At 52.5% G+C, this 45,266-nt stretch carries 45 protein-coding genes and 1 tRNA gene; 31 read left to right on the forward strand and 15 right to left on the reverse strand.

The window, feature by feature from the left end; genetic code table 11:
• Nucleotides 1–84 precede the first annotated feature (84 nt).
• Nucleotides 85–171 (forward strand) — tRNA-Leu (locus tag RT120_RS20165).
• A gap of 32 nt (nucleotides 172–203) precedes the next feature.
• Here the strand turns inward: RT120_RS20165 and RT120_RS20170 are convergent.
• Entirely contained in the window at nucleotides 204–440 is a 237-nt protein-coding gene (locus RT120_RS20170) for a DUF1435 domain-containing protein (protein ID WP_312985471.1), read from the reverse strand.
• A gap of 255 nt (nucleotides 441–695) precedes the next feature.
• Between RT120_RS20170 and RT120_RS20175 the strand changes: the two genes are divergently transcribed.
• Entirely contained in the window at nucleotides 696–1,763 is a 1,068-nt protein-coding gene (locus RT120_RS20175) for a diguanylate cyclase (RefSeq protein ID WP_312985473.1), read from the forward strand.
• 80 nt (nucleotides 1,764–1,843) lie between these two features.
• Nucleotides 1,844–2,632 (forward strand): siderophore-iron reductase FhuF, encoded by a 789-nt coding sequence (gene fhuF / locus RT120_RS20180; RefSeq protein WP_312985476.1) that lies wholly within the window; start codon nucleotides 1,844–1,846, stop codon nucleotides 2,630–2,632.
• A gap of 30 nt (nucleotides 2,633–2,662) precedes the next feature.
• Here fhuF and RT120_RS20185 read toward each other — a convergent pair whose 3' ends face one another.
• Nucleotides 2,663–4,006, reverse strand: coding sequence for a PTS sugar transporter subunit IIC (locus tag RT120_RS20185; RefSeq protein ID WP_312985478.1), 1,344 nt, complete (start codon nucleotides 4,004–4,006; stop codon nucleotides 2,663–2,665).
• A 314-nt stretch (nucleotides 4,007–4,320) separates the two neighbouring features.
• On the opposite strand from RT120_RS20185, the gene RT120_RS20190 reads away from it, so the two are divergent.
• A complete protein-coding gene (locus tag RT120_RS20190) occupies nucleotides 4,321–4,779 on the forward strand; it encodes a YbaK/EbsC family protein (RefSeq protein ID WP_312985480.1) in 459 nt (152 codons plus the stop codon).
• 45 nt (nucleotides 4,780–4,824) lie between these two features.
• Here the strand turns inward: RT120_RS20190 and bglJ are convergent, their stop codons facing one another.
• Complete coding sequence (bglJ, locus tag RT120_RS20195) at nucleotides 4,825–5,472, reverse strand: DNA-binding transcriptional activator BglJ (RefSeq protein ID WP_312985482.1); 648 nt, start codon at nucleotides 5,470–5,472, stop codon at nucleotides 4,825–4,827.
• The gene (locus RT120_RS20200; RefSeq protein WP_312985485.1) at nucleotides 5,448–6,152 is read right to left on the reverse strand and encodes a helix-turn-helix domain-containing protein; all 705 of its coding nucleotides are present in this window, start codon (nucleotides 6,150–6,152) and stop codon (nucleotides 5,448–5,450) included. The genes bglJ and RT120_RS20200 overlap by 25 nt, the downstream gene beginning before the upstream one ends.
• An 825-nt stretch (nucleotides 6,153–6,977) precedes the next feature.
• Here RT120_RS20200 and RT120_RS20205 point away from each other — a divergent pair.
• From RT120_RS20205 to RT120_RS20240, 8 genes are all read left to right on the forward strand, one after another.
• Nucleotides 6,978–7,754 (forward strand): threonine/serine exporter ThrE family protein, encoded by a 777-nt coding sequence (locus RT120_RS20205; protein WP_312985487.1) that lies wholly within the window; start codon nucleotides 6,978–6,980, stop codon nucleotides 7,752–7,754.
• On the forward strand, nucleotides 7,745–8,218 hold the full coding sequence (locus RT120_RS20210) for a threonine/serine exporter (RefSeq protein ID WP_312985489.1): 474 nt from the start codon (nucleotides 7,745–7,747) through the stop codon (nucleotides 8,216–8,218). The genes RT120_RS20205 and RT120_RS20210 overlap by 10 nt, the downstream gene beginning before the upstream one ends.
• A gap of 125 nt (nucleotides 8,219–8,343) precedes the next feature.
• Complete coding sequence (gene dnaT, locus RT120_RS20215) at nucleotides 8,344–8,889, forward strand: primosomal protein DnaT (RefSeq protein WP_312985491.1); 546 nt, start codon at nucleotides 8,344–8,346, stop codon at nucleotides 8,887–8,889.
• A 2-nt stretch (nucleotides 8,890–8,891) separates the two neighbouring features.
• Entirely contained in the window at nucleotides 8,892–9,632 is a 741-nt protein-coding gene (gene dnaC, locus RT120_RS20220) for a DNA replication protein DnaC (protein WP_312985494.1), read from the forward strand.
• A gap of 132 nt (nucleotides 9,633–9,764) precedes the next feature.
• The gene (locus RT120_RS20225; RefSeq protein WP_312985496.1) at nucleotides 9,765–10,268 is read left to right on the forward strand and encodes a DUF2501 domain-containing protein; all 504 of its coding nucleotides are present in this window, start codon (nucleotides 9,765–9,767) and stop codon (nucleotides 10,266–10,268) included.
• A gap of 240 nt (nucleotides 10,269–10,508) precedes the next feature.
• Nucleotides 10,509–12,800 carry a phosphatidylglycerol--membrane-oligosaccharide glycerophosphotransferase gene (gene opgB, locus RT120_RS20230; protein WP_312985498.1) on the forward strand — a complete coding sequence of 764 codons (2,292 nt, stop codon included), beginning with the start codon at nucleotides 10,509–10,511 and terminating at the stop codon, nucleotides 12,798–12,800.
• Nucleotides 12,801–12,836: 36 nt separating this feature from the next.
• Nucleotides 12,837–14,153 carry a D-serine ammonia-lyase gene (dsdA, locus tag RT120_RS20235; RefSeq protein WP_312985500.1) on the forward strand — a complete coding sequence of 439 codons (1,317 nt, stop codon included), beginning with the start codon at nucleotides 12,837–12,839 and terminating at the stop codon, nucleotides 14,151–14,153.
• 150 nt (nucleotides 14,154–14,303) lie between these two features.
• Complete coding sequence (locus tag RT120_RS20240) at nucleotides 14,304–16,322, forward strand: NADPH-dependent 2,4-dienoyl-CoA reductase (RefSeq protein WP_312985502.1); 2,019 nt, start codon at nucleotides 14,304–14,306, stop codon at nucleotides 16,320–16,322.
• Here the strand turns inward: RT120_RS20240 and rlmG are convergent.
• Complete coding sequence (gene rlmG / locus RT120_RS20245) at nucleotides 16,319–17,449, reverse strand: 23S rRNA (guanine(1835)-N(2))-methyltransferase RlmG (RefSeq protein ID WP_312985505.1); 1,131 nt, start codon at nucleotides 17,447–17,449, stop codon at nucleotides 16,319–16,321. The genes RT120_RS20240 and rlmG overlap by 4 nt on opposite strands.
• 85 nt (nucleotides 17,450–17,534) lie before the next feature.
• Between rlmG and RT120_RS20250 the strand changes: the two genes are divergently transcribed.
• From RT120_RS20250 to sstT, 6 genes are all read left to right on the forward strand, one after another.
• Entirely contained in the window at nucleotides 17,535–18,035 is a 501-nt protein-coding gene (locus tag RT120_RS20250) for a M48 family metallopeptidase (RefSeq protein ID WP_312985507.1), read from the forward strand.
• Nucleotides 18,036–18,107: 72 nt separating this feature from the next.
• The gene (locus RT120_RS20255) at nucleotides 18,108–19,106 is read left to right on the forward strand and encodes a Gfo/Idh/MocA family oxidoreductase (protein WP_312985512.1); all 999 of its coding nucleotides are present in this window, start codon (nucleotides 18,108–18,110) and stop codon (nucleotides 19,104–19,106) included.
• 289 nt (nucleotides 19,107–19,395) lie between these two features.
• Complete coding sequence (locus tag RT120_RS20260; RefSeq protein WP_312985516.1) at nucleotides 19,396–20,364, forward strand: TerC family protein; 969 nt, start codon at nucleotides 19,396–19,398, stop codon at nucleotides 20,362–20,364.
• Between the two features lie 165 nt (nucleotides 20,365–20,529).
• Nucleotides 20,530–22,332 (forward strand): alkaline phosphatase D family protein, encoded by a 1,803-nt coding sequence (locus tag RT120_RS20265; RefSeq protein ID WP_312985520.1) that lies wholly within the window; start codon nucleotides 20,530–20,532, stop codon nucleotides 22,330–22,332.
• 9 nt (nucleotides 22,333–22,341) lie between these two features.
• Entirely contained in the window at nucleotides 22,342–23,388 is a 1,047-nt protein-coding gene (locus RT120_RS20270) for a hypothetical protein (RefSeq protein ID WP_312985523.1), read from the forward strand.
• Nucleotides 23,389–23,654: 266 nt separating this feature from the next.
• Nucleotides 23,655–24,899, forward strand: coding sequence for a serine/threonine transporter SstT (gene sstT, locus RT120_RS20275; RefSeq protein ID WP_312985527.1), 1,245 nt, complete (start codon nucleotides 23,655–23,657; stop codon nucleotides 24,897–24,899).
• Between the two features lie 29 nt (nucleotides 24,900–24,928).
• On the opposite strand, the gene RT120_RS20280 is transcribed toward sstT, so the two are convergent.
• From RT120_RS20280 to uxaC, 3 genes are all read right to left on the reverse strand, one after another.
• Entirely contained in the window at nucleotides 24,929–25,471 is a 543-nt protein-coding gene (locus RT120_RS20280; RefSeq protein WP_312985529.1) for a YgjV family protein, read from the reverse strand.
• A gap of 78 nt (nucleotides 25,472–25,549) precedes the next feature.
• Nucleotides 25,550–27,037, reverse strand: coding sequence for an altronate dehydratase family protein (locus RT120_RS20285; protein ID WP_312985531.1), 1,488 nt, complete (start codon nucleotides 27,035–27,037; stop codon nucleotides 25,550–25,552).
• Nucleotides 27,038–27,058: 21 nt separating this feature from the next.
• A complete protein-coding gene (gene uxaC / locus RT120_RS20290) occupies nucleotides 27,059–28,471 on the reverse strand; it encodes a glucuronate isomerase (RefSeq protein ID WP_312985535.1) in 1,413 nt (470 codons plus the stop codon).
• A gap of 461 nt (nucleotides 28,472–28,932) precedes the next feature.
• Between uxaC and RT120_RS20295 the strand changes: the two genes are divergently transcribed.
• The 8 genes from RT120_RS20295 to RT120_RS20330 all read left to right on the forward strand — a co-directional run bounded on the left by RT120_RS20295 (nucleotide 28,933) and on the right by RT120_RS20330 (nucleotide 34,037).
• Nucleotides 28,933–30,234: an MFS transporter gene (locus tag RT120_RS20295; protein WP_312985540.1), complete on the forward strand. Its 1,302-nt coding sequence runs from the start codon at nucleotides 28,933–28,935 to the stop codon at nucleotides 30,232–30,234.
• A 126-nt stretch (nucleotides 30,235–30,360) separates the two neighbouring features.
• Nucleotides 30,361–31,140, forward strand: coding sequence for a transcriptional regulator ExuR (gene exuR / locus RT120_RS20300; RefSeq protein ID WP_312985543.1), 780 nt, complete (start codon nucleotides 30,361–30,363; stop codon nucleotides 31,138–31,140).
• Nucleotides 31,141–31,461: 321 nt separating this feature from the next.
• The gene (yqjA, locus tag RT120_RS20305) at nucleotides 31,462–32,124 is read left to right on the forward strand and encodes a DedA family general envelope maintenance protein YqjA (RefSeq protein WP_183169693.1); all 663 of its coding nucleotides are present in this window, start codon (nucleotides 31,462–31,464) and stop codon (nucleotides 32,122–32,124) included.
• Between the two features lie 4 nt (nucleotides 32,125–32,128).
• Nucleotides 32,129–32,506 carry an EnvZ/OmpR regulon moderator MzrA gene (mzrA, locus tag RT120_RS20310; RefSeq protein ID WP_312985545.1) on the forward strand — a complete coding sequence of 126 codons (378 nt, stop codon included), beginning with the start codon at nucleotides 32,129–32,131 and terminating at the stop codon, nucleotides 32,504–32,506.
• Nucleotides 32,507–32,650: 144 nt separating this feature from the next.
• Nucleotides 32,651–33,016, forward strand: a complete 366-nt coding sequence (locus tag RT120_RS20315; RefSeq protein ID WP_312985547.1) for a DUF1090 domain-containing protein — start codon at nucleotides 32,651–32,653, stop codon at nucleotides 33,014–33,016.
• 31 nt (nucleotides 33,017–33,047) lie between these two features.
• Nucleotides 33,048–33,350, forward strand: coding sequence for a YqjD family protein (locus tag RT120_RS20320; protein WP_312985549.1), 303 nt, complete (start codon nucleotides 33,048–33,050; stop codon nucleotides 33,348–33,350).
• A gap of 1 nt (nucleotide 33,351) precedes the next feature.
• The gene (locus tag RT120_RS20325) at nucleotides 33,352–33,750 is read left to right on the forward strand and encodes a phage holin family protein (RefSeq protein ID WP_002437598.1); all 399 of its coding nucleotides are present in this window, start codon (nucleotides 33,352–33,354) and stop codon (nucleotides 33,748–33,750) included.
• Complete coding sequence (locus RT120_RS20330; protein WP_312985551.1) at nucleotides 33,747–34,037, forward strand: YqjK-like family protein; 291 nt, start codon at nucleotides 33,747–33,749, stop codon at nucleotides 34,035–34,037. Before RT120_RS20325 ends, RT120_RS20330 begins: the two co-directional genes overlap by 4 nt.
• A 56-nt stretch (nucleotides 34,038–34,093) precedes the next feature.
• Here RT120_RS20330 and RT120_RS20335 read toward each other — a convergent pair whose 3' ends face one another.
• The 6 genes from RT120_RS20335 to RT120_RS20360 all read right to left on the reverse strand — a co-directional run bounded on the left by RT120_RS20335 (nucleotide 34,094) and on the right by RT120_RS20360 (nucleotide 40,555).
• Complete coding sequence (locus RT120_RS20335; protein ID WP_312985553.1) at nucleotides 34,094–34,771, reverse strand: DUF1120 domain-containing protein; 678 nt, start codon at nucleotides 34,769–34,771, stop codon at nucleotides 34,094–34,096.
• 51 nt (nucleotides 34,772–34,822) lie between these two features.
• Nucleotides 34,823–35,371 carry a hypothetical protein gene (locus RT120_RS20340; RefSeq protein ID WP_409515072.1) on the reverse strand — a complete coding sequence of 183 codons (549 nt, stop codon included), beginning with the start codon at nucleotides 35,369–35,371 and terminating at the stop codon, nucleotides 34,823–34,825.
• Complete coding sequence (locus RT120_RS20345) at nucleotides 35,362–37,794, reverse strand: fimbrial biogenesis usher protein (protein WP_312985556.1); 2,433 nt, start codon at nucleotides 37,792–37,794, stop codon at nucleotides 35,362–35,364. The genes RT120_RS20340 and RT120_RS20345 overlap by 10 nt, the downstream gene beginning before the upstream one ends.
• 21 nt (nucleotides 37,795–37,815) lie before the next feature.
• Nucleotides 37,816–38,517 carry a fimbria/pilus chaperone family protein gene (locus tag RT120_RS20350; RefSeq protein WP_312985558.1) on the reverse strand — a complete coding sequence of 234 codons (702 nt, stop codon included), beginning with the start codon at nucleotides 38,515–38,517 and terminating at the stop codon, nucleotides 37,816–37,818.
• A gap of 161 nt (nucleotides 38,518–38,678) precedes the next feature.
• Nucleotides 38,679–39,362 (reverse strand): DUF1120 domain-containing protein, encoded by a 684-nt coding sequence (locus RT120_RS20355; RefSeq protein WP_312985560.1) that lies wholly within the window; start codon nucleotides 39,360–39,362, stop codon nucleotides 38,679–38,681.
• Nucleotides 39,363–39,877: 515 nt separating this feature from the next.
• Entirely contained in the window at nucleotides 39,878–40,555 is a 678-nt protein-coding gene (locus RT120_RS20360; RefSeq protein ID WP_312985562.1) for a DUF1120 domain-containing protein, read from the reverse strand.
• 773 nt (nucleotides 40,556–41,328) lie between these two features.
• On the opposite strand from RT120_RS20360, the gene RT120_RS20365 reads away from it, so the two are divergent.
• The 3 genes from RT120_RS20365 to RT120_RS20375 all read left to right on the forward strand — a co-directional run bounded on the left by RT120_RS20365 (nucleotide 41,329) and on the right by RT120_RS20375 (nucleotide 43,270).
• Nucleotides 41,329–41,721 carry a DoxX family protein gene (locus RT120_RS20365; RefSeq protein ID WP_312985564.1) on the forward strand — a complete coding sequence of 131 codons (393 nt, stop codon included), beginning with the start codon at nucleotides 41,329–41,331 and terminating at the stop codon, nucleotides 41,719–41,721.
• Between the two features lie 67 nt (nucleotides 41,722–41,788).
• The gene (locus RT120_RS20370) at nucleotides 41,789–42,775 is read left to right on the forward strand and encodes a glutathione S-transferase family protein (RefSeq protein WP_312985566.1); all 987 of its coding nucleotides are present in this window, start codon (nucleotides 41,789–41,791) and stop codon (nucleotides 42,773–42,775) included.
• Nucleotides 42,776–42,904: 129 nt separating this feature from the next.
• Nucleotides 42,905–43,270, forward strand: coding sequence for a DUF805 domain-containing protein (locus RT120_RS20375; protein ID WP_312985568.1), 366 nt, complete (start codon nucleotides 42,905–42,907; stop codon nucleotides 43,268–43,270).
• A gap of 27 nt (nucleotides 43,271–43,297) precedes the next feature.
• Here RT120_RS20375 and yhaJ read toward each other — a convergent pair whose 3' ends face one another.
• Entirely contained in the window at nucleotides 43,298–44,200 is a 903-nt protein-coding gene (yhaJ, locus tag RT120_RS20380; protein ID WP_312985569.1) for a DNA-binding transcriptional regulator YhaJ, read from the reverse strand.
• A gap of 104 nt (nucleotides 44,201–44,304) precedes the next feature.
• Between yhaJ and RT120_RS20385 the strand changes: the two genes are divergently transcribed.
• Nucleotides 44,305–45,006, forward strand: a complete 702-nt coding sequence (locus RT120_RS20385) for a pirin family protein (protein ID WP_312985570.1) — start codon at nucleotides 44,305–44,307, stop codon at nucleotides 45,004–45,006.
• Nucleotides 45,007–45,027: 21 nt separating this feature from the next.
• On the forward strand, nucleotides 45,028–45,192 hold the full coding sequence (locus RT120_RS20390; protein ID WP_312985571.1) for a hypothetical protein: 165 nt from the start codon (nucleotides 45,028–45,030) through the stop codon (nucleotides 45,190–45,192).
• Nucleotides 45,193–45,266: the final 74 nt, after the last annotated feature.

A 45,266-nucleotide genomic window follows, 5' to 3' on the forward strand; every position in this document is an offset into this window, starting at 1 on the left:
TCAGGTGTTAGTGTCTTAACGGACGTGAGGGTTCAAGTCCCTCTCTTCGCACCAATGCGATGACGATATTTATCTTTACCCTGTGCGAAGGTGGCGGAATTGGTAGACGCGCTAGCTTCAGGTGTTAGTGCCTTAACGGGCGTGAGGGTTCAAGTCCCTCTCTTCGCACCACGCTTTACCCCCTCTTGTTTGACTTCCCTGTTTTAAAACCACTGTAAATTTAACGCAATCAGCATCAGCCCGCTGGTTAACGCTATGCATGACGGCAACAGCACGAAGTGACGCAGCCGCTTATGATAAAGCATGCCCGACGTCGCCAGCAGCGCCAGGACCACTACGCCCCGCCACTGTTCGAAGGTTAATCCGCTAAACGCCAGCACGGTTACCACCACGCCCGGCAGTACAATCCCCCATCCACTTTCCAGCGCTTTTTGCAACATGGCTACGCCTCTTACACTGATAACTCAAATGGCAATGATAAATTATATCATATGATATAAATTCTCATTTGCAAGTCTTCTGTTGTTAAGCGAACGTTGAGTTTTACGGGCAATTAATGACACGAATTGATGAAGGTGATAGATTGAGCAAATTGATAAAGATCATTAATTCTGGCTCGATCATGACCCACTTTCCGCCTGTTAGCCTTTATCTCCCCTCAACCTGACATAGCGCGTGTAAACAACGACTTAGATATGACGTCTCAAACCTGGCGATCGCTACTTCAAGAGAAGTACCAACTCTCATTACGCCTGTTTCTGTTTCTTAATGCGTTGTCGGCATTATTTAGCATGCTGAGCCCATTGTTCCGCGTAAAGATGATTACCGTGCCGCTGGTCACCCTACTGGCGCTCAGTATCGGGTTGTTGATATGGCGTTGGGTTAGCCAGGCGCGCACCATTAGCCTGAATCTGATCTCTCTTTTATTTGGCTCGCTCTGGGCCTGGCATATTTATCTTAAGCAACCTCATATTCCGCAACACGAATCCTCCTACCTGATCATTGCGTTAATGAGCGTGCTGTTTGTCGGTGCACTGGCATTTATTAATAACCTTAAAGCATTTATTTGCCATTGCCTGCCGGTGATCCTGACCGTGGTATGGCTGGATCAGGGGCAACACACTATCCGCATGCTGTACGCCGTGGCGCTACCGATGGTGGGTATTGTGATCCAGCATCTTATTCAGAAGCGCAACGACGCATTTGCCCAGGGCCTGATGTTTAAGCTGATGGAAGAGAAAAAAACGCTCACCGATTTAAGCATGGTCGATCCACTCACTGGCCTGTATAACCGGCGCGGCTTTCAAAACCGGCTGGAGAACCTGTTTGCATTAGGGTCGGAACGTAACGTGGTGGTGGTGCTGGATATCGACCACTTCAAGGCTTACAACGACCATTACGGCCATATGATGGGCGACCAGGCGCTGGCCCGCGTGTCAGCGGCCATCCGCGATGCGGTGCGTTCGCGGGATATCGTGGCGCGCTTTGGCGGTGAAGAGTTTCTGGTGTTATTAACCAATACCGATCTGGAAATGGCACGCAAAACCGCAGAGCGGATACGCCAGCGGGTGTTTGATCTGCGTATTCCCCACCGTTTTAATGCCGAGGTCGCCACTAATGTGACCATCAGTATTGGCCTCGCCCCAATGCACGAACGAGATTTTAACGACGCATTTAAGCTTGCGGATAAAGCCCTGTATAAAGCCAAGCATCTGGGGCGCAACCATATTCTCACCAGCGAAGAGATGGAAACTGAACAGTAGCCGATGAATCCGCTTGCCATCGGCAAAACCCATCGTTAGGATTGGCAATCATTATCATTTAGATTTGCTATTCCGTACATATGGCTTACCTTTCGCTTCAGTTGGAAAACGCTGCCGTCGCGTCGCCTGCCCCATTTAACGATACGGGAATGCTCGCGGACGCGCTCCGTCACGCCCTGCGCGAGCACCATCCGCATTTACTCGACACCGTAAAGTTTGATGAACCGACGCCCATCAATGCGCTGACGCTGTCGCACTGGGCGCAGCCTGGTACGTTAAACGCCCTGATGACGACCTATGGCGATCATCTTTACGCCCAACATATTGAACAGGCGTGGGAAGTAAAACCGCTGAAGTCACTGTGGGCGCAATGGTATGTGGGCCTGCTCACGCCTGCGCTGATGGCAATTGTGCTGACGCATCCGCAAGGCTTGCGTCTTTCCCCGGATGTCATTCGGGCGCGTTTCCATGAAACGGGCCGTGTGGAATCGTTCTGGATTGATGTCTACCCGTATCCCGAATCGGCGAGTCTTAGTCTACGCGAGCGGATGGAATACCTGGTCGGCAATGTGCTGATGCCGGTGGTCGACGCGCTGGAAGAAAGCGGCGATATCAACGGGCGCCTGATATGGAGCAACACGGGCTATCTGATCAACTGGTTCCTGGGCGAATTAAAGCCGCGCCTGGGTGAAGCCGCCTGGCAGTTGCTGCGCCAGGCCTGCTTCTTTGAAAAAACGCGTCTGGATGGACGTGACAACCCGCTCTATCGCACCGTTGTACCGCGTGAAGGATTACTGGTGCGCCGCACCTGCTGCCAGCGTAACCGTCTGCCTGGCGTTCAGCAATGCGGCGACTGCACGCTGAAATAATCAGCCCGCGTCCCGCACGGGCTGGCAACCTCACGCTACCTGCTGACTATCGGCCTCCTGCGCCTGGCTTTCCGCCGCTTCCTGCGCCAGCAGCTGTTTTTCATACACTTTGAAAAACGGGTAGTAAATAATGGCAGACACTACCGCCAGTACAATCACCAACAGCGCGGCCCGGTAATCCCAACCCAGCGCCCAGGCACCGCCAATTGGCGCTGGCGCAGTCCAGGGCACCACCGAAATTACCCGGCTAATCAGATCGAATTTCATAGCCGCCCAGGCAAGCACTGCATTAACCATCGGTGCCAGCAGGAACGGGATAAAAAACACCGGATTCATGACAATCGGCGTACCGAAGATAACCGGTTCGTTGATGTTGAACAGGCTGGGCACCACGCTCAAACGCCCAATCGCCCGCAGATGCGCTGAACGGCTTCTCAAATAACAAATCACCAACCCCATAGTCGCGCCTGAACCACCGACCACGATAAAAAAGGTCCAGAACGCCTCCATAAAGATATGCGGCAAGGGTGCGCCCTGCGCCAGCGCGGCCTGGTTTGCGGCAAGGTTGGTTAGCCAGAACATTTGCAGCATCCCGGACACAATCGCCGCACCGTGAATGCCGGCAAACCACAGCAGATGGCCGATAAGTACCGCCAACAAAATTGCCGGTAACGAATCTGCTGCCGCCACCAGTGGTTTAAAGATCGACATGATCGCTTGTGGGATCAACATATCGAACTGCGACTGGATCAGCAGGCTGAGCGGGTAAAGCGTAAGCACGACCACCAGCACCGGGATCAGCAAGTCAAACGAGTTCTTGATCATCGGCGGCACCTGATCAGGCAGGCGAATGCCGATATTGTGCGTTTTCAAAAAACGCATCATCTCAACGCAGTAAATTGCCACCAGAATGGCGGTGAAAATGCCGGTGCCGCCAAGGCTATCTCCTGGCAACGCGCCTTTGGTTTTCGGCGCGGCTACCAGCAAAAACGCCATCAGCGACAGCATCGCACCCATAAAGGGATCAAGCTGGTAGCTCTTCATGTAGTGTTTGCCGAGGTTATAAGCAATGGCCACGCAGATGTAGATCGACATGATCCCCATAGTCATATCAAACGGCGACAGGATCTGCCCCTCGAATTGTTTCGCCAGCGCCAGCCAACTACGGGCGAAACCCCAGGTCGTATCCGGTGAAAAAGGCGGATAGGCAAAAACCAACAGGAACGAACCCACGATCATAAACGGCATAGCAGAAATGAAGCCATCACGGATGGCCATAACGTGGCGCTGTGAAGAAATACGCACGGCGACAGGACTGACATAGTTTTCTACAAAGCGGAAGATGACATTGAATGCAGCATGATTGGCAGACATCGCAGTTCTCCTGTCAGGCGATGAAATGCAGATGCCAGCACCATGACGACCACTGTGCATCCTTTCCCATACACCCTGCGTAAAGCACGGTAAAAGAGAGGGTTAGAAGCGACTAATCGAATGAATCAGAAAAAGATAACGAACTCAGTATTAGTCCGCCCCACCCGGCCTGCAACCGGTTACAGTGTCCACTTTTTGTCATTGTGAAGAAGATCGCTAATTGGTCTGGTGTTAACGGCAGGTGAAAGATTGTCAATTTACAAGCGCAAAGCCGCTGTGCCAGATTAATGGGCGACATGATGCAGGAGCCCATAATGAGTATTGAGTCTGTACGTAAATTTTTAGCTGAGTACGCCCCGGATATCGACATCATCGAATTAAACCAAAGCACGGCGACGGTAGCCCTGGCAGCGGCCGCGCATAACGTTGAGCCCGGTCAAATTGCAAAAACGTTATCGCTGAAAGTGAAAGAAGAGATTATCCTGGTCGTCGCAAAGGGTGATGCGCGGCTGGATAATAAAAAACTTAAGGCTACTTTTGGCGCTAAGGCGCGCATGCTGAATAGCGATGAAGTCGTCACATGGACGGGACATCCCGTTGGTGGGGTATGCCCATTCGGGCTGGAGCACCCTCTCACGGTTTATTGCGACGTTTCGCTGCAAACGTATCAGGAAGTGTTACCCGCAGCGGGCGCCATCCATAGCGCCGTACGTATTTCTCCCCAGCGGCTGGCGGAACTCACCGCCGCGCATTGGGTTGATGTGTGTCAGTAAGACTCGCGCAATGCATTATTCAGGCCCGGTCCCGGCCTGAATAACTTACAAAAAGTTATTGCGATAGCGCAGGATATCCGCCGCATCTAACAGCCCGGCATCATTATTTACACCCAACTTCAACATGGCATTAAATTTATGCGCGCGTATCGTTTTGATGTTTCTCTCAAGACAGGATGCGATCTGCGAAACAGAATAACCATCTGTTAAATAGCGTAGGATGACGCGCTCGGTAGGACTCAGCAAGCGCGGGCTATTGCTAATATACCAGTGGTTGGCGCTGTTCTCGGTAGCGCGCCCTGAATCATTCAGCAATGCTGAAAGCTCGTCATAGAAGCGCACCACCGGCGAATCCTTATTCACTACGCCGCTGATCATCGTTTGCGACAGCTGGGTAATTAATTTCGCTTCGTCAGTACCATTCACCATAACAATACGTTTCAGGCTCGGCTGTACGGAGGCGATTTCACTAAATAATTGCAGACAATCCCGGCGATGTTCCCGTGATCCGGACAGCGAAAAAATAACGCCGTGAAACGGGATATGCGTACGCATTTGCATAAACTCATCCCGGTTGTTAAAAAAGGTGACGCGGTATTGAGATTGCTTAGCAAAAAGCGCTTTCATTCCTGCGGCAATTAATGCGCAGGTTTCTATTACCGCAATGTTTAGTTCACTGCCATATTGTTCCATTGTTGTGTTTCCCTGTGCATAGATAATAAATTCAACTCCTTTAACCCCTGGAAGCTATTTATCCATCCATACATTTCAGCATTGGATTTCAGCGCCAGGCGACGCATTGCACTGTGTTTTTGAGCGCTAATGGTTTTATTACTTTTCTTAAGTAGTTGGGCTATCTGGTTGATACCCCAACCTTTTGCTAACAACCGTAAGACTTGTTTCTCTGAAGCCGTTAATAACGGCGTGTTTTCATCATCACTGTTGCTATCCTCTTTGATGGCCAGGAGTGAATGGCTGATCCGTTCGACTTTCTGGCTCCCCAGGAAAATGGCATTGGCGATGGTTTCTGTGGATTCGCACGTTGATAGCAACGTGGTTTCTGGGCGCATCAACCATTCGACCGCTTTGGCAAAACATGCCCTGGGAACTAAAAACACCCAGTGAACCTCCCGGAAACGGGAGATCAAGGAATAGTAAATATCGCATTCACGGGCAAGTTTATGCTCGTCGCCACCCAGTTCAGCGATAACTACCGAGGCTCGCATTAATTCGCTGTTACCGATGTTTTTCACATCAGTAAAATGCACCAGTCCCATTCGTTCGATATGACTATCGACGACTTTCTGAAGTCCCGTATGCATTAAAGGCGTTTCGCTAACGACAATTCCTTGCCTGTTGTAAATGGGCAACACACTTCCTCCATGAATATTTTATAAATATTCTTATCCTGTATGATTTAAGCTTTTACAATATTGTAATTAATAGATTGAGTTTACTCTCAGGCATCGAAAAACCGCAGAGCGCGAATGCATTCTGCCTGAGGCACGATTAACTTAAGAACATTCTAAAAATGCGCTTTCAAAGAGTCAATATGTAGAAATAAAAAGTGAATTAAGAATAAATTTATAACGAAAGAAAAGAGTTACAACCTGAAACCAATACTGTCCATTAATAAACATTAATGACTGTTACGCTCACCCTTAAAAGCCTTTAAATGGTTTTAAATTAATTAAATACATTATTTAAAAATAGTACTACCAATACATAATAGCTGAACAGGTTATCCATAATCATACAAAAGATTGTTAATAAATAACCACTTTTGATTTAACGATGTGAGTAATACCTCGTTTTATCGCTTTTTTGATAGCTATCCCTTTATTGAGGTTGGTTTACGGGCACCCCGCTAAAAAACCATCAGAAGCAGAAGAGCGAAAGCTGTCTCAGTCCAAATGATAAAAATAATTTAAAAAATAGATAACCCACCGATTACAATATTTTTTAAAAGCGCTTTACCTCTCTTTATTTAGCATGGTTGGCCCAAAAAGCCTGCCCCTTCGAAACAAACCACCAAAAGATCTTTTGGTTGCAAAACTTCGCAAGATTTACGCCTTATCCAGATCCAGCAAGCTAATAACTTTCTGCTGAAAAATTGATCCTGATGACTAAATGTTATGCTGACCGATATGTTAAAACCGTTCTCTTCTCTTTTTGTTGTCGAGTGTTTTGCCTGAACCATGGAACAAGAAGTCGTTACGCAGCGGGAAGTCACCCGCTTATGTATTCAGTGCGGTCTGTTTTTATTACAGCACGGTGCCGAAAGTGCGCTGATTGAAGAACTGTCGACCCGGTTAGGGTTGGCATTAGGTATGGACAGCGTGGAAAGCTCTATTTCTGCAAATGCCATCGTGCTGACGACCATTAAGGACGATCAATGCCTGACTTCAACGCGCAAAAACGTCGATCGCGGCATTAATATGCATGTGGTCACTGAGGTTCAACACATCGTGATTCTGGCGGAGCATAAACTCATCGATCTCCCAACGGTGAAAAAACGCTTTAATCAGATTAAGCCATTGCGCTATCCGCGCTGGCTGGTGGTCACGATGGTGGGGCTGTCCTGCGCCTGCTTCTGCAAACTAAACAACGGCGGTTGGGATGGCGCGCTGGTGACCTTTATCGCCAGCGCCGTGGCCATGTATGTGCGCCAGGTCTTTACCCAGCGCCACCTGCACCCGCAGATCAACTTTTGTCTGACGGCGTTTGTCGCCACTACGGTATCCGGCTTGCTGCTTACGCTTGCCCCCTTTCTTCACACCTCAACCGTGGCGATGGCCGCCAGCGTATTATTGTTAGTGCCCGGTTTTCCGCTGATCAATGCCGTGGCGGATATGTTTAAAGGCCATATCAACACCGGCCTGGCGCGCTGGGCGATGGCAAGCCTGTTGACGCTGGCGACCTGTATTGGCGTGGTGATGGCATTATCACTGTGGGGGCTGCGCGGATGGGCGTAATCGATTTTATCCTCGCGCTGCTTCAGGACATGCTGCTCTCTGCCATTCCGGCGGTAGGATTCGCGCTGGTATTCAACGTGCCACAGCGGGCGTTGCCGTGGTGTGCGTTATTGGGCGCGATAGGTCATGGTTCGAGGATGGCGATGATGACGGCGGGTTTCAATATCGAATGGAGCACGTTTGTCGCCTCAATACTGGTGGGCATTATCGGCATCCGCTGGTCGCGCTGGTATCTGGCGCATCCCAAAGTGTTTACCGTCGCCGCCGTGATCCCGATGTTCCCGGGGATCTACGCTTATACCGCCATGATCTCCGCTGTAAAACTTAGCCACTTCGGCTACAGCGACCCGCTGATGGTGGCGCTGGTCACCAACTTCCTGAAAGCCTCTTTTATTGTCGGCGCGCTATCCATTGGCCTCTCGCTGCCGGGATTATGGTTATACCGCAAAAAGCCCCGCGTCTGATCGTCATGAATGTCGGGGGAAGCGTCAAAAGCATCCCCCGACTGTGCTACTATGGAAAGTGCATCGCCAGCCAGGACTGATGCTTGTCAGCCCGTGTAGTTAACCGCCTGTTTTGAGAACGTTTTATGTCTTCCAGAATCCTCACACCTGACGTTATCGGTATTGATGCCTTTTATAACGACCCGCAAGGCGCGCTATCTCGCGCTGACAGCGGGGCGCTGGCGGTCTTTAAAGATAACGCCCCGGCATTTTACGCCGTATCGCCTGCCCGCATGGCGGAACTCATTGCGCTTGAAGCCCGGTTAAACGCGCCGCAGTCGGATGTCGCCCTGGAAGATCAGCTGTTTGATGAACTCACCGCGCAAAGCCATCCGGTGCCGGTGCCGCTGGGCAAATTCGCCATGTATCCGGCATGGAAACCCGATGCCGATTTCCAGCGTATGGCGGCGCTGTGGGGCGTTAACTTAATCCAGCCGGTGACCGACGAAGAACTGGCGACGTTTATCAGCTACTGGCAGGCGGAAGGCAAAGTCTTTCATCATGTACAGTGGCAGCAGAAACTGGCGCGCAGCGTGCAAATCAGCCGGGCCAGCAACGGCGGCGCGGCGCGACGCGACGTTAACAGCGTGCCGCAACCCGATAACAGCATTCCCGATGGATTCAGAGGCTAACGATGAAACACGTCACTGACCTGATGGCGCGGCTGAAAAAGATGATGCCCCGCGATGTTAAACCGGCGTTCACCACCGCCGAAGAGCTGCTCGCCTGGCAACAGGCGCAAGGCAAACTGCGTTCGGCCTCCATCGCCCGCGAAAACCAGGCCATGAAAATGCAGCGTACCTTTAAGCGATCCGGCATCCGTGAACTGCATATGAACTGCTCGTTCGACAACTATCAGGTCGAAACGGAAGGACAGATGAAGGCGCTGGAGCGCGCCAGGAAATACGCGGCGGAGTTTGACGGCAACATCGCCAGCTTTGTATTTTCAGGCCGTCCCGGCACCGGTAAAAACCATTTGGCCGCCGCTATCTGCAACGAGCTGCTGCTGCGCGGCAAATCGGTGATGATCATTACCGTCGCGGACATTATGTCGGCGATGAAAAACACCTTCAGCAACGGTGCAGATACCACCGAAGAGCGGCTGATTAACGATCTCAGCACCGTAGATCTGTTGGTGGTCGATGAGATCGGTATGCAGACCGAATCACGCTACGAAAAAGTGATCATTAACCAGATCGTCGACCGCCGCTCTTCCTCCAAACGCCCCACCGGGATGCTCACCAACCTGCCGATCAAAGAGATGAACGCGCTGCTCGGCGAACGCGTCATGGATCGTATGCGGCTGGGCAACAGCCTGTGGGTGAACTTCGACTGGGACAGCTATCGCAGCCGCGTCACCGGTCGTGAAGTATAAAAGCGCCAGATAACTCCGAAACAGCAGGCGCCAGGTTCTGAAACGCCTGCTCACCTCTCCTTCCTTCCCAGGGCCCGGTATACACTAGCCACGACTTTTGCCTGCCCCCAGGCCAACCATGAGATCGTGCCGATGAAATCAGTAACACAGATGTTTCAGCTTGCCGCCTGTGGCGCAATGTTGATGGCGACCAGCAGCTATGCCGCGACCTGGCAAGAGAGCTTATCCAGCGCCGCCAGCCAGTTGAGCCAGTCCCAGAGCCAGACCACAACCAGCGGTGCGCAAAGCAACTCGCTGTCCTCGCTCAGTGGTCTGCTAACGGGCGGAACCCAGGCGTTAAGCTCAGAAAATATGCCTAACGTGGCGGGCATCCTCGGTTACTGCATGAAGCAAAAACTGGTTTCCGCGACCAATACCGAAAACGTTAAAAACCAGATTATGGAAAAGTTAGGCTTGAGCACGCCGCAGGCGCAAACCACCACGCCAGATTACACCGAAGGGCTGATGGGGATGCTGAATACGGCAAAAGGCGAACAGCTTGACCTTGCGACCATTGGCAATTCGCCGCTGGCGGAAAAAGTGAAAACCAAGGCCTGTGACCTGGTCCTCAAGCAAGGCGTTAATTTCCTGATGTAAATTTTCAACGGGTGTTTTTTTGCACCCGTTGTCTCCTTATTTCCCCCACACTTTGCCGCTACACTGCCTGCCTACACGTAATGTGCGCGCAATCAAATAATCCCATAACTAAACCAATTCTTAACCACTACACACTTTGATGACACTAGAATTGCAGCTGTGTTACCGAAAAGTTAGATTGTGCTGTTAAAAAAGATGATTGACTGAACAGGCGTGGTGCCTGCTGGTGAGGATTTGGCGTTGTCAGAACTGCTCTCGGTTGTTTTATTTATCGCCTCGATCGTAATTTATTCCCTCAAGGCGGGCCGTAATACCTGGTGGTTTGCCGCCACACTGGTGGTTCTTGGCCTGTTTGTTATCTTAAACATCACCCTTTATGCCAGCGACTATTTTACCGGCGACGGCATTAACGACGCGGTGATCTACACGCTAACCAACAGCCTGGCGGGTGCGGGCGTTGGTAAATACCTGTTGCCTGGCGCTGCTCTGATTGCCGCGCTGGTGCTGGTGTTTGGCGCGCTGGCCTGGGTGTTACGCCGCCGCCGTCATCGTCCTTACCATTTTGGTTACAGCCTGCTGGCACTGGTGATGGCGCTTGCCTCCGTGGACGCCAGCCCGGCGTTTCGCCAAATCAGCGAGCTGGTGAAGTCGCAAAGCCGCGACGGCGATCCTGATTTTGTGGCGTACTACAAAGAGCCGAAAAAGGTCATTGATAATCCGCAGCTCAACCTGGTGTATATCTATGGCGAAAGCCTGGAACGCACCTATTTTGACGACCAGGCATTCCCCGGCCTTACGCCGGAGCTGGGCGCGTTAAAAAATGAAGGGATCGATTTCAGCCAGACCGCACAATTGCCGGGCACCGATTACACCATCGCCGGCATGGTGGCCTCCCAGTGCGGTATTCCGCTGTTCGCGCCGTTTGAAGGCAACGCGTCGGCGTCCATGTCGAGCTTCTTCCCGCAGAATATCTGCCTTGGCGATATCCTGAAAAACTCCGGTTACGAAAACCACTTTGTCCAGGGCGCCAGCCTGCGCTTCGCCGGGAAAGACGTATTTTTAAAATCCCACGGTTTCGACCATTTATACGGCGCGGATGAGCTTAAAAGTGTGGTTGCCGATCCGCATTACCGCAACGACTGGGGTTTCTACGACGACACGGTTCTCGACCAGGCGTGGCAGAAATTCGAAACGTTATCCAAAGAAGGCAAACGCTTCTCGCTGTTTACACTGACGGTGGACACGCATCACCCGGACGGCTTTGTATCACGCACCTGCGAGCGTAAACGTTACGACATCGACGGCAAAGCCAATCAGTCGTTCAGCGCGGTGACCTGTAGCCAGCAACATATCGCCGCGTTTATCAATAAAATCAAAGCGTCGCCGTACTATAAAAATACCGTTATCGTGGTCTCTTCCGATCACCTGGCGATGAACAACACCGCCTGGAAATACCTCAATCAGCAGGATCGCAACAACCTGTTCTTCGTGCTGCGCGGCGATAAGCCCCAGCAGGAAGTGATGGCGGTTAAACGTAACACCATGGATAACGGCGCGACGGTGCTGGACATCCTGGGCGGCGATAACTTTATTGGCCTCGGACGCAGCAGCCTGTCCGGGGACTCGTTGTCCACCGTGTTCCTGAACATGAAAGAGAAAGTGCTGGCCTGGAAGCCGGACGTGATCCGCCTGTGGAATTTCCCGCGTGAAATTAAAGACTTCACCATCGATCAGGAAAAACAGACCATCGCGTTTTCCGGTTCGAACTTCCGCCTGCCGCTGCTGCTGCGGGTATCGGATAAAAAAGTCGAACCGCTGCCGGAAAGCGAATACTCCGCGCCGCTGCGCTATCAGCTGGCGGATTTCGCTCCGCGCGATAACTTTATCTGGATCGATCGCTGCTACAAAATGGCTCGCCTGTGGTCTTCACAGTGGGCGTTGTCCACCGACTGGTGCGTGTCGCAAGGCCAGCTAGGCGGCGAGCAGAAAATCAGCCATGTCGATAAACCGAAGTGGCAAGGCAAAGCGGCGTTTCGCGATACGGTAATCGATACCCTGCGCTACCAGGGTAACGTCGACATGCTGAAAACCGTGGATAACGACATTCGCTACAAAGCCGACAGCTTTGTGTTCAACGTCGCTGGCGCGCCGGAAGAGGTGAAAAGCTTCAGCGGAATTTCCCGCCCGGAATCCTGGGGGCGCTGGTCCAACGCACAACTAGATAAAGAAGTGAAGATTGAATACTACCAGCCGCTGCCGGAGAAATTCGAGCTGGTGATCACCGCCAAAGCCTTTGGGCCGAACGCTAACCAGCCGATCCCAGTGCGGGTCGGCAACAGCGAACAGACTCTGACGCTGGGCAATGACGTCACCACCACCACCCTGCATTTCGATAACCCGTCACGCAGCAATACGCTGGTGATTGTGCCCCCTGCCCCGCAGGAAACCAACGAAGGCAATATTCTCGGCCATTCGCCGCGTAAGCTGGGCATCGGGATGGTGGACATTAAGGTAGTGAAATCCGAAGGCTGACGGGTAAGATGGGCTCAATAACGACAAGGAACCCTCATGCCTGCGCCAACTGTTCCGCAACTGGTCAGCCGCTTTCCGCTGCTGAACGATCTTATCGCCTTGCGCGAAACCCAGTGGTTTAATCCTGCCGTCACTTCGCTGGCGGAAGGATTGCCCTGGGTTGGTTTAACCCATCACGATGTGCAAGACGCTGAAGCCCGTCTGCAACGCTTTGCGCCCTGGATAGCCCACGTTTTCCCGGAAACCGCTGCCAGCGGCGGGATTATTGAATCTCCCTGTGTTGCTATCCCCGCGATGCAAAACGCGCTCGAAGCGCACTATGCGCAGCCGCTGCCTGGCCAACTGTGGCTCAAAAAAGACAGCCATCTGCCGGTCTCTGGATCGATTAAAGCGCGTGGCGGGATCTACGAAGTGCTATTTCATGCCGAGAAACTGGCGCTTGAGGCGGGTCTGCTTCAGCTTACCGATAATTACCGCAAACTGGCGGACCTGCCGTTTCGCCAATTCTTCAGCCAGCATCGTATCGCGGTCGGCTCCACCGGTAATCTGGGGCTGTCTATCGGCATTGCTTCCGCAAGGCTGGGTTTTCAGGTGAGCGTGCATATGTCGGCAGACGCGCGGGAATGGAAGAAAGCGCTGCTGCGCGCCAACGGCGTCACGGTGGTGGAATACGCGGATGACTACAGCGTCGCCGTGGAACAGGGCCGCCGTGAGGCGGAACAGGATCCGCGCTGTTTCTTTATTGATGATGAAAACTCCCACAATTTGTTTCTGGGTTACGCGGTGGCGGGCGGCAGGCTAAAACGCCAGTTCGCAGACGCGGGAATTACGGTGGATGCCGACCATCCGCTGTTTGTTTATTTACCCTGCGGCGTCGGCGGCGGCCCAGGCGGCGTGGCGTTCGGCCTGAAGCTGGCGTTTGGTGATGATGTGCATTGTCTCTTCGCTGAGCCGACCCACTCGCCCTGTATGTTGCTCGGCGTCCACACTGGCCTGCATGACGCTATTTCGGTGCAGGAATTGGGGATTGATAACCAGACCGCCGCCGACGGTCTGGCGGTGGGCCGCGCCTCCGGTTTTGTGGGCCGTGCGATGGCGCGCTTAATCGACGGCTATTACACCCTGAGCGATGACACGCTGTTCACCCTGCTGGGTATGTTGAACCAGCAGGAACATATCGCGTTGGAGCCCTCCGCGCTGGCCGGTATGCCCGGCCCGTGGCGCTGGGATGACGCCTATCGCCGCCGCTTTAGCGAGCAGGCGCGACGCAACGCCACCCATCTGGTCTGGGCCACTGGCGGCGGCATGGTGCCCGCCGACGAGATGGCGAAATACCTCGCCCGCAGCCGCTAAGCGTATAAACGGCAGGCTCGCCTGCCGTTATTCACTGCGTTCTTTGAATCCCATCACAATCACCGATTGCGCTTTTTCCATTCCTTGTCAGGACAGCTAAATTAGAAACTCATCCGACCACATAACAATAATTTTACATTGGAAGAGACTATGAGCTACCCGTCGCTGTTCGCCCCGCTGGATTTAGGGTTCACCACGCTAAAAAACCGTGTCCTGATGGGCTCAATGCATACCGGCCTTGAAGAGCGCCCGGATGGCCCGGAACGGCTGGCGGCGTTTTATGCCGAACGCGCGCGGCACGGCGTGGCGCTGATTGTGACGGGAGGGATAGCACCCGCGCCTTCTGGCGTTGCGGTAGCTGGCGGCGCGATGCTGAACGACCGCAGCCATCTGGATCATCATCGGCGGGTAACCGACGCGGTACACCGTGAAGGCGGCAAAATCGCGCTGCAAATCCTCCATACCGGGCGCTACAGCTATCAGCCCCATCCGGTTGCGCCGTCGGCTATTCAGGCGCCGATCAACCGTTTCGCGCCCCATGCCCTGACCCACGATGAAATCCTGTCGCTGATTAATAACTTCGCGACCTGCGCCCAACTGGCGCGGGAAGCGGGTTACGACGGCGTGGAAATTATGGGCTCCGAAGGCTATCTGATTAACCAGTTCCTGGCGGCGCGTACCAATACCCGCGAGGATGAATGGGGCGGTGATTACTCACGCCGGATGCGCTTCGCCACGGAAGTGGTGCGCACGGTGCGCGGACGGGTGGGCGACGATTTTATTATTATCTACCGCCTGTCGATGCTCGATTTAGTGGAAGGCGGCGGAACCTTTGACGAAACCGTGATGCTGGCGAAGGCCATCGAAGCGGCGGGTGCGACAATCATCAATACCGGCATCGGCTGGCACGAAGCGCGTATTCCCACCATCGCCACCCCGGTGCCGCGCGGCGCGTTCAGTTGGGTAACCCGCAAGCTCAAAGGCCAGGTGGCGATCCCGCTGGTAACCACTAACCGGATAAACGATCCGGCGGTGGCTGATGCGATCCTCGCCTCGGGTGATGCCGATATGGTCTCAATGGCGCGTCCTTTCCTGGCGGATGCCGAGTTGCTCAGCAAAGCGCAAAGCGGACGCGAGGATGAAATCAATACCTGCATCGGCTGTAACCAGGCGTGTCTCGACCAGATCTTTGTCGGTAAAGTCACCTCCTGCCTGGTGAACCCGCGCGCCTGCCATGAAACGACAATGCCCATCCTCCCGGCGGCGGTGGCAAAAAATCTCGCCGTGGTTGGCGCGGGGCCTGCCGGGCTGGCGTTTGCGGTTAACGCTGCACTGCGCGGTCATCGGGTGACGCTGTTCGACGCCGCCCCGGAAATCGGCGGGCAGTTCAACATCGCCAAACAGATCCCCGGTAAAGAGGAGTTTTACGAAACTCTGCGCTACTACCGCCGGATGCTGGAGATTACCGGCGTGGACGTCCGGTTAAATACACCGGTCAACCCGGCGATGCTCGCGGAAGCTGACGAGGTGATCCTGGCCTGCGGCATTGAGCCGCGCATTCCGCTGATTGACGGTATCGATCATCCCCGTGTGCTGAACTATCTGGACGTGCTACGGGATAAAAAACCGGTGGGCGAACGCGTGGCGATTATCGGCTGCGGCGGAATTGGCTTCGATACCGCAATGTATCTGAGCCAGCGGGGCGAGCCCACCAGCCAGAATATCGCTGAATTCTGCGCCGAATGGGGTATCGACACCAGTCTGGAACAGGTGGGCGGATTGCGCCCTGAAGGGCCGCAACTGCCGCAAAGCCCGCGCAAAATCGTGATGCTGCAACGTAAAGCCAGCAAACCTGGCGAAGGGCTTGGCAAAACCACCGGCTGGATCCACCGCACCACCCTGCTATCACGCGGCGTGAAGATGATCCCCGGTGTCAGCTATCAGCGTATCGACGATGAAGGTTTGCACATCACGATTAACGGCGAGCCGCAAATCCTGGCGGTGGATAATGTCATTCTGTGCGCCGGGCAGGAGCCGCGCCGCGAACTGGCAGAACCGCTGCGTGAAGCCGGCAAAACCGTGCATTTGATTGGCGGGTGCGACGTGGCGCTGGAGCTGGACGCCCGGCGCGCGATTGCGCAGGGCACCCGGCTGGCGCTGGAGATTTAGCGGCTTTTACGCAGCTTCACCGCCTTCAGCACTACAAATTTATTGTTGGTGGCGACGGTGGTGCAGTTGCCGAAAATTTTCTTCAGCTTGCGGTAATAATCGAGGTGGCGGTTGCCGACGACGCGCAGCTCGCCGCCGTACTTCAGGCAACGCCGCGCATCGTTAAACATCTGCCAGGCGATATGATCGGTGATGGCGTGTTGCTGGTGGAACGGCGGATTGCACAGCACCGCGTGAAAACGGTCCGGCTCTATGCCTGCCAGCGCATTGTTCACTACAAACTCGCTGCGCGCCAGCGCGTCCGGCAGATTGTGCTCGACGTTTAACCGGCTCGACGCCAGCGCCATAAACGACTCATCGATAAACACCACCCGGCCCTGCGGGTTTTGCGCCAGTAGCGTTAAGCCAATCACGCCGTTACCGCAGCCCAAATCCACCATCTCCCCTTCCACGTTTTCCGGCAGATGCTCCATAAAGAAACGCGCGCCGATATCCAGCCCAGTACGGGAGAACACGTTGGCATGGTTGTGGAGGGTCCAGGACGTCTCGTCGAGTTTCCAGTTTATGGTCGCGGGCGCAGCATTCAGCGCAGGCAGCGTCACGCTGCCGTAAATCAGCCGTGCCTTTTTCCACGCCAGCGAGGTGGTGGTCGGCCCGAGGATTTTTTCAAACAGCGCCAGGGTGGAATTATGAATATCCCGCGCTTTAGCGCCGGCGATAATGCGGGTTTCCGGCGTGACCACCGCGCGTAAGGCGCGTAGCTGCTGTTCCAGCAAGGCCAGCTGTTTAGGGATCTTAATCAGCACCAGCGCCGGAGCCGCAGGCAGCGGCGCGAGGGAGTCCTGGAATACGATGCTGTCTGAATCAATCTGATTCAGCCGCAGGTTGTGCCGCGCGGCCTGCTGGGCGATAAACGAATCGCTGATATTCCACGGGCGGCGAGCCGCCAGCGCGCAGGTTAATGCGCCGAACGCATCGTTAAAAATCAGCGTCGGGCCGTCGGTTTGCGGCAAGTCCTGCAACAAATATTCATCGGCGGCATCCCACGCCTGTAACGGGGCCTCTTCCGGCATGGGCGGATAGCGCTCAAGCGTTAATTCGCATGCATTTAACTCAACCTGGCTCATCGGCCCTCCACGGTGCTAAAATTCGCGCGATTTATCCCTTAATTACGCATCTGAGTAAACCTTTTTTTCTCTCGCTGAGGCATCCATGAGCGCACTGCTGTATCTCCAGGGCTACCCCGAATCCTTGTTAAGCCAGGTGAACAGCCTGATCGAGCAGGGGCGGCTGGGTGATGTGCTGAACAAGCGTTACCCGCAACTGCATGATATCGCGACCGATAAAGCGTTATGGAACTACGTGCAGGAGATCAAAAACCGCCATCTGCGCAGCAGTCCGCCGTTAAGTAAAGTGGCCTGGGACAACAAGATCCACGTACTGAAACACGCGCTGGGTTTGCACACCGCCGTGTCGCGGGTGCAGGGCAATAAGCTGAAGGCAAAGGCGGAAATTCGCGTGGCGACGGTATTCCGCCAGGCTCCGGAACCGTTTTTGCGCATGATCGTGGTACATGAGCTGGCGCACCTGAAAGAGAAAGAACACAACAAAGCGTTTTATCAACTGTGCTGCCATATGGAGCCGGACTACCACCAGTTGGAATTCGATACCCGCCTGTGGCTGACCCATCAGGCATTGCTCAGTTCTGCGTAACAGGCCACGTGATTTCCTGCGATCGCATGCTACTCTGACGGGTACATTCCACTGCGGAGTTAAGTCCCCGATATGATACGTTTCGCTGTTATTGGCACCAACTGGATCACCCGCCAGTTCGTCGATGCCGCCCATGAGACCGGCAAATTAAAACTCACGGCGGTCTATTCACGTACCCTTGAACAGGCTCAGATGTTCGCCAACGACTATCCCGTCGAGCATCTGTTTACTTCGCTGGAGTCTCTGGCGCAGAGCGACGATATTGACGCGGTGTATATCGCCAGCCCCAACTCCCTGCACTTCTCGCAATCCTGCCTGTTTCTGAGCCATAAGAAACATGTGATTTGCGAGAAACCGTTAGCCTCGAACCTGCGTGAAGTGGAAGCGGCTATCGCCATAGCACGCGAAAACCAGGTGGTGTTTTTCGAAGCGTTCAAAACCGCCAGCCTGCCCAATTTTATCGCCCTGAGCCAGGCGCTGCCAAAAGTCGGCAAGCTGCGTAAAGCACTGCTCAACTATTGCCAGTATTCGTCACGCTACCAGCGCTATCTGGACGGCGAGAACCCAAACACCTTTAATCCGGCCTATTCCAACGGCTCGATTATGGATATCGGTTTTTACTGCCTGGCGAGCGCCGTGGCGCTGTGGGGCGAACCTGCGTCGGTCACCGCATCAGCCAGCCTGCTGGACAGCGGCGTCGATGCCCACGGCACGGTGGTGATGCACTATGGCGATGCCGACGTCACCCTGCTGCATTCCAAAGTCAGCGACTCTGGCCTGCATAGCGAAATCCAGGGCGAGGCCGGTACGCTGGTGATCGAGAAGATCTCCGAGTGCCAGCGCATCACCTTTATTCCGCGCGGCGGCAAAGCCCAGGATCTCTCTCTGCCCCAGCATATCAATACCATGCTGTATGAGGCTGAAACCTTTGCCCGGCTGGTAGAAACTCACGAAGTGAACCATCCGGGACTGACGGTCAGCCGCACTACGGCGAAACTGCTCACCGAGATCCGCGCCCAGACCGGCGTCAAGTTTCCGGCGGATGATGTCAACGAACCGCTAACCGCGTAAAGCTCAGTAAATCCCCCAGCAGCGTCGTTGACGAGATCATTGACGCTGCATACTTTTTATCTGCAAAGGGGAGTAACTTCCTTGCCGACGGATCGTCAATACGGTGCTGTGCACCCGGTCGTCGGGCAACTCGAAAATGCGTATCAGGCATCGTCAACGACGCTGGTGAACACGGGTATTTCGCGTTGTAAGTGAGACCTTGCCGGAAGGTGAGATCCATTTGCAGCTCAGGCAAAGCGGCTAACGTCTTCCGACGTTGGCCGTTTTTCATTTTTAAGGAATGATGCTTATGAATACCGTGGGAACTCCCCTGCTGTGGGGCGGCTTTGCTGTCATTGTGTTGATTATGCTGGCCATCGACCTGTTGCTTCAGGGACGGCGCGGCGCGCATACCATGACCATGAAGCAGGCAGCGGTCTGGTCGCTGATTTGGGTCGGGCTGTCATTGCTGTTTAATTTAGGCTTCTGGTGGTATCTCACCGGCACCGAGGGCCGCGCGGTGGCAGACGCCCAGGCACTCGCCTTCCTCACCGGTTATTTAATCGAGAAAGCGCTGGCGGTGGATAACGTCTTCGTCTGGTTGATGCTGTTCAGCTACTTCGCCGTTCCTCCAGCATTGCAGCGTCGCGTACTGATTTACGGCGTACTCGGCGCGATCGTGTTGCGTACCATTATGATTTTCGCAGGTAGCTGGCTGATTTCGCAGTTTGAATGGCTGTTGTACGTGTTCGGCGCGTTCCTGCTGTTTACCGGCGTGAAAATGGCGCTCGCCAAAGAAGACGAAGCCGGCATCGGCGAGAAACCGATCGTGCGCTGGCTGCGCGGCCATTTGCGCATGACCGATAAAATCGAAAACGAGAAATTCTTCGTGCGCCACAACGGCCTGCTGTACGTCACTCCGCTGTTCCTGGTGCTGATCCTGGTGGAAATCAGCGACGTGATTTTCGCGGTAGACAGTATTCCGGCAATCTTCGCGGTCACCACCGATCCATTTATCGTGCTGACCTCTAACCTGTTCGCGATCCTCGGCCTGCGCGCCATGTACTTCCTGCTGGCGGGCGTCGCGGAACGTTTCACTATGCTGAAATACGGCCTGTCGGTGATCCTGGTGTTTATCGGCGTTAAGATGCTGATTGTCGATTTCTACCATATCCCAATCGCTATCTCGCTTGGCGTGGTAGGCGGGATTCTGGTGGTGACGCTGCTGATTAACGCCTGGGTGAATCACCGTAACGACAGGCGCAAATCGTTGTCATAACGGCCGGGCGTCTCAACGCGGCAACACTGCGTTGAGACGCCTCATCACAATGTCTTACCCCTACCCGCTCATTCACGCTTTCGTATCATCCGGCTTGTTTCCGCACCTTTTATAATCACACCATAGTGACCCTGACCGGCCATGCCTTTAATGGTGGGTAAGAAAATGAGCAAACTGTTTAAACCCGCGCTGGGCCCGATTATCGGGCATACCACCGATACTGCCTGCCGCCTGTGGATTGCCGCTTACCCCAACCACGATGAAAACGACATCGCGAATAATATTCGCACCGTCGGGGTGATTGGCGTGGCGGGCGCGAATGGAAAAGTGGCAGCGGAGAATATCTGGTACTTCCGCTTGCGCCGCCAGTATCACCGTACCGGCGTTTATACGCTGGGCAAGGATGTGAATTTATGGGCCAATGAGGACGAGCAGAAAAAACTCAAGCCTTTTGTGTTGAAACCCGCTACGCGCTATCGGGTTCGCTTGGCGTATCTGGAAATCAGCCTGCCGTCGGAGGAAATGGACGGCGACGCCAGTGAAGAAGTGGTTAAAACGCTTCCCCCGGCGCGAGTCTGGGCAGATCAATTAAATGATGAAACACTTAATGCGCAATATGTGACCGCCGACTTTACCACGCAGCCCAAACCAACCGCCGCGCAGCCGATTAAATTTCTGTTTGGCTCCTGTCGCAATAACTGGTTTAACGGGGTGCCTTTTTACAAGAAAAAGGAATCTGACCTTATTTTCAAAGCCATGTATGAACAACATGCTGACGCTAATTTTGTCTTAATGGTTGGCGATCAGATTTATGCCGACTCGGCATCGGTTTATGTCCCGGCATTTAAAGCAGACACGTATAAAGAGTTTGAAGAGGCCTATCACGAAAACTATAAAAGCCTGAATTTCCGCCGTTTAACCTCACATATCCCTACTTATATGATCCTTGACGATCATGAAATAGAAGATAACTGGACTCAGGATCGGGTGAACAAAACCCATTATCTACCCGGCTTCTTCAGCAATAGTTGCGATTTATTCAACTGCGCCATTAGCGCTTATATGAGTTATCAGTGGATCCACGGTCCGCGCTTTCCGGACAGCTATATTCATCAGCGCAAAGATAAGCTCATCGGCAGTGAAAAATATCTGGCCGAGATGGATGTGCCGCGTTTGTTCTACGATTTCAACTGCGGCGGTTACCCTTTCTTTGTACTGGATACGCGCACCACGCGTTACAAAAACGACGCCAACCAGCGCGACGACAACAATATTAACAACAACCATCTGTTGGGATTGCCCTCAAAACATCCAACGGAACCCAGCCAGTTGGACAGGCTATGTGCATGGTTGATTCATATGCAGAAGGATTATGGTAACCGCCCTAAATTTATCGTCTCTTCCGGCGTATTTGTCCCTAACGAAATCGCTACCGCCGGGGATGATTTCCGGGCGCGCAGGAATAAAGATAACAGCGATACCTGGACCGCCTTTCCACAAACGCGCAATCAGGTGTTAAAGACCCTTCTTAAGCATCAGATTGAAAATGTTATTTTTCTCTCTGGCGATATTCATTGCACTAACCTGTGCGAAATTGAAATTAACGGCATCGCCGGAGAAAAAATTCATGCCTGGTCGATTACCTCTTCGCCGTTTTACTGGCCTTATACGTTTATTAACGGCGAAACGGCAAAATATGTTCGTGATTCCATAGTGGAAAATGACAGCTTCGATATTTATGAGACGCTGTTAAGTAACCCTCAGCCGGGAACGGCATTGGGCACCATGAATTATCAATCCTGGGGCTATACCCAAAATAATAATTTTGCCCGAATCGATATTGATGCGGACAAACAGCAAATGAAAGTGCAGTTTTTCGACACGGGCGGAAACCCGATCCCCGTGGCGAAACGGAACGGCGATAAAAATAGCCGCCCTGAAATCATTACACTCACGCCCTGGCCGTAAGAGTTGGCTATGCGCTACCTGTGGCTGGTTTTGGCGCTACTACTGTGCGGCTGTTTATCTAAGCCGCAGGTGGGCGCGCATCAGCTCTGGTCGGGCAAAGACGCCGCCGAGCCGGCGTTACACTATCTCGGTGTCGGTGGCTGGTTGCTCCCCTGGCATGGCGAAGGCGTACTTTTTGCGCCGTCATTCACCAATCCGGCGCTGGCGGGCATAACCGGGCTCCCGCCGGTTAAGGTGAAAAGCGATCCGGTGAAAATTCAGCAAATGATGCCGGACGCCCGTTTTGTCTCGATGCTGCTGGTGGGCCATGCCCATTACGATCACTTACTGGATGTGTCTGACGTGATAAAGAACCAGGCGCCCAACGCAAAGATTTATGGTTCGGAAACGGTGGTGAATATCCTGCAATATCAGTTCCGTGACGATCCGCAACGCCTGTCGCGTTTACATAATGTGTTAGCACAGATTGCCTCTGTACCCGATATGTCGCGCCCTGGCGATAGCGGAAAATGGATTTACTCTGACAGCGGCTATATTCGTGCAAAACCCATCCGCAGCATGCATGCCGGGCATATTTTCGGGGTGGATTTGCTGCCCGGTATTTATGAATCGCCCCCTACTGAACCGCTGAATAACGTCCGGGACTGGCGGCTTGGCACGCCTGTGGCGTGGCTGGTAGACCTGCTGGATGACCAGAAAAAACCGGTGTACCGCATTCACTATCAGGATTCCGCCGCCACGCCACCATGGGGGTTCCCACCCCGGGAGCCAGACGGTAAACGCATCGACGTGGAGATACTGTGCGCCGGTTCCTGGCATCAGGTTTATCACTATCCCGCGGCCCTGCTGGATTTCACGAAACCCCGCATGGTGCTGATTGGCCACTGGGAGAATTTCTTCGGCAACAAGCCTGATGATGTGCGGATCATTCCAGGGCTCGATCTCAAAGGGATGGTAGACATCGTTCGCCGCCACGTAGCGCCAAAAACGCCTGTGTATACGCCGTTACCCTTCACGAAAATTCCGCTACCTGCGCCACAGGCAAGTCACCTGTAACGCGTCACCGCCAAACGCCAGAACGTCACGCTATAGCCAGCCATTTTGGCTTTGCAATATCACCTGAATCAGAAGTGCTATTAATGTCACATGATTGTTATTTTAAAGTTAAAAAACTGGAGCGATTCGGAAAAAACAGCACTATCCCCTTCCTCTCGCACGGCAAATCCCTATACTCATCCATGCAAACATCTGTTACATCCGGTCACAAAGCTTTTAATAATATTGACGCGGGATGGAACCACATCACATCTGAAGGAATATCTATGAGCACGCAATCTCAACCAGGGTTGTTGCGCCGTCTTGCGGGCGGCAGTCTGGTTAAACAAATCCTTGTCGGCTTAGTTCTCGGCATTCTGCTGGCGTTAGTTTCAAAAGACGCGGCAATAGCGGCAGGTCTGCTGGGGACGTTATTCGTCGGCGCGTTAAAAGCCGTTGCGCCGGTGCTGGTACTGGTTCTGGTGATGGCGTCTATCGCCAACCACCGCCAGGGTCAAAAAACCAATATTCGCCCTATTCTGTTTTTGTATCTGATCGGGACGTTCGCCGCAGCCCTGACGGCAGTGCTGTTCAGCTTCGCCTTCCCGTCAACGCTGCACCTCACCACCGGCGCGACGGAAATCACGCCGCCTTCCGGCATTGTGGAAGTGATGCGTGGCCTGCTGATGAGCATGGTATCCAACCCAATTGACGCGCTGCTTAACGCCAACTATATCGGCATCCTGGTCTGGGCTGTGGGCCTCGGCTTCGCATTGCGTCACGGTAACGACACCACCAAAAACCTGCTCAACGACGTGTCCGACGCGGTGACCTTTATGGTAACGCTGGTGATTCGCTTCGCGCCGATTGGTATTTTTGGCCTGGTGGCGTCCACTCTGGCGGAAACCGGCTTCGCAACCCTGTGGGGCTATGCGCAGCTGCTGGTGGTACTGATTGGCTGTATGTTCCTGGTGGCGTTTGTCATCAACCCGCTGATCGTTTGGTACAAAATCCGCCGCAATCCCTATCCGCTGGTGCTGGCTTGCCTGCGTGAAAGCGGCGTTACCGCCTTTTTCACCCGCAGCTCTGCCGCCAACATTCCGGTGAACATGGCGATGTGCGAGAAGATGAACCTGGACCGCGATACCTATTCGGTGTCGATCCCGCTGGGTGCAACCATCAACATGGCGGGCGCGGCTATCACCATTACCGTGCTGACCCTGGCGGCGGTGAATACGCTGGGTATTGCAATGGACATCCCGACCGCATTGCTGCTGAGCGTGGTGGCATCGCTGTGCGCCTGCGGTGCATCCGGCGTGGCGGGCGGCTCACTGCTACTGATCCCGCTGGCCTGTAATATGTTTGGTATCCCGAACGAAATCGCCATGCAGGTGGTCGCGGTCGGCTTTATCATCGGCGTATTGCAGGATTCCTGCGAAACCGCGCTAAACTCCTCAACAGATGTTATCTTCACCGCCGCAGTCTGCCAGGCGGAAGACCAACGTTTAGCGGATAACGCAATCCGCAGTTAATCCTCAGCGGCGGGCCTTGCGCCCGCCCTTTACTCCTTCTGCATACGCTCTTTTTCGATTTTAAACGGATCGATACCGCGCTTTTGCATCCGCCAGAAGCGAATGATATTCAGGCCGTTCATTACCAAAAAACTCCCTTCAATCAGCGAGCCGCCAATTGAGCCCAGCCAGATATTGTGGCTGACCCAGCAGGCCGTGGAGCACCACATCACGCAACGCACGGTTAAACCTTTGCAGCGAAACAGCGCCCAGGTACTGGCGACGGTGCCGACAATCGGCAGCAGCTCCATCGGGTGGTGAAGTTTGGCAAGGCCAAGAGACAACGTCAGAACGATAAAAATCGACATCACCCACAGACTGCGGGTGCGCAGCGAAACCACGGTGCGAAAGGCGTTTAGCACTGCGCTCATCCCGGCTGGTGCCGCGCCCATCAGGAAGAAATGGCAGCCGATAATAAAGCTGTACAGCGAGAGTTGCAGTTTGAAGCGTTTTTCATCGCGATTAATAAACGTCGTTATACCAATCGCAAAAGCCAGGACGCCAACGCCCTGGGCCAGCCAATACGCGGTCATTCTCTGTCCTTAAAATCATAAAAAAAACGGCGCTCGTTAACGGAGCGCCGGGGGTAAATGAACTCAGGAGTCCACAGATTATAATGTCACGCCACTCTTAAAGATTGCCAGTTCTCTGAAATCATTACGTTCATTGCAGGTCTGCTTGCCGTTAGCAAACTCGACAATGGTGTCGATAAATTGGTTCAACAGTTGCGGCATGGTCTGTCCATGCAGAAGTTGCCCGGCGTCGAAGTCAATCCAGTGCGGTTTTTTCTTCGCCAGTTCGCTGTTGGTCGCAATTTTTACCGTCGGCACAAAACCGCCGTAAGGCGTACCGCGCCCGGTGCTGAACAGCACCATATGGCAACCGGCACCGGCCAGCGCGCTGGTAGCGACGGCATCGTTGCCCGGCGCGCTCAGCAGGTTCAGGCCATGCTGGGTCAGACGTTCGCCGTAGCGCAGCACGTCCACCACCTGGCTTTCCCCCGCTTTCTGGGTACAGCCCAGCGATTTCTCTTCCAGAGTGGTGATCCCGCCCGCTTTGTTGCCCGGCGACGGATTTTCGTAAATCGGCTGATTGTGGGCGATAAAGTACTGTTTGAAGTCGTTCACCATGGTGACGGTTTTTTCAAACGTCGCTTCATCGCGGCAATGGCTCATCAGCAGTTGTTCAGCGCCAAACATTTCCGGCACTTCAGTCAGCACCGTGGTGCCGCCGTTGGCGATCATATAGTCGGAGAAACGGCCCAGCATCGGGTTAGCGGTAATACCGGACAAGCCGTCAGAACCGCCGCACTCCAGACCAAACTTCAGTTCGCTCAGTTTGCCCGGCTGGCGCTGGTCGTGGCGCATCACTTCATACAGCGCATGCAGATGCTCCAGACCGGCTTCCACTTCGTCATCCTGATGCTGGCAAACCATGAAATGCACCCGCTCAGGATCGAAGTCGCCCAGGGTTTCGCGGAACGCATCAACCTGGTTGTTTTCGCAGCCCAGGCCAATCACCAGCACCGCACCCGCGTTGGGGTGGCGCACCATGTTCTGCAACATGGTGCGGGTATTGACGTGATCGTCGCCCAGCTGTGAGCAGCCGTAGGTATGGCTGAACAGGAATACGCCGTCGGTGCCTTCGGCATCGTGGGTTTCTTTCAGGAAACGGCTCTGGATCTGACGGGCAATCCCGTTTACGCAGCCTACGGTCGGCAGGATCCACAACTCATTGCGGACCCCAACCTCGCCGTTGGCGCGGCGGTAGATATTAACGTCGCGATCCGCGGCCTGCTGTTCCAGCGTTTGCAGATCCGGTTGATAGCGATAGGTATCCAGATCGCTCAGATTGGTGCGCGCGTTATGGGAATGGATGTGCTCGCCTGGCGCAACATCGCTCAGAGCATGGCCAATCGGCAATCCATATTTAATAACGTTCTCACCTTTCGCAATCGGGCTGATGGCGAACTTATGTCCACGCGCTACCGCCTGTGGAAGCGTTAGCGTAACCCCTTCAAGGGTGACGATGCTGCCTTCTGCCAGGTCGGTCAGCGCAACCGCGACGTTATCTTGCGAATGGATCCTGATGTATTGCATATCAACCTCAAACGGCCTTAATTAGTTCAGTTCAATGGCGAAGTAGTCACGCGCATTGTTAAAGCAGATGTTTTTCACCATCTCGCCCAGCAGTTCGATATCCGCCGGCGCTTCGCCTGCCTGCACCCAGCGGCCAATCATCTGGCACAGAATGCGGCGGAAATACTCGTGACGGGTATAAGACAGGAAGCTGCGGCTGTCGGTCAGCATGCCTACAAAGCGGCTCAGCAAACCGAGCTGCGCCAGTTGGGTCATCTGACGTTCCATACCGTCTTTCTGATCGTTAAACCACCAGCCGGAACCGAACTGCATCTTGCCCGGCATCCCTTCGCCCTGGAAGTTACCAATCATGGTGCCCAGCACTTCGTTATCGCGCGGGTTCAGGCAGTACAGGATGGTTTTCGGCAGCAGGTTTTCTTCGTTCTGCTTGCTGAGCAGTTTGGACAGCTCTTCCGCCATCGGACGATCGTTGATGGAGTCAAAACCGACGTCCGGCCCCAACAGTTTGAATTGACGCAGGTTGTTATTGCGCAGCGCGCCGATGTGGTACTGCTGTACCCAACCGCGACGGGCATATTCCGCACCCAGCCAGACCAGCACGGCAGTTTTAAACTGCGCGACTTCATGTTCAGACAGGCTTTCACCCGCCAGGCGGCGAGCCAGAATGCTGTCGAGTTCGCTTTCGTTAGATTCTGCGAACAGCACCACATCCAGCGCGTGGTCGGAGACTTTACAGCCGTGCGCGGCGAAGTGGTCCAGACGTTTGGTCAGCGCGGTTTGCAGATCGGCAAAGCGGCGGATATCGGTATCAGAGACTTCGGCCAGTTTGGCCATGTAATCGTTAAAGGTGGCCTGCTCAATGTTGAAGGCTTTATCCGGGCGCCAGCTCGGCAGCACTTTAACGCTGAAGCTGCTGTCTTTCGCCACGGTAGCGTGGTGTTCCAGCGAATCCACCGGATCGTCAGTGGTGCCGACCATTTTCACATTCATCTGCTGCATGATGCCGCGTGCGGAGAATTGATCCTGCGCCAGCAGTTCATTGCACTGGTTCCAGATCTCATCGGCAGTTTTCGGCGATAGTAGTTTACCTGTTACACCAAATGGACGGCGCAGTTCCAGATGGGTCCAGTGGTACAGCGGGTTGCCGATGGTGTGAGGAACCGTGGCCGCCCATGCGTCGAATTTCTCGCGATCGCTGGCATCGCCGGTACACAGGCGTTCAGCCACGCCGTTGGTGCGCATCGCACGCCATTTGTAGTGGTCGCCTTTCAACCAGATGTCATACAGGTTTTTAAAGCGGTAGTTTTCGGCGATTTGCTGCGGCGGGAGGTGGCAGTGATAGTCGAAAATCGGCTCGTCTTTGGCGTAATCATGATACAGACGGCGGGCGAATTCAGTGTCTAACAAGAAATCTTCGGTCATGAACGGGGTCATTGTGAGCTTCCTCTGAGCGAGTGAACCAGATGCGTCCAACTATGCTGACAAAGTTATCACACCAATTTCTAGTCACAGAGAATTATTTAGTGAGCAAGATCAATAAACGCTAACAAAAAGTCCACCACTTTAGGAGTAAATCCCGGGTAAAGCCGCGCCAGCACTGGCCTTCCAGGGCCTTGTTAATAACCCTATAGAGAAAAGCACTTTTGTGATGGCTCTCAACTTTTAAAGCTGTATGACAAGTTATCTTTGCAGCCGTCGCAAAAACAGCCTCAAGGTGAAACGCGACTTTACCGGTACGGATACCGAATTGCCCCACAAACACTTTCTATGGCAAGGAACGGAACGTTTCAGCTAGACCCTGATAACGCCGCCGTTTCAGTTTTCGACACCTGCCGTAATTGGTCTGGCAGGTGACCGTGTAGATACGGTGGATTTCAAAACAATGAGGTTTTCACATGCGTAAAATCAAAGGGCTACGTTGGTACATGATCGCCCTGGTCACCTTAGGCACCATACTGGGTTACCTGACTCGTAACACCGTGGCGGCGGCTGCGCCGACGCTGATGGAAGAGTTACATATTTCCACCCAGCAGTATTCTTATATTATCGCTGCGTATTCCGCGGCTTACACCATCATGCAGCCGGTCGCAGGCTACGTCCTTGACGTACTGGGCACCAAAGTCGGCTACGCGATGTTTGCGGTCCTGTGGGCTGTTTTCTGTGGCGCAACCGCGCTGGCAGGCAGCTGGGGCGGCCTGGCGCTGGCCCGTGGCGCAGTAGGCGCAGCAGAAGCCGCGATGATCCCGGCTGGCCTGAAAGCTGCCTCTGAGTGGTTCCCGGCTAAAGAACGTTCTATCGCCGTTGGTTACTTCAACGTCGGTTCTTCGATTGGTGCGATGATTGCGCCGCCGCTGGTGGTCTGGGCAATCGTGATGCACAGCTGGCAGATGGCGTTCATTATCTCCGGCGTCCTGAGCTTCGCCTGGGCGATGGCCTGGCTGATTTTCTACAAACACCCGCGCGATCAGAAAAAACTAACGGAAGAAGAACGCGACTACATCATTGGCGGCCAGGAAGCACAGCACCAGAAAGACAACGGCAAGAAGATGTCTCCGTGGCAGATCATTCGTAACCGTCAGTTCTGGGGTATCGCGCTACCGCGTTTCCTGGCAGAACCGGCCTGGGGTACGTTTAACGCCTGGATCCCGCTGTTCATGTTTAAAGTCTACGGCTTTAACCTAAAAGAAATCGCGATGTTCGCCTGGATGCCAATGCTGTTCGCTGACCTCGGTTGCATCGTGGGGGGTTATCTGCCGCCGCTGTTCCAGCGCTGGTTTGGCGTTAACCTGATCGTCTCCCGTAAAATGGTCGTAACCATGGGCGCCGTGCTGATGATTGGCCCAGGTATGATCGGCCTGTTCACCAGCCCGTATGTGGCCATTGCGCTGCTGTGCGTCGGTGGTTTCGCTCACCAGTCTCTGTCTGGCGCGCTGATTACCCTGTCTTCAGACGTATTCGGTCGTAACGAAGTGGCAACCGCAAACGGCCTGACCGGTATGGCGGCCTGGACCGCGAGCACCATGTTTGCTCTGGTTGTGGGCGCGCTGGCTGACACCCTCGGCTTCAGCCCGCTGTTCGCGGTACTGGCGATATTCGACCTGTTAGGCGCGGTCGCTATCTGGACGCTGTTGCAAAACAAACCGATGGCGGAATTGCAAAAGCAGGCTCCCGACCCTAAACCCGCCGCGCAACATTAACCGGCGTCACTAAATTGACTCACAGCCGCCCTCCAGGGCGGCTTTTTTGATCCCGCAAGTGGAGCGTTTGCCGTAAAAGTGGTATAACAAATCAATGTTGTCCCGCAGTTCATTTCGGAGTTGCATATGGAAATCACAGAATCTCGCCGACTTTATCAGCAGCTCGCGGCTGAGCTGAAAAGCCGTATCGAGCAAGGCGTTTATCTGGTGGGTGATAAATTACCTGCCGAGCGCTTTATTGCTGATGAAAAAAACGTGAGCCGCACTGTGGTTCGTGAAGCCATTATCATGCTTGAAGTGGAAGGCTACGTTGAGGTCCGCAAAGGTTCGGGCATTCACGTGATTTCTAATCAGGCCAAATACCATACGATGCCGGATGAACAGCAGTTTGAGTTCGCCAGTTATGGTCCGTTTGAGCTGTTGCAGGCGCGCCAGCTGATCGAAAGTAATATTGCTGAATTCGCGGCGACGCAGGTGACCAAGCAAGACATCATGAAATTGATGGAAATCCAGGATAAAGCGCGCAACGAGAAATGCTTCCGCGATTCCGAATGGGATTTGCAATTTCACGTTCAGGTTGCTCTGGCAACCCAGAACAGCGCCCTGGCGGCGATTGTCGAAAAGATGTGGACCCAGCGCGTCTATAACCCGTACTGGAAGAAACTGCACGAGCATATCGACGCCCGCACCGTAGATAACTGGTGCGACGACCATGACAAAATCCTAAAAGCACTGATTCGTAAAGACTCCCACGCGGCGAAATTAGCCATGTGGCAGCACCTCGAAAACACCAAACAAATGTTGTTTAACGAAACCAGTGATGACTTTGAATTTAATGCCGATCGCTATCTATTCGCTGAAAATCCTGTGGTTCATCTGGACACTGCCGCCAATAGCGTAAAATAATCTCTATTCTCCCGGTGAGGGTAAGCAAACCATGTATAGTGTCAGCGTTTGTAAATACCCTCGCCAGCGCCTCCCCCAGTCAGCAAAATCAATCGTCAACAACGCGCAAATTTTCTGACGCAATGCGCTGCGCTTTGTTACAATTAGACGCAATTCTTGGCTACAGTGTAAGTACCCACTCACTTTGCCAACCTGACAGGGAATAGTGCAGGTGCGATGAATGCATAGCTTGATGTGGCCACCCAATTAATAATCACAACGTCCACGATGCTGTTTCCTTTATAAAACCTTTGGCTTTAACCGATGTGCCAGGAAAATTGAATGGAACTGTTTACCCAACTGTTAAACGCGCTGTGGAGCCAGGACTTCGAGACGCTGTCCAACCCCTCCATGGTGGGTATGTTGTACTTTGTGCTGTTTATGATTCTGTTTCTGGAAAATGGCTTGTTACCTGCCGCGTTCCTGCCGGGAGACAGTTTACTTGTGCTGGTGGGCGTGCTGATTGCCAAAGGGACGATGGGCTTTCCGCAAACCATTTTGCTCCTTACCGCGGCGGCAAGCCTCGGATGTTGGCTCAGCTATATTCAGGGGCGATGGCTTGGCAATACGCGGATTGTGCAAAACTGGCTTTCCCATTTGCCCGCGCATTATCACCAGCGCGCCCATCACCTGTTTCATAAGCACGGTTTATCCGCGCTGCTGATTGGTCGTTTTATCGCGTTTGTGCGCACGCTGCTGCCCACCATCGCCGGGCTTTCCGGGCTGAATAACGCGCGCTTCCAGTTCTTCAACTGGATGAGCGGGTTGTTGTGGGTGTTGATTCTCACCACGCTTGGCTACCTGCTGGGCAAAACGCCGGTGTTTTTAAAGTATGAGGACGCGCTGATGAGCTGTCTGATGCTGCTGCCGGTGGTACTGCTGGTATTTGGTCTGGTGGGATCGTTAGTGGTGTTATGGAAGAAAAAATACGGAAATCGAGGTTAAAAGGATGCGACAAAAACGGTGGACCAGGCTCACCTTTGCTACAGGTGGAGTCCTGGCGCTGATCTCACTCTGCGTGGCGCTTTCCGCGCTGCGTAATACCGAGTCGACGCTGGAAATCCGCGCCACGGCGCAGGGCGTCGCCATTCCAGACGGCTTTTCCGTCTGGCACCATCTTGATGCCAACGGCATCCGCTTCAAAAGCATTACGCCCCAGGACGATATCCTGTTGATTAAATTCGATTCCAGCGCGCAGAGCGAAGCCGCCAAAGAGGTGCTTTACCGCTCGCTGCCGCATGGCTTTAGCATCGCACAACAGGAAGAAGACAACCTGGCTTCCAGCTGGTTATCCCGTCTTCGTAGCGAATCCCGCCACTTAGGTTAAGACTTCCAGGATTCTGAATCTTTTCAGTTTCTTTGGGGTTTGCGTCATTACTTACTATGCTTAGTAAGCGCAATCCACTTCACCCGCGCCGTTAATAATCTGGAACATGCAGCGTTTTGCTGCATCACAATGGAAGGTTTATCAATGAAATACCGCACTATCCTGGCATGTATCCTTTTCTCAACGACCGCTGCGCAAGCCGCCTCGTTATGCCAGGAGAAGGAACAGGAAATCCTTCGAGAAATTAGCTATGCCGAAAAGCATAACAATCAAAATCGCATCAAGGGTCTGAACAAAGCGTTAAGTGAGGTTCGCGCTAACTGTTCCGACAGCGATTTACGCGCTAAGCATCAGCAGAAAATTTCCGAACAACAAGCTGAGATTTCTGAACGTCGCGCTGAATTACATGAAGCGCAGCAAAGCGGCGACCGAGAAAAGATTTCTAAACGCGAGCGGAAACTGAAAGAAGCTGAACAGGATTTAAAGGCTTTGAAGGCTCGCGATTACTGAGCGTTAACCTCACTCACTGGAGAGAAGAACTATGTCAAAAGATAATACCGATCATTTGCGCGCAGAGTTGAAATCGCTGGCTGATACGCTTGAAGAAGTGTTGAGCTCATCCAGCGACAAATCGAAAGAAGAGTTGAGCAAATTACGTGGCAAAGCCGAACGCGCGCTGAAAGAGAGCCGTTATCGCCTGGGCGAAACCGGCGACGCCATTGCAGAACAAACCCGCGTAGCGGCGGCACGTGCCGACGATTACGTTCGTGACAATCCATGGACTGGCGTAGGTATTGGTGCGGCAGTCGGTGTCGTACTGGGCGTACTTCTGTCGCGTCGTTAATATGGCAGAGTATCGTCAACCTCAAGGGCCGGGTAAAGGCGTTCTCGGCATCGGACAGCGCATTATCACCATTATTGTCGAAATGGTGGAAACGCGTGTGCGCCTGGCGGTCGTCGAGCTGGAAGAAGAAAAAGCGAACCTGGTTCAAATTCTTCTGATGCTCGGCATGACCATGCTGTTCGCGGCATTTGGGTTGATGAGCCTGATGGTACTGATTATCTGGGCTATCGATCCGCAATACCGTCTGAACGCCATGATTGCGACAACCGCTGTGTTACTGGTGCTGGCGCTGATCGGGGGATTGATGACGTTGCGAAAAGCGCGTAAATCCACCCTGCTGCGCCACACACGCAAAGAGCTGGCGAACGATCGTGATTTACTGGAGGAGGATAAGTCATGAACAAGGCTGAACGCGAATTGCGCAAAGCCATGTTGATAACCCAGGTCCACCAGCAGCGGCTCGACCTCGCGTCGAGCCGACGCGACTGGCTTGAGGTCACCGGCTCCTACGATCGCGGCTGGCATACGTTATTAGGCCTGCGTTCATGGTTACTGGTCGGCAGTAGTGTTGGCGCAATCTGGACCATCAAAAACCCGAATTTCCTGCTGCGCTGGGGGAAACGTGGGTTTGCCGCATGGAGCGCGTGGAAGCTGTTGAAGAATACGGTGAAGGATCAGGCGCGTTAGATTAGAAATGTTATTAACGGAGCAGATGACTTTACTCATCTGCTCCGTGTACTTATTTAAATATAAACAAGAGCAATCGTGGCGGAACCATCAAAGCTAGCCTGGTCGGTAATTGCCAGTGTATCGGTACCTTGTATTGCTGCAATTATCCATAATGGATATACAGTCACTTTTGCCGCTAAAGGAGTATCCTGCCCTACAGCTGCGGTAGCAAGAATGCGCTGATCTGCGGGATTAAATAAACCCGTCGTATAATTCTCAAAGGGCTCACCATAATCGCTTCTCAACAAATCAACTTTAACGCCATCACTTTTTAAATTGGCTACATCTACTGACAAAGTATATGTACCGATATTTACCCCCTCTGAAGTCTTACCTAATCCCAGACCATCACGGGTTATCGTTAAATCATACCCGGCAGGATTGGTATCATTGATCACAATACCTTCTATAGCGGAGTCAGAGCGGTTATCAGTAATACTAATACCTACCGCAATGGGATTATCACACGTCACCGTTAAATTTTGCGTCTTATGTCCTAACTGATTTGTTTCTGTTTTACTTAAATTACCAAGAGGAATATGACCAAAATCAACGATACCGCCATTTTCTAACGTCGGCACGCATGAGCCGCTGCTAAGTTTCCCGGTAACTTTTAAATCAACAGAGTTGGCCGCATTGGCGACGCTCGTTAACGCACATAAAACTAATATACTTAACAAATGAATTTTCATCTTCTTTCCTCGAGTTAAGGTAACATGAGCCAGTTGCTGTCAATGCAGTGACTACTCTGTTTCCACATTAAAATGCAGATCGCTTTCTGTTTTTGTTTTGTCACTGACTTGCGTATCACGCTCACTGAGCGCCGGACGCACGGTGAGCATCACGGAAAATTGCTGGCCTTCCAGGATTTGCTCACCGCTGACTGGTACCAGCCCTTCGTTGTCCTGTAACAGCTTTTTATCGCTGGCGGCGCCATTAAGCGTAAAAGACCCATGGCTAATGGTTTTGCCAAGCATTACCGGCTTCCCGTCCAGCGTGGCGTTGGAGGCGGTCACCAGCATTATGCTGTCAGCGCCAAAACGAAAACCGTCATCCTGTGTGCCGCCCTGGGCAAAAATCGCCATTTTTACCTGGCCGTCACACATCGCGGTCATTTGCACATTTCGGTCGTTCAGGATCTTCCAGCGTTTATGCTGCCCGCTATAGTCGCTGTCGTGCACTTTGCCGTAGTTAATTTCCGCGCGTGACAGTGATAACTGGCATTGCGCCTGTGCGAGGCCGCTAAACAGCAGCATCAAAGCCAGGCCGGTACGATATCGTTTCACTGACATACCCCTTTGGTTTGTTCGTAGAGTTCGTTGACGTCACGTTTTTCCACCAGCTGGTAGTCGATGCGGCACTGGCGCTGGCCTTCATCGTTCGCCATATATAGCGCCTTGACCTGCTCTACGTCGTTAAGGAACACCAGACCATCATCTACCGCTGTCGTAATGTAGTTGCCTTCTTCATCAAGCAGCGCAGTGTTTTTCGGCAATGGACTGCCGTTCGCCATCGTGACGTTGAGCATTACACGGCGTACTTTGAGCACACTAAAACTCACGTTACTCACGGAACCATGTCCTGCCGCCATAACGGAAATGCCGTTATCAACGTCAATGTTTTTAGGCAATGTATCGGTGTTCATTTCAACGCGCGCCGCTTTGTAAGCAGGCAGTGACGGTACAACCGCCTGGCCCCAGTGGTCGGTCCATACCAGGCCATCCGGCGTGGAAATTTCTACGCCGCTCACGTGATCGCCAAGGTTGGCGATGGCGTAGGTGTCCTGTACCGCATAGGGTGAGAAGGTCACGCCGTTGTTATGCGCCACTACGCCGCCATTCAGCGTTACGCTGTTGTTGCGACTGTCTGCTCCCTGAACCCCGGCGCTCAGCCCCAGTTGCGTATAATGCAGATTGCTACTGATCGCACCATCGAAGCTATTTTGGTTGTCCTGGTTATCATGCTCGGTCGAGACGGTGTAATAGGTGTTACGCCCGATGTTCCCGGAAGTACTTAACCCACTGTGGGTTTCGTTGCCGGTTTTACGGGTATAACCCGTCAAACGCTGGTTCCCTAAAGGCACCGATACGTTGACATACAGCATGTCGCCATAATTCGTGTTGTTTCGGTAATCGCTGTTATCAGACGGATTAAGAAGACGTTGCCAGTTCACCGATACCGAGGCCCAATGGAACGACTTGCCCCATGAGGCGGTCATGTAACGAGAATCATCGCTCCCTTGATCCCCCTGGTTCAGGCTATAACCCAGTGAAAACGCCCCCACTGTTGAATTGCCCCAGGAGGCATTTGCGCTGTATTGCCCGGTGTACTGCGTGAAATCATCGTCAAGCGTATCAGTGAGTTCACGGTACCCCGCAGAGTAGCGGGTGGCGGAGACGGAAAACGCCAGATTTTTCGCTGCACTGACGCTGAGATTAATGTTGCCGCTATAACCCTGATTACCGCCGTACGCATCGCGAGAGCCGCGTAGGACGGCAGAGAGAACGGTGTTGCTGAAGGGCTGAATATCCGCCTGGGTGGCAACTGCCTCATAGTCGTCAGCCATCATCGCGCCTGCGCTCAGATTCAACTCAGGACGTAATCGCCAGCCGTCAGAAAAGGTAGCTAACCTGGGTTGCCTGCCATCATCGCCCTTATCTTGAGTACGACCTATCGCCACAGACAACCCTTGCGGTGCGGAAAGATGATTTTTTCTCAACGCATCTGCCGGAATGGTGTAGCGGCTTTGCGAGCCGTCGGTCTCGATGACTGTCACATCCAGCGCAAGACTAAGACTGGAGACCGGTACATTCTCCAGGGTAAAAGGTCCGGCAGGCACCAGGGTGGAATAAACCAGACGCCCAGCCTGTTTCACTTCGACACGCGCCTGAGGCGAACTGGCGATACCCGTGACGGTAACGCCACTGCCGCCGCTATCTACCAGGCCACTTTCCGGAAAAAACTGCACACCGTTAATTGCCGCACCGGAAAAAAGCGTATTGCTGACGTTAATCTGCCCCGCCTGCATCTGCGACTTTATGCCTTCAAAGGTATGCTGCACGTAAGTGTAGAGCGCGTCGCTATTGGCCTCGCCATCCATACGCGTCATCATCTGACTGCTGCGCAGCAACCAGTCACGGATGTTGATGCCATCTTCCAGAGACAGCTGATCGTAGCGGCTTGTCGACCCGCCATAACTGGACTGCGACGAGATTAATGAATAGTTGAGCAGCCCGGCAGTACCGCCATGCGTGACGTCTGCCGGAAAGATGACATCATTTGTTAGGGCTTCTTGCGGCACAACGAGAGAAAGCTTCTCCTCTCCAGGCAGTGCGTTTACCGTTGTAGTAGGGTAATTCTTTTTATAGTCGTAGCACTCGGTTTCATCCGGTTTCTCAACACGCAGTGAAAAAGGAACCTGTAATCCCGCTCGTTGCAAAAATGCCTGGTCCACGCACAGCTCGCCTTCTTTACCGAAGCGCGCCGTCACCTGTCCCTTTTCATTGCCATTGACAATTAAGGACACGGGCTGGCGGCCAGGCATAAATTTAGAAGCATCTGCAAAATAATCGCCAAGCGAAGCGTCCAGCCCGCGAGTTTTTAAAATATCCATATCAAATTGCGCATCCTGGCTAAACGCCGGGAAGCTGTATAGCGCCACCGGAGCCAGGCAAAGACAAATCAGTATGGAGATCCGCTTAATGCGATTATTCATTTTTATAGGAGAAATCAAATATTACTGAGCTGTTAACGATGCGGTATAGCTATCCACCTGAATCCCGTAGCGGCTGGCTGGAGTAAATTTAATTTGGGTATTTCCTGAAGCTCCTTTCGCGACTTGTGCAGTTAACGTTTCGCCCGGCAGAATATATGTTTTAGACAGCTCAGCGCCAGCATGGGATGGCAGCAATTCAACCTGCGGAGCCAGACGAACCACGTATGGGCTGGGATTTTTAACGGTAATTTGCTTACCCGAGGCACTCCAGCTCAGTAATGTCCAGGCGTCTTTCACCACCGGTAAATTTGCCGGATGAATTAGTACTGGAATATCCTGGCGAATATTAAAACCAACTTTATTTTTACCCGGCGTTTTCTGCGGTATTCCTTCAAATGTCACGCGCTTGAGGTGTTCAACAGTTAATGGCGCATCGCTTTTCATAATAAAACGTAAGTGCTGGGTCTGGCTGCCTTCAACACGCACTACCGGCTGCGTTACCATCAAATGAATGCCTTTATCATCGGCAAGATCGACGACATTGGTATAAAGCAGGGCGGCTTTCGGATCGGTGTTTTTTATATTGATGCTGCCACCTTCGTCCGACTCATTAATAATCAATAAAGATGTTTCCGGGACCATCCCTGCCGCCAGTGAAACACTGCCATGGCTAAACCCAATAACCGTGATCGCCAATAACAATGCATTTTTTTTCAGTTTCATAATTTACCTATCCAATAATGTTAGCTAAGCGCCAATTCTGGCATGCGCCTATAGTTATTTAATAGAATGGCAGACACTATCACCCGTTACTGAATGATTTATTTAGCAAATTTATACATCACAGACACCATTGAGGTTGGATTATTTACCATGTGTGTATTTTACAGGTAAACCAATGAAATCGTTGTGGAACCATCCAGCGATGTAGTATCGCTTAGGTTTAACGTATGAGCGCTCTGAACGGCTGCTGTCACCTTTAAAGGCCAAGTAAAGGTTTTAGCGGCAACGGGTACATAAGCGTCCGATACCAATATAGAGGCGGTTATTGTAAAGGTTGGATCATCTTTGATTTCACCAGCACCTGAGTCGTACCAATTACCACCTCCATAACGACTCACCACGTTAACTTTAATGCCATCCGCCATGACATTATTTATATCAGTATAAATTGCGTATGCACCTAACTTGACCCCAGCAGCAGTTTTACCGAGCCCAAACTCATAACTCGCATCGTTAAGATCTTCATTGTTATATTTCGGCGCTTTAATAGTTAATGCCTGGAGACTTTCTTTTTTATTATCCGTTACTGTCCAACCAACCGGCATCATTTGTGTACACGCGATGGTGAGTGTTAAAAAGCGTGAACCCAGTTGGTTTTCTTGCGTTTTACTTAATGTGCCAAATGGTATGTCTCCAAAGTTAGCTTCGCCTCCGTTACTTAAGGAAGGCGTACAGGCTCCGCTTTCAAAAAGCGCAGAGATTTTTAAATCTACGCTATCGCTGGAAAAGGCACTGCCAGCCATCATTAAAAAGCCTAAAAGACATGTCGCGGATTTTTTAAACATATTTTCACCTGCTCTTAACGGCGGAACGCAAAGGCGTAAAAACAGATGCCTCACTTAATTACATATAAACCAAAAATAGTAGCTAACCCATCAAAATTGGTATTATCAGTAATTGCCAACGTATCATTACCCAAAAAAGATGCGGTAACTCACAGAAGATAAAAATAATTTTTCGGGAAGCGGAGCAATTTTATCCTTTTAATCGGCAGTAAAATTGCGGGGATTTCCATCTAATTTATTACTTGCCACATCAATAGCAGATACCACCCAACGTGCCGTGCATGCCCAATTACCTACTTTTCCGTTGAATTTTAAGCAGTTAAGTTTGCTGCCTGCGCACCGTTTGCCAACGCCAACAGGCAACCACTTTATAAGCAAACCTATTTTCTGATGTTAATGCTGAGAGGCTAAATACAACGCCGACTTGCAATAAAATAACAGACTTCCGATGGTCAGCCCAAAATAAGCAGTCGCTACCTCTGGCCGCAACGTTATTTCATTACTAACGAGCAAATTTAGATATAGCTCAGAGAAATCGTCGCCAGACCATCCAGATTGGTATCTTCGGTAATTTTCAGGGTATCGGTGTCCTGTACTGCAGCGGTGACTTTCAGCGGGAATACACCTACTTTAAAGGCTTTCGGCGCAGTCTCACCGGTAACGCTAGCGGTAAAGGTACGAATGCCCGGCTTGGTTACGCCTTTCGTGCTTTTCGTCCACAGGGTGGTATTGCCATGGCCCACGTTATCAACTTCCAACAGGTCTCCCGCTGTTCCGTCATAGGTTACGCCTGTCGTTTTCGCTACGATAGAATAAGAACCTAATTTCACTTCGCCCGCTTTACCCAGGCCGTATTCTGTAGTGGCCTCACTTACGTCGCTATCATCAGCAGCTGCTTTGGTTAACGTTAGAGGCTGAAGGGAGTCAGCATGGCCATCCAATGTGGTCCAGCCCATTACCATTGTGTTATCACAAGTAATAGTCAGAATGACGTCTTTTGAGCCCAGTTGGTTAGTATTTGTTTTGTCCAAGTTACCCACCGGAATGTTACCAAAGTTAACTTCATTCTTGTCGAGGGATGGCGAGCACGCAGCGTTGATCAGTACGCCTTTTACCGTCAAATCGGCAGTGCCAGCTGCCATCGCATTACCCGTCACACCAGCCAGAACCAAGGCTAAAAATGCCTTTTTCATTTACTTATCTCCAGTTAAAAGAAATATCTTATTAACGTCATATTTACCGTTAATAACATTCATAAAAAAGATAAAAGTTAACTAAACGTTAGACAATGAATGACGAGTTTAACATTCAGATGATTCATCTATTTGAATAACCATTAACGATTGATAGTGATAATCTAACATCACTGTTCCTATCGAATGAGGCTACGATTCGCGTCCAAATATAAACAATATTTCGCTCTTCATCGACACATCAATAAGCAAAAAGAGTTTAGCTATTCTTATATTAAAAAGTCTTAATATCTGAATTCATCCTCTATGCATGCAGGATTTAAAATAACTTACACTTAAATTTATTCTTATTTCTTATTATTCTGTAAAATATCAATTACTCATAACAATCAGAGTGAATGATTTTATAGTTATATCCTATCGGTGCAAATGGCAAAAACTGCCTTTTTTTACACACTATTCATATAAAGCATCTATTTAGTTGTTAAGTAATCTTTTTATTGTTCACCATTATATATTCCATAAATTAATTAATAAAATTAATATATGTAAATGATGGTTTAAGTTTTTAAAAAATCATCTTCGCTATTCATTTCGCCTGCCCCCGCTCATCAAAAAATTTGAACATTTATGGCAGATATTCTCGCTAACAATTCTTTCCTGCCACGCTTACTATCCTCTCTATCAGTTTCGAATCCCACTAACCAGTGGAAAAATCAAAATAATTACGGCTTAACGCCAGCTAACCGCACACTAAAAATTCGGAGAATAAAATGAAAAAATTTGAAGATAGTGGAATTTTAATCGCACGCATCCTGATGCCAATCCTGTTTATCACCGCTGGCTGGGGCAAAATCTCCGGGTACGCTGGGACTCAGCAATACATGGAAGCGATGGGCGTTCCGGGCTTTATGCTGCCGCTGGTGATCCTGCTTGAGTTTGGCGGCGGTCTGGCAATTCTGTTTGGCTTCCTGACCCGTACCACCGCAATTATCACCGCTGTCTTTACGCTGCTGACGGCTTTCCTGTTCCACAGCAACTTTGCCGAAGGCGTGAATTCGCTGATGTTTATGAAAAACCTAACCATTGCTGGCGGCTTCCTGCTGCTAACCATCACAGGTCCTGGCGCTATCAGCATCGACCGAGTGCTGAATAAAAAGTGGTAAGCCAACTATACTGAATTAAAAAAAAGCGAGGTTGTTCCTCGCTTTTTCCATTCCGAGGAGGAGTAAAATGGGACAACTGGTTGACGGCGTCTGGCACGATACCTGGTATGACACAGCCTCAACGGGCGGACGTTTTAAACGTTCAGAATCCGCGTTCCGCAATTGGCTGACCGCTGATGGCGCGCCGGGCCCCAACGGCAAGGGTGGTTTCGCCGCAGAGAAAGATCGTTACCATCTTTATGTTTCCCTTGCCTGCCCCTGGGCGCACCGCACGCTTCTCATGCGCAGTTTAAAAGGGCTGGAGTCGTTTATTTCCGTCTCCGTTGTGCATCCGCTGATGCTGGAAAACGGCTGGACGTTTGGAAAAGACTTCCCGGATGCGACGGGCGACACGCTCTACGATCATCAATTTTTATACCAGCTTTATCTCCATGCCGATCCACACTACTCAGGCCGCGTGACGGTGCCGGTGTTGTGGGATAAGAAAAATGAAACCATCGTCAGCAACGAGTCGGCGGAGATTATCCGCATGCTGAACAGCGCCTTCGACGCTCACGGTGCACGTGCCGGCGATTACTATCCGCCAGAACTGCGCGAGAAAATCGATGAGCTGAACGGCTGGATTTACGACAACGTGAATAACGGCGTGTATAAAGCCGGGTTCGCCACCAGCCAGCAGGCCTACGATGAAGCAGTGGAGAATGTCTTTAGCCATCTGGAACGGCTGGAGCAGATTTTAGGCCGCCATCGTTACCTGACCGGCAACCAGCTCACCGAAGCCGATATTCGCTTGTGGACCACGTTAGTGCGCTTCGATCCGGTGTATGTGACCCACTTTAAATGCGATAAATACCGCATCAGCGATTACCTGAACCTGTACGGATTCCTGCGCGATATTTACCAGATGCCAGGCATCGCTGAAACGGTCAATTTGGCCCATATCCGCAATCATTACTACCGCAGCCATAAGACGATTAACCCCACCGGGATCATTTCTATCGGGCCGGAGCAGGACTTAAGCGAGCCCCACGGGCGCGATGAGCGCTTCCGCTAAAACTTCAGGGCATCCTTCGGGATGCCTTTCTATTGACTCGGAGAATATTTACCACTCATTCATTCACGTCTATTCTTGAAGTGATCGCTTACAAAACAAGTGATTATTGCTGAAAGAGGCGCAGAACAAATGGATTGGTATTTTAAAGTTATTCGTAACTATGTGGGTTTTGGTGGCCGCGCGCGTCGCAAGGAATACTGGATGTTCGTGCTGGTCAACGTCATTTTAACAACCGTATTGAGCATTGTGGACAGTATTCTCGGTTGGCAAACGGCCAGCGGCCAGGGATATCTGGCGGGTATTTACGGGCTGTTGGTGTTCCTGCCCTGGTGGGCGGTGCAGTTCCGCCGCTTGCACGACACCGACCGCTCCGCATGGTGGTTACTGCTGCTGTTAATTCCGGTTATTGGCTGGGTCGTGATTTTCATCTTCAACTGCCAGCGCGGCACGCCGGGTGAAAACCGTTTCGGTCCCGATCCGATTCGCGAAATCTAATGGCCGCAGTGCGGCCATCTTCTTCAGTTAGTTACGCAGGTGGGCGAACAGTTTGGGGATCTCGCGCAGACACCAGGCTTTCGCCTCCCCCATACTGTCGCGCCGCCAGGCCATAATGATGTCGATTTCATGGGTCGATTCCGGGCTTACTACGCGCAATCGCCCTTCCGCGATATCTTTTTCAACCAGCGGATACGGCATGGTCGCCACGCCCATTCCCGCCAGCAGCGCGTTTCTTTTATCTTCGATAGAACTGACTGTCAAACGCGGCTGCTTATCCAATAGTTGCACCGTTAACACCGGGCGCTCGCGGGCGGTATCCGCTACCGCCACGCCGCGGTATTTCACACGTGTCACTTCAGAAAGCGGCTCCGGCTCCTGATGAATCGGGTGATCCGGCGCGGCGACGTAAACGTTCATCAGGCTGTAGAGCTTGCGGGAGTTGATTTCAGAGGACGAACGGAAGTGCATATCCGGCGCGATAACGATATCAGCCCGCCCTTGCTCCAGCCGCTCCCAGGCACCCGCCAGAACTTCAGTAATAATGGAAAGCTGGGTATTAGCTTTATCTGCCAGTTTATCCACTAACGGAAACAGCGCGGAGGTGGGCACCAGCGCCTCGGTGACGAGGGTGAGATGGGTTTCCCACCCACGCGCCAGCGCTTCGGCATCGGTGGTGAGCTTATCGGCGGCTTCCAGTAGTACGCGCCCGCGCTCCAGCAACATACGCCCCACATTGGTGAATTTGGTGCGGTGCCCGGAGCGGTCAAAAAGCACCACGTCCAGCTCCTCTTCCAGCTTCTGCATGGTGTAGCTGAGCGCGGATGGAACTCGCCCCAGTTCATCCGCTGCGGCGGCAAAGCTGCCGCGCCGGTCGATTGCGTCCATGACGCGTAACGCTTCAAGCGTCAGTGCTCTTTCTTTAGCCATCGGGTGCTCATTCAGGAAATTTGAACATACCCAGCAGATTAACTGGCTAACAATGCAGCGTCCAGAGCCTTAACATAAAAGCTGGTAAAGAGAGGTCAAGAATTATGATTACGACGAGAACAGCCAAACAGTGCGGGCAAGCTGACTATGGTTGGCTGCAAGCTCGCTACACCTTCTCCTTTGGGCACTACTTCGATCCAAAATTACTGGGTTATGCCTCCCTGCGGGTGCTTAACCAGGAGGTTCTGGCACCGGGCGCGTCCTTCCAGCCGCGTACTTTCCCGAAGGTCGATATTCTGAATATCATTCTGGAAGGCGAGGCGGAATACCGTGACAGCGAGGGCAACCACGTTCGCGCCTCCACCGGAGAAGCGCTGCTGCTGTCCACCCAGCCGGGCGTCAGCTATAGCGAGCACAACCTCAGCAAAGACCAGCCACTGACGCGGATGCAGCTCTGGCTGGACGCCTGCCCGGAACGGGAAAACCCGCTGATCCAAAAAGTGGAAATCCTGCCCCAGGCAACCCAACTGTTAGCGACGCCGGATGGTAGCGACAACAGTTTGCAGTTGCGCCAGCAGGTCTGGCTACACCATATCGAACTCTGTGAGGGTGAGCGCCTGTCGTTCCAGCTTCATGGGCCACGCGCCTATCTGCAATCGATCCACGGCACCGTACATGCGGTGTCCCATAACGATGAGAAACAGACCCTCACCTGTGGCGATGGCGCGTTTATTCGTGACGAAGCTAACGTAACGCTGGTTGCAGATTCACCGCTGCGGGCATTACTGATAGATTTGCCGGTGTGAGGACTGTCCGGGAAGGATGATATGAAAAAAAACAAAGGAAAAGCGAAGCAATCCGCTGCGCTAAAAGAGCAGGCTGCGACCGCTGCGCCTTCAACACCTCAGGAATGGGGCTATGAAGAAATGCTGACCGAACTTGAAGCGATTGTCAGCGATGCCGAACAGCGGCTTGAGCATGAAGAACTGTAAAATTCGAAACCCCGCCAAGGCGCTGGGGAATCCCCAGTAATGTGCGGGTAAAAAAGGACGGGCATAGAGTTTTG

The organism is Atlantibacter sp. (genome assembly GCF_032062175.1).
In the GTDB taxonomy this organism is placed as follows: Bacteria; Pseudomonadota; Gammaproteobacteria; order Enterobacterales; family Enterobacteriaceae; genus Atlantibacter.

Bases quoted from the DNA above. Each gene is read 5' to 3' on its own strand.
- RT120_RS20210 (WP_312985489.1), top strand. From the start codon at position 7,745: ATGGGCGTAATCGATTTTATCCTCGCGCTGCTTCAGGACATGCTGCTC.
- RT120_RS20265 (WP_312985520.1), top strand. From the start codon at position 20,530: ATGAGCAAACTGTTTAAACCCGCGCTGGGCCCGATTATCGGGCATACC.
- RT120_RS20285 (WP_312985531.1), bottom strand. From the start codon at position 27,037: ATGCAATACATCAGGATCCATTCGCAAGATAACGTCGCGGTTGCGCTG.
- dnaC (WP_312985494.1), top strand. From the start codon at position 8,892: ATGAAACACGTCACTGACCTGATGGCGCGGCTGAAAAAGATGATGCCC.
- RT120_RS20330 (WP_312985551.1), top strand. From the start codon at position 33,747: ATGAACAAGGCTGAACGCGAATTGCGCAAAGCCATGTTGATAACCCAG.
- RT120_RS20185 (WP_312985478.1), bottom strand. From the start codon at position 4,006: ATGTCTGCCAATCATGCTGCATTCAATGTCATCTTCCGCTTTGTAGAA.
- RT120_RS20360 (WP_312985562.1), bottom strand. From the start codon at position 40,555: ATGAAAAAGGCATTTTTAGCCTTGGTTCTGGCTGGTGTGACGGGTAAT.
- RT120_RS20375 (WP_312985568.1), top strand. From the start codon at position 42,905: ATGGATTGGTATTTTAAAGTTATTCGTAACTATGTGGGTTTTGGTGGC.
- bglJ (WP_312985482.1), bottom strand. From the start codon at position 5,472: ATGGAACAATATGGCAGTGAACTAAACATTGCGGTAATAGAAACCTGC.
- RT120_RS20240 (WP_312985502.1), top strand. From the start codon at position 14,304: ATGAGCTACCCGTCGCTGTTCGCCCCGCTGGATTTAGGGTTCACCACG.
- RT120_RS20170 (WP_312985471.1), bottom strand. From the start codon at position 440: ATGTTGCAAAAAGCGCTGGAAAGTGGATGGGGGATTGTACTGCCGGGC.
- RT120_RS20190 (WP_312985480.1), top strand. From the start codon at position 4,321: ATGAGTATTGAGTCTGTACGTAAATTTTTAGCTGAGTACGCCCCGGAT.
- RT120_RS20385 (WP_312985570.1), top strand. From the start codon at position 44,305: ATGATTACGACGAGAACAGCCAAACAGTGCGGGCAAGCTGACTATGGT.
- uxaC (WP_312985535.1), bottom strand. From the start codon at position 28,471: ATGACCCCGTTCATGACCGAAGATTTCTTGTTAGACACTGAATTCGCC.
- RT120_RS20205 (WP_312985487.1), top strand. From the start codon at position 6,978: ATGGAACAAGAAGTCGTTACGCAGCGGGAAGTCACCCGCTTATGTATT.
- RT120_RS20335 (WP_312985553.1), bottom strand. From the start codon at position 34,771: ATGAAAATTCATTTGTTAAGTATATTAGTTTTATGTGCGTTAACGAGC.
- RT120_RS20225 (WP_312985496.1), top strand. From the start codon at position 9,765: ATGAAATCAGTAACACAGATGTTTCAGCTTGCCGCCTGTGGCGCAATG.
- RT120_RS20365 (WP_312985564.1), top strand. From the start codon at position 41,329: ATGAAAAAATTTGAAGATAGTGGAATTTTAATCGCACGCATCCTGATG.
- RT120_RS20345 (WP_312985556.1), bottom strand. From the start codon at position 37,794: ATGAATAATCGCATTAAGCGGATCTCCATACTGATTTGTCTTTGCCTG.
- dsdA (WP_312985500.1), top strand. From the start codon at position 12,837: ATGCCTGCGCCAACTGTTCCGCAACTGGTCAGCCGCTTTCCGCTGCTG.
- RT120_RS20390 (WP_312985571.1), top strand. From the start codon at position 45,028: ATGAAAAAAAACAAAGGAAAAGCGAAGCAATCCGCTGCGCTAAAAGAG.
- dnaT (WP_312985491.1), top strand. From the start codon at position 8,344: ATGTCTTCCAGAATCCTCACACCTGACGTTATCGGTATTGATGCCTTT.
- RT120_RS20325 (WP_002437598.1), top strand. From the start codon at position 33,352: ATGGCAGAGTATCGTCAACCTCAAGGGCCGGGTAAAGGCGTTCTCGGC.
- sstT (WP_312985527.1), top strand. From the start codon at position 23,655: ATGAGCACGCAATCTCAACCAGGGTTGTTGCGCCGTCTTGCGGGCGGC.
- RT120_RS20370 (WP_312985566.1), top strand. From the start codon at position 41,789: ATGGGACAACTGGTTGACGGCGTCTGGCACGATACCTGGTATGACACA.
- RT120_RS20355 (WP_312985560.1), bottom strand. From the start codon at position 39,362: ATGTTTAAAAAATCCGCGACATGTCTTTTAGGCTTTTTAATGATGGCT.
- RT120_RS20315 (WP_312985547.1), top strand. From the start codon at position 32,651: ATGAAATACCGCACTATCCTGGCATGTATCCTTTTCTCAACGACCGCT.
- yhaJ (WP_312985569.1), bottom strand. From the start codon at position 44,200: ATGGCTAAAGAAAGAGCACTGACGCTTGAAGCGTTACGCGTCATGGAC.
- rlmG (WP_312985505.1), bottom strand. From the start codon at position 17,449: ATGAGCCAGGTTGAGTTAAATGCATGCGAATTAACGCTTGAGCGCTAT.
- RT120_RS20250 (WP_312985507.1), top strand. From the start codon at position 17,535: ATGAGCGCACTGCTGTATCTCCAGGGCTACCCCGAATCCTTGTTAAGC.
- RT120_RS20280 (WP_312985529.1), bottom strand. From the start codon at position 25,471: ATGACCGCGTATTGGCTGGCCCAGGGCGTTGGCGTCCTGGCTTTTGCG.
- RT120_RS20320 (WP_312985549.1), top strand. From the start codon at position 33,048: ATGTCAAAAGATAATACCGATCATTTGCGCGCAGAGTTGAAATCGCTG.
- RT120_RS20260 (WP_312985516.1), top strand. From the start codon at position 19,396: ATGAATACCGTGGGAACTCCCCTGCTGTGGGGCGGCTTTGCTGTCATT.
- RT120_RS20255 (WP_312985512.1), top strand. From the start codon at position 18,108: ATGATACGTTTCGCTGTTATTGGCACCAACTGGATCACCCGCCAGTTC.
- RT120_RS20270 (WP_312985523.1), top strand. From the start codon at position 22,342: ATGCGCTACCTGTGGCTGGTTTTGGCGCTACTACTGTGCGGCTGTTTA.
- exuR (WP_312985543.1), top strand. From the start codon at position 30,361: ATGGAAATCACAGAATCTCGCCGACTTTATCAGCAGCTCGCGGCTGAG.
- yqjA (WP_183169693.1), top strand. From the start codon at position 31,462: ATGGAACTGTTTACCCAACTGTTAAACGCGCTGTGGAGCCAGGACTTC.
- fhuF (WP_312985476.1), top strand. From the start codon at position 1,844: ATGGCTTACCTTTCGCTTCAGTTGGAAAACGCTGCCGTCGCGTCGCCT.
- mzrA (WP_312985545.1), top strand. From the start codon at position 32,129: ATGCGACAAAAACGGTGGACCAGGCTCACCTTTGCTACAGGTGGAGTC.
- RT120_RS20350 (WP_312985558.1), bottom strand. From the start codon at position 38,517: ATGAAACTGAAAAAAAATGCATTGTTATTGGCGATCACGGTTATTGGG.
- RT120_RS20295 (WP_312985540.1), top strand. From the start codon at position 28,933: ATGCGTAAAATCAAAGGGCTACGTTGGTACATGATCGCCCTGGTCACC.
- RT120_RS20175 (WP_312985473.1), top strand. From the start codon at position 696: ATGACGTCTCAAACCTGGCGATCGCTACTTCAAGAGAAGTACCAACTC.
- RT120_RS20340 (WP_409515072.1), bottom strand. From the start codon at position 35,371: ATGTCAGTGAAACGATATCGTACCGGCCTGGCTTTGATGCTGCTGTTT.